Raw genomic sequence first — 56,129 nt, 5'->3', positions numbered from 1 at the left:
CTTATTCGCTCGAAGAGTTTTTCGGTGCCTTCCGGGGAGAGCACAGCAGTCGGCTCGTCGAGAATGAGAAGCTTTGCCTCCGAGACGAGCGCGCGGGCGATCTCCACGCCCTGCTGGATCTCGACGGGCAGGTCGCGAATGCGCTGGCGCGCCTTCACCTTCACGTCGAGGCTGTCGAGATGCGGTTGCCAGCGGCGTTCAAGGGCAGACCGGGTAAACAGGCTGCCCCCTTCGGCGCCGAACTGCATTGCTTCCGCCACGGTAAAAGTTGGTGGCAGTGCGAAGCTCTGATGCACGAGTTCGACGCCGGCCTTGCGGGCATCGTTGACACTACCGCCGGCATGCGGCCGGCCGCTGAACTTGAGGCTGCCGGCCGCCGGCCGGACGAGGCCGGCCAGAACGCGGGCAAAGGTTGTCTTGCCCGCGCCGTTCTGACCGACGACGGCGTGGATCATGCCGCGCTCGAACGTCACGCCGACATCAGCAAGTGCCGTAATGTCACCGTAGCGCACGGTGACATCCCGGCACTCAAATATGGGGGATCTGTCTTCCATCATCGCAGCATGATCCGTTCAGCTCGGGTATCTTAGAGCTTGGTGTTGAATTCGACCTTCAGCGATCCGTCGAGAATCGCAGCTCGCGCCGCGTCGATTTCCGCCTCTGTCGCCTTCGCGGCAGAGACGATTTCTGCCGGCCCTTGCTCCTTGAAGAGGGGAGAGGGGATGAAGTCGATCACGCCAGTGCCGAGCCCGGTATGCTCGTGCGTGCCACCCGCCCAGTCAGACCCCAGTGCCTTGCTCACTTCGTTGTAGAGCGACGTTCCGAAATCCAGGCCGACGATCGAAATGACGGATTGCGGACCCTTGGGAAACTGCGCCGGATCGAGCACGCTGACCAGCCGGCCAGGCACTTCATTGGCGGCCGCGATGATGCCGAAGTCGGTGGCCGCGGCATCGGTCTGGATGAAGTCGATGCCGCTGCTGAACATCTGTGTGGCGATTTCCTGGCCCTTTGCAGGGTCCTGGAAGGAGCCCGCGAATGCCGATGTGACGGTCGCGTCCGGTCGGACAGAAAGGACGCCGGCCTTGAACGCATTGAAATCCGCGTTGATCGGCGGGATCGAAACACCACCGATGAAGCCGAGCTTACCGGATTTGCTCATCCGGGCGGCAAAGATGCCCGAGAGATAGCAGCCGAGATAGTAGTCGTAGGAAACCGTGACAACGTTCGGGATGGCCGGCTCGAAGGGATCGGCGAACAGCTGCACCCATTTGGTGTTGGGATAGGACGGCGCCAGCGCCTTGAACGGCTCGGCGACTTCGTTGAACGTCGAGACGATCACGGCTGCGCCGGCGTCGCCGAGCGTGCGAAATATCGTTTCGTAGGTTGCGGGATCTTGCGCATAGACGGCGCGATATTCGAACCCTTTTTCATCAGAGAGCTGCTTCAACCTGGCGATCATGGAATCGACCGGGCCGGCGTCTCCGGCAGCCTGCGTATGCACGAGGGCCACGAGCCCTCCCGAGGCATGGGCGACCGCGGCAAGCAAGCCGCTCGCCATGCTGGCCATGCCCAACCCGGCGGTTGCCTTGAGGAAAAAGCGGCGATCGATCGCACGATTAATCAGGCTCATCCCATCAGTGATCTTTTTCGTCATGTCGATGTTCCTTCTGGAGTTCCGGTTTCCGGTTCTTTTCGTTGTCGAGGCGACGTCTTCGCCACCTTCTCTGCGTAAACGGGCGCGAACCTCGCACCCGGCATGCTCAGGCGCCGGGAGAAAACGGCGCCGGATTCATGATCATCACGTCCTGGCTCTGGATGGCGTCGAGCGCCCAGACGCCGGAGATGAACGTCTGCCACTCGGGATCGGCATACATGGCAGTCCGGCGCGCTTCGCGGTCAGCCAGGCTGTCATATCCCCACATCAGCACCGTGGTGTGCAGATGTCCGATTTCGCTGACATAAAGTCCGAGAAAACGGTTGAGGTGCCGCTTCTGGATCGGCAGTCCCTGTTGTTCGTACTTCTTCATCCAGCCGTCGACCGTGCCGGGGCGGAAGGTATAGGTGCGGTGTTCGACGATCATCGCGATGTCTCCGTTAGAATGAAGTCACTGGCCCGTTCGCCGATCATGATGGCGGGGGCATTGGTGTTGCCGCTGGAGATGATGGGCATGATCGAGGCGTCGGCGACGCGAAGTCCGTCGATCCCCCGAACCTTGAGACGGTTGTCGACCACAGCCATCGGGTCGTTGCCCATCTTGCAGGTGCCGACCGGATGGAATGTCGTCATGGCGTTTGCCCGCAACCATTTGACCATGTCGCTGTCACTGTCGACCGTCGGTCCCGGCGCAAGCTCCCGGCCGCGGTATTTGTCGAAGGCCTTCTGGTTGATGATCTCGCGGGTCATGCGGATGGCATCTATCATGGTGCGCACGTCGAAATCGGTCTGCAGATAGTTGGCGTTGATCTTCGGAGGCTCCATCGGATTGTCGGAGCGCAGCGTGATCTCGCCGCGGCTCTCCGGATTGACCGGACCGACGCGGATCGAGAACCCGTGATTGGCCTCGACGGGCACCTTTTTGAAGGGATTTGGAAAGTGCAGATTGGCCGTCTTTTCGAGCGCCGGCATGAAATGCAGCTGGATATCCGGGGCGGTCAGGTCCGATCGTGATTTGACGAAGGCGCCTGCCTCGTAAGGAAATGTCGTCGCGATGCCCTTGCCGAACAGCATGCCCTGGATGACCGACCATGTGAGCTTGTCGGCTCTCAGATCCGAGTAGAGTGTCACCGGCTGCGGGCATTCATAGGCCATGACGCAGTCGACATGGTCCTGAAGGTTCTTGCCGACGCCCGGCAGGTCCTGAACGCTGCGGATGTTGAACTTGGCGAGCTCGTCGGCAGGGCCGATGCCCGACAGCATGAGGATCTGTGGCGAGTTGACGACGCCGGCAGAAAGGATCACCTCGCGATCCGCATGCACCCGCCGAATTCCGTTCTTCTGGCGGAACTCGACGCCGACGGCACGACCGTTCTCGACGATGATCCGTTGCGTCTGAGCCCGGGTCACGATCGTCAGGTTGCGGCGGTTCTTTACCGGACGCAAGAAGGCATACGCGGTCGAGCAGCGCTTGCCTTTGCTGATCGTGAAATCGTAGCGGCCAAAGCCTTCCTGGTCGGCGCCGTTGAAGTCGTCGTTGAGCGGATGCCCTGCCTGTCCGCCGGCCTCGTTGAAGACGTCAAGCAGCGTGTTCCAGCCGCGAGCGCGGCAGACGGTCAGCTCGCCCTCGCCATTGTGGTATTCGTCGCGGCGCTGAACATGCGCCTCCGAACGTCGGAACGCCGGCAGAACCTCGTCATAGGACCAGCCGGACGATCCCATCTGTGCCCAGCGGTCATAGTCGTGGCGATTGCCGCGCACATAGATCATGCCGTTGATTGTCGAGGTGCCGCCGAGAACCTTTCCGCGCGGCCAATAGAGCGACCTGCCATTGAGAAACGGCTCGGGCTCCGTGTGGTAGTGCCAGTTGTAGATCCCGGAATGGAAGAGCTTTCCCATCAGCATCGGCAGGCGAAAGAGCGGGTTGGCATCCCTGCCGCCGGCCTCGATCAAGAGAACCTTGTGCGATGGATCGGCCGAAAGCCGGTTTGCCAGCACGCAACCGGCTGAACCGGCGCCGATGATGATGAAGTCGTAAGTATCGTGAGCCGCCATGGTTACCACGCAATGGGCTTTGCGCCCATCGCCTCCAGATATTCGTTGCAAAGGATGAACGGGTTTGGCCGAGAGAGGACCGCTTCGGCCCTGGCGGGATGATCGCGAAGGATGCAGCGCAGGTGACCTGCGCTGTGCTCATCGATACCGACCTCAAGAAGGGCTTCCGCAGCGGCATCGCCAAAGCCGATAAACACCAGCGGTGTCCCGCGCTCGGCGAGCGCATGCAGCGCTTGCCTGACGATGGGCCGCCAAAGCCGCAGGTGACCGGCCGATTGATGCGGGTCGATCGACACCTTAAAGCGCGTGAGCGTGAGCGAGGCATTGAGCAGGAGGACGCCGTTGGTCACCCAGCGATCGGCGATACCCGCCGGCGGTTCCATGTCCACCAGACCGCTTTCCATCGCGGCAAGCGTCTTCGGCCAATCATCGAAAGTGCGGGCGTAGCTCTGATCGCCGGTGCGCGCCGCCACGATCAGCTGCATGTAGGCGCGAATGCTTTTTGAGAACATCTTGTCGAGCTCGTGCCAGGCAGCGACATTGCCGGTTTCGAAGGCGCGGCCGGTGGCAAAGCCCGGTTCCGGATAGGGATCCTGGCCGAGAACGACACACCGGACATCTTCAGGCGCAATGGCGTCGAAGGCGCGTAGGCAATGCGCGCCTGCCGGCATTCCAGGAAAGATCTTGCCGCGACGCACGGGAAAGATCGGTTCCCAGACATCGAGCTCGAGCTCCGCTGCGATCGCATCGATATCAGGTTCTGCCTGGCCGATGAGGGCGCGCCAGTTGGCGTCGAGGTCCAGCGACCAGTTTGTCGTGAACTCCCTCATGGCGTCTTTCAACAGCATGGCCAATGCGCACCCCTCCCAAGGCGACCCGTTTCGTGGTCGGCCAAAAAAACCTGACCAAACGGTCAAGTAATTCATGAAAAAAGTTGACCAAATTGTCAACTTGTTTTTTAAGGGGTGATCGACCGAGCCGTTTGAGTCCACTCTCGCCAGTTGTGCTAGAAAGGGGCCTAATGGTTCGGCCGGAAGGGCGTCGGCAATGTCGACCGGGATCAGTGACCCTATGAGATCAACAACAATGGATCGTCAGCAAAATGGCCAGTGCTGAGAAATCGCGAAAGCAGCTCGCGACCGACAACGCGGACGAGCGTATTCGGGCGCGCAACGTTTTGAAGATATTGAAAGCGGCGACGGAGATATTCTCGCGCAAGGGTCTGGATGGCACCAGAATAAACGAGATCGCCGAGCTTTCCGGCCTGCCAAAGGGAAACGTCTATTATTATTTCTCCTCCAAGGAAGAGATCTACAAGGCAACGATCGCTCACCTGATCAACAGCTGGGACCAGGCGTTCCGCCATATCTCGGCGGATCGAGAACCGGCCGAGGCAATCGAGGCCTACATCAAGGCGAAGCTCGAGCATGCGCGGCGAAACATTGCCGAGACTCGCCTGTTTGCAAACGAGATCCTGCAAGGTGCTGAACATCTGCCTGCCGATGCCCGCCAGCACATGCGGGAGGTCACCGCCGAGAAGGCTGAGGTATTGAACGCGTGGGTGGCGGCGGGAAAACTTGCGCCGGTGGACCCGAGACATCTGTTCATAATGCTGTGGTCGGCGACGCAGTTCTACGCCGAGTTCGAGGCCCTGGCCTGCGATGCCTTGCAGGTAGGGCAACTCAAAGCGAGCGACTACAGTTCGGCAGCCCGCACGATATCCGAAACGGTCCTGAATGGCTTGATGCCGCGCATGTAGCGACGGCCTCAGGCATTGCTCTTGTCAGTTCGGCGCCGCGACGGTCAAACATCATCCGTTGGCTGGTATCGAGAACGAGTTGAGCGAATGTCGGGCCCATCCCGTTGAAGCAAATGTGACGGCGCCCAAGCAAAGGTCCGGCTAGCTATGCTTCAAGGCTCGGCTCAACGAGCCAAATCTCAGGCGATAGTGCGCGGCGGTCAGGCCCGTTTCGCGGTGGAACAGGCGGCCGAAGAAGCTTGCGTCCTCATAGCCTGTTTCGTTGGCGATCGCCTCGATCGTCAAGTCGGTCGTTTCGAGCATCTGCTTGGCTTCTTCGAGGCGGAGCGCGTGTGCGTAGGCGAGCGGCGTCATGCCTGTGGCCTTGGTGAAGCGACGGATGAACGAGCGTTCCGACAGCCCGGAAAGAGCCACCATCGCGGCGACGGGCGCGCGGGTCTTGTAGTTCAGCGCGAGCCATTGCTGACAGGTGTTGATTACCGCGTCAGCCGTCTGCCGGAGGCTCATGAGCGATGCGAATGGCTGTTGTCCCAGGTCATGCCATTGCAGCATATAGACCTTGGCGACCTCCATCGCTTCCTTGAGGCCGACAAACCGCGCAATGAGGTAGAGCGCGAGATCTTGCCAGCTTGACCCGCCTCCCGCCATGACGATGCGCTGCGCCTCGCCACTCAACACCAGAGATCGATCCACACGCACGTTCACGCTCGGGTAATTGTTGGAAAGGGTCGCCGCATAGCCCCAGTGGATAGTCGCGTCGCAATTGATGAGCAGTCCCGCCTCGCCGAGCAGGACTGCACCGGAACAGGCACTGGCAAGCATCGCCCCATCCGCATGCGATCGCCTTAGCCATCTTGTTTCAGGCTCATACAGTCCCGCGACGCTTTCGCCCGGATTGACGAAGAAATCCGGGATGCACACGATATCGGGTGAAGGGCAGTGGCCGAAAGCAAAGTCTGGTTTGACCCAAATGCCGTTCGCGGCCCGGAAACCGTCACGTGACCGGGCAACGACATAGGGACGCATGCGCTGTTTTCCCGCTTGGCCTTTGACGATGAACGGCCAGTCGCGGCCGGGAGATGAAAACAGATCAAACATGCCGAACAAGGCGGAGGCCGTGACTTCGGGCACCGCGAGAAGTGCGACACTGATCGGACAATCTTGATCAAGCATGGCAGAAATGACCGCCTTCCAGCATTTTTGACTTTAGTACCAAGCGTCGAACGCGACTAGGTTCTTGTCGACCAAGAGGAGGTCTCGATATGTCCCATGATCTGCTCCGCAGTGTTCTGCGTGGCGAACTGCTCGAGCCGGGAAGCTCTGCTTACGACGCTGCTAGAGTGGTTTGGAACGGGCTGATCGACCGGCGACCGGCCCTGATTGCCAGGTGCCGCAATGCCGCCGACGTCATCGCGGCGGTAAACCATGCTCGCAATCATCGGCTCACCATCGCCGTTCGTAGCGGCGGACACAATGTCGCCGGCTACGCTGTCTGCGATGATGGTTTGATGATCGATATGTCACTCATGAATGCGGTCCACATCGCGCCGGGACTTGACCGTGCACTTATCGAAGGTGGGGCGACGTGGGCCGATGTCGATGCCGCGAGCACGCCTTTTGGGCGAGCGACGCCCGGCGGACTGATTTCAATGACAGGTGTGGCCGGGCTCATTTTGTCGGGCGGCATTGGCTGGCTGCGTGGCACCCACGGCCTGAGCTGTGACAATCTCATTGCTGCAGATGTGGTTACGGCGGATGGCGGTCTCATCCGTGCGAGCGAAGTCGAAAACACCGACTTGCTTTGGGCACTGAAGGGCGGCGGTGGGAATTTTGGTATCGTCGTGAACTTTGAGCTTCGTCTTCACCCGATCGCCGATCAGGTGATGTTCTGCGCTCCCGCCTATCCTGAGGAGCACGCCGTCGACATCATCCCAAAATGGCGCGACTATATGGCCTCAGCTCCTGATGAAGTCAGTGGTCTTGCGGAATTCTCTACCATACCCAGCGATCAGGCCTATCCGCAGGAGATATGGGGCAGGCGGGTGATAACGCTCGCTACCGTCTATGACGGTCCAGCTGAAATGGGAGAGTGCATCACGCAGCCGCTGCGCGCTTTTGGGGAGCCGTTGCTCGACTTCAGTGGGCGGATGTCCTATCGCGAGCTCCAGTCCATCTATGACGGATTGTTCCCCAAAGGGCGCGACCGCTGCTATTGGAAATCGACTTACCTCTCTGGCCTCGGTGACGATGTCGTCGACGAGATTATCGAGCGGCTGGCCAATCGACCCTCCGAGATGACCTACGCGTCGATCTGGAAATTTGGCGGCGCCGTCCAGCGGATTGCTTCCGACGCCACTGCCTTCGGCGATCGCACCATGCCTTTCATGTTGAGCCTTGATGCGATCTGGTCCGATCCGTCAGATGATGAGGCGAACATCAGCTGGGTTCGCAATACCTGGCAGGATATGCAACGCCATTCTACCGGGCGCCTCTACCTGAATTTTCCCGGGCTCGGAGAAGGTGACAACCTGGTTTGCAATGCTGTCGGCGCTGAAACCTACTCAAGACTTCAGAAGATCAAGCGCATCTACGATCCAGACAATCATTTTCACATGAACCAGAACATATTGCCGCAACCAGCTACGACGGCGGCCGTTGTCGTGCCGTAGCCGTTACAATACGGCTTGGAGTTTCGCGCACCTGCAACATACATCAACGCACGCGCATCTCCGGCGGCTTGCAAGGCCGAAGCGTGTCGTTTCCTCTTTTTCCAGAAGACGCCAATCTGGCGCCTGTCTTGAGGCGGCGGCCAACCGGGACCCGGCGCTTAACCCCGACCCCGATCGTTCCGACATCGCCCGTAGGGACAGAAAATATCTCGAATTCGGCGCTGGCTCGCACGCCTGTCCCGCCGACAAATTCGCACCATTGATCGTCGCGCGCCGATGCCGACGCTGTCTAGGCCGGGCAAGCCGTCATGGCTTGCCTATATCGCACCTGTTGCCGCCCTCGGATCTCCGTCCGACTACATCTGCGGGCAGCGACTGCCGGTACTGGCCGTTCCCGGCAATTGGTCGGCGCGGCGAGAAGACGTCGGCGGCTTGGTGCTCCCCGCCCATGATCTTCTACATGACGCCGAAGCGCTCGAATGCCTCGACCGTGGTCATGCCGGCTTCGATCGCCAGACGGACCTTGTTTTCCGTCTCGGCCTTTTCGAATGCCAGGGCGATCGCTTCCTGTTCCGCCTCGCGCGGAATGACCAAAACACCGTCACGGTCGCCGAACAGAATGTCGCCGGGCCGGATTCGGATGCCGCCGATCTCGATCGGAACCGCGTAGTCGACGACCTTGCCGCGGGGGCCCTGATCCTGCGCATAGGCTCCGTAGCAGAAGGTCGGAAAATCGAGAGCGAGGATGCCGCCGCTATCTCGGCAGTAGCCGTCGCAGATTGCGCCTGCTGCTTTTAGCTGGATGGCGCGCGTCGACATCAGTTCGCCCCAGACGGCGTAGCGCGGCGAGGCGCCGGAGCAGACGTAGATCTCGTTGGGTTTCAGGCTGTCGAGCGCATGGAACATCAGGCCGAAGGGCTTGGTGCTGATTTCGGCGTGGCCGCCGGTACCAGTGGTCGCAAAGAAATCCGCCTCCAGCACCGGCATGGCACGCCCGACCGCCACCATGTCATCACGCAAGGCGCGGATCCGAGGCGGCAAGAACTGGTGCTGTAGCCCCATCGTGTCCAGAATATCGCCGACTACGGCGGTAAAGAGCCGGCTTCGCATCGCAGCGAACAACTCGGCATCGTCCTGAAAGGTCTTCATAGTGTCACCCGTTCGTTCTGTGCGGCCCTGACCGCTGAAATGCCTTGCATCACGCCGCGGATCTCAGCCAGCCCCTTCAGGCGACCGATGAGCGAGTAGCCGGGATTGATCCTTTCCTTGCCGATGTCGTCGGCAAGCAGATGCCCATGGTCGGGGCGAACGGGGATCTGCCAGTCGTCGCGCCCCGCGGCATGCCGGCGCTCCTGCTCTTGCAGCAAAGCGAGAATGACGGCCGGAATATCGCTCGACCCGCCGAGATGGTCGGCCTCATGAAACGACCCGTCAGCTTCGCGCTGGACGTTGCGCAGATGGGCGAAATGGATGCGGGATCCGAATTCGCGCACCATGGCGGGCAGGTCGTTCTCGGCGCGGGTGCCATAGGATCCGGTGCAGAAGGTAAGACCGTTGGCCGGGCTGTCGGTGGCAGCCAGGATGCGGCGCGCATCCTGCGCCGTGGAAACGATCCGCGGCAAGCCGTAGAGCGGGAAGGCCGGATCGTCCGGGTGAATGCAGAGCTTCACCCCGATCTCCTCGGCAACCGGCACGATCTCGCGCAGGAAGTGTGCGAGGTTTTCGTGCAGATCCTCGGCTTCGACGCCATCGTACTCCGCGAGCGCTCCGAGAAAGCCCGCGCGATCGAACTTGCGCTCCGACGCCGGCAGGCCGGCAATCAGGTTGCGTTCGATACGGTCGATCTTCGCAGGATCCATCGCCGTAAAGCGGGTCTGCGCCGTTTCGATCTGGGCCGGCGAATAGCTTTGCTCGACGCGCGGCCGTTTCAAGACGAAGAGATCGTAGGCTGCGAAATCCATGGCATCGAAACGCAGCGCGTATCCGCCGGTCGGCAGGGGATGCATGAGTTCGGTGCGGGTCCAGTCGACCACTGGCATGAAATTGTAGCAGACCGTGCGAATGCCGCAGCGCGCGAGCGCGCGCATCGTGTCCTTGTACCAGCCGATGTAGCGCGCGCTGCCTGAGGATTTGAGCTTGATCGAATTGTGCACGGGAATGCTCTCGACGACGCTCCAGCGCAGGCCCGCTGCCTCGATCAATGCCTTGTGCTTCAGGATCTGATCGTCGGACCAGGGCGAGCCGTCATAGATGTGATGAAGCGCTGAGACGATGCCCGTCGCGCCTGCCTGCCGGATATGGCTGAGCGGCACCGGATCATCCGGACCATACCAGCGAAAGCACTCTTCCATCGGCCTCATCTCCTACTCCCTGCTGTTTCGTGATGGTCTTTATTGTTGGACCAGATGAAGCATTAAGGATCGCCATCGATAGGATTTCAAGTGAAAAGAGGCGATAATCGTTATTTGATCCGCAAAATAATCAATTTTCTGGCGTCGCGCTTGACTTATCATCCAATCTGGACCAACAAATAGAAACGCACACAGGAGGAGAGCGTGGTGCACAATTCGGCAAAACCGGAGCATTCGACAGGCGTCGAGCCAGCTGAAGTCGGCAAGACGTCGGCGGTCGACAGGCTCGTCGAACAGATCAGGGACCTGATCGCCGAGCGCGGCCTCGGGATTGGTGATGCGCTGCCGACCGAACGCGATCTCGGCGAACAATTTCAGGCAGGAAGGAACACGGTTCGCGAGGCGCTTCAGGTTCTGCGCGCCTATGGCCTGGTCGAAACGCGGCCCAAGGTTGGCGCCGTCATCAGCGGCGGTCATGGCGAGGCGATCCGCAGGCTTTTTGCGTTTCACAACGGCATATCGCCCGATTCCTTCCGCGACCTTCAAGGTTTCCGCCGCATCATCGAAACCGGCGTCGGCGACCACATTATCCTCCATGCGAGCGAAGCGGACCTCGACAGGCTGGAAGCGACCAATGCCCGCATCCGGACAGCGGAGAGCGTCGAGGAAGCGGCCCGTTATGACTACGAATTTCACGAGGCGATCGTCGAACTGTCAGGCAACAGGACGACGCTCGCTGCCTACCGGATGATGCGCACGGTCATCGAGGAAGTCATGCGCCTCGGCAAGGCGGAGCGGCCGGTCCAGTCGGCGACCTACGAGGCCCATGCCGAAATCATCGGTGCGCTGAGAGCACGCGACCGAATTGCCTACGCCTATCTCATGAGCCGCCACCTCGAATTCGGCCTCAAATTCGTCGGAGCGCCATCGGGCGACCGACACGCCGCGGCCAAGACATAAGGCGGCAACGTTTCCAGCATTCAGTCAGTACCGGCCCCACTGCCCGCGGGTCCGGCAATACGATCAAGGGCATCGGGGAGGAGACCCAATATGATCAATGCAAAACGCCACGTCCTGACGTTCGCAGCACTTCTGGTGAGCGTCAGCTTCGCACCGAGCGCGGTTCTTGCCGACGGCAAGGCGATCGCCGGCATCGTCTTCCAGCAGGACCAGTATTTCCGCGGCATCCAGATCGGGATGGAGAAGGCGGCGGAGGCCGCCGGCGACGAACTACTGGCCGGAAACAGCGACAGCAAGCTCGAAAAAGAAGCGCAGCTGATCGACACCTATATCGCGCGCGGCGTCAACTCGATCGTGGTCGCGCCGCTGTCGGCCGACGCTTCGGTTCCCGCGCTCAAGAAGGCACGTGATGCCGGCATCACCGTGGTCACCTATGGCACCTCTGCCAATGGCGACGTCGCTCAGGCGACGGTGACCAGCTCGGATCGGGATATCGGCATCGGCACCGGTGAGGCGGCCGCCCCGTTTTTGAAAACCCTCGGCAATGGCGAGAAGGTCAAGATCGGGACGCTCGCCTTCAAGGCGCTCTTGCCGGAACAGTCGAACGCTCGCGTCGAAGGCTTCCTTCACGTCGTGTCCTCTCAGGTCGAGATCGTTGCCCAGCAGGATGCCTGGCTGGCCGAGAAGGCGCTGGCCGTTGCCAGCGACATGCTGACCGCCAACCCGGATATCAAGGTGATCTACGCGGCCAACGAAGGCGGCACGATCGGCGCCGTCCAGGCGGTCAAGAAGGCTGGACTTGAGGGCAAGGTGTTCGTTTTCGGCACCGATGGTTCCGAACAGCTCGCCAACATGCTTCTCGACAAGGATAACGTGCTTCAGGCGACGACCGCGCAGCAGCCTCTCGAAGTGGGCAAGCAGGCGATCGAAGCGGCGCAGAAACTTCTGGAAGGCAAGACGTTCGAGACCAAGGTCAATGTTCCCGTCCTTCCTCTGACGCGCGCAAATGCCGACGGCGTGGCCGCCTACAAGGAGGGCCTGAAGGCTCTGAAATGAGGCTCCCGGGCGGGGCCTGTTGGCCCTGCCCACCATTTGCTGCGCCAACCGGGAACCACGGATGACCTATTCTCAGCCCCGGACAGATGCCGCCCAAGGGCGGCTCGAGTTCCTATCCGTCACGAAACGTTACGGCCCGACGGTTGCCCTGTCGGAGTTTACCCATGACTTTGCCCCGGGGCGGGTTCACGCCCTGATGGGAAAGAACGGCTCCGGCAAATCGACGCTGATCAAGCTTCTCGCCGGCGTGACCGAACCCACCTCGGGCACGATCAGCGTCAACGGACGAGACCAGACCTTTACCTCGCCGCACGATGCGTTCGATGCAGGCATTGTGACGGTGCATCAGGAACTCTCGCTGGTTCCCGAACTGTCCGTCGGCGAGAACATCTTTCTTGGTCGCCTGCCACACGTCAGGCGCGCCGGCTTGCGTGTCGTCGACTGGAAGGGTTTGCATCGGCGCGCGACCGAGCTTCTGTCCGACATGGGACTTTCGATCGATTCCCGCCAGCCGGTCTCCGCGCTCAGCGTTGGGCAGCAGCAGGTCGTCGAGATCGTCAAGGCGATGTCCTTCAACCCGTCGATCCTGCTGCTTGACGAACCGACATCGGCACTCGCCTCGAAAGAGGTCAAGCAGCTTTTCGCGCTGATCGAGCGATTGCGCGTCCGCGGCGTGACGATGATCTACATCACGCATCGCATGAGCGAGCTTTTCGAGATCGCCGACACCTGCACCGTCATTCGCGACGGCCACTATATCGGCGCGGTCGAGATGCGGGCGACTTCGCCCTCGGAGATCGTCGGCATGATGTTCGGCGACGCCGCCCGGACGACGCGTCCGCCACGCCAGACGATCGACCGCGTGAAACCGCTGCTCGAAGTGCGCGGCCTGACCCGTGCAGGGCACTTCAACGACGTATCTTTCGACCTTTATCGCGGCGAAATCCTCGGCATTGCCGGCCTGCTCGGTTCGGGCCGGACCGAGCTTATGCGCGCGATCTTCGGTGCCGACCGTACCGACGCCGGCACGGTTCACTTTGCCGGGCGATCGATGACGGGGGCCACACCGAGCCAGATGCGTGCTGCCGGCCTCGGCTATACGCCGGAGAACCGCAAGGAGGTCGGCCTCGTGCAATCGCTGCCGACCGCCGACAATCTCTGCATGGCAAGTCTCGGCCCCATTGCGCGCAACGGGCTCATCTCGCGTCGCCGAGAGCAGCCGCATATCGATCGTCAGATCGCCGACCTGCATATCAAGTGCGGCGATCCGGAGTTGCCGGTGTCTTCCCTGTCGGGCGGCAACCAGCAGAAGGTGGTGATCGGCAAATGGCTGAACACCGCTCCTTCGGTGATGTTCTTTGACGAGCCGAGCCGCGGCGTCGACGTCCAGGCCAAGCGGCAGATCTTCGACATCATCTGGCAAAAGGCCTCAGACGGCCTGGCGAGCATCTTCGTTTCGACCGAGCTCGAGGAGGTCCTCGAAGTGGCGGACCGCATTCTGGTGATGCACCACGGCAATGTGGTCGCGGAGGTGGACCCCACCCGGACCGATCTCACCCAACTCTACGGCCTATGCATGGAAGGGGCCTCCCAATGACACTCGTCAGCCAAACCATCGAAACGAGGGAGCAGAACCTGCCCCTGCGCTTCCTCAAGACCTACCCGATGGAGATCATCCTGGCGGGTCTGGTCCTGTTTCTCATCCTGATGGCGCCGGGCTTCGCCTCGACCGCCCATATCCTCAATGTGCTGCGAACCGTGGCGATGCTGGGGATCATCGCCTTCGGCATGACGGCGGTGATCATCTCGGGCGAGATCGATCTTTCGGTCGGCGCCGGGGTCGCTCTGGCTGGATGCATCGTTGCCTGGTTCACTGACGCCTACACGGACGCAATCGGCGGCTGGAACGCGGTCATCCTCGGCTTTGCTGTCGCTCTCACCGTGGGCTTTTCACTTGGCTACCTCACCGGCCGCTTCCGGCAGTGGTTCAACGTGCCGACCTTCATTACCACGCTCGCCCTGTTTGCCGCCCTTCGCGGGGTCGCCAACCTCATCACCGGCGGATTTCCGCTGTCGACGTTTCCGGCCGGCTTCGATTTCCTTGGCGGCGGCTATCTCTTCGGCATTCCCTTCCCGGTCTACATTTTCGCGCTCACCTTCGCGGCCATGCACTTCCTGATGAAATACACCAGCTTCGGCCGCGAGGTTTATGCCGTCGGCGGCAACATGGAAGCGGCACGGCTCTCGGGTATCGACATCTGGAAGGTCAAGGCGCTGACACTCGGCCTCACCGGCGCGCTGACGGCGATTTCGGGGACGCTGATCGCGTCGCAGATCGGCGCCGGCACCGGTACGACCGCAACCGGCATGGAGCTTGACGTGATTGCGGCCGTCATCATCGGCGGCACCTCGCTCTTCGGCGGCAAGGGCCGGATCTGGGGAACCCTGATCGGGGTGCTGTTTCTCGGCTGCATCTCCAACGGCATGACGCTGATGAATGTCAGTGAATACTGGCAGTACGTCGTGCGTGGCGGGATCATCCTGGGCGCCGTGCTTCTCAACCAAGTTCTGGAACGTGTGCGTTAAGGGAAATTCGGAGCCGATCATGACTGAATTTGCAGGAAAAGTAGCGCTGGTGACCGGAACCTCCGGCATCGGACTGGCATCGGCCATAAGGCTTGCTTCGGCTGGCGCCCAGGTATTGGCCTGCGGCAACGATGCCACGGCCAACCAGACGTTCGACAGGATCGCAAACGAGCGCGGCCTGACAATGGCGTCCCGATTGGTCGACGTATCGCTTGAGGCTGATGTGGCGGGTGCCGTCGCGGACGTGGTGTCGCGCCATGGCGGACTCGATATCGTCGTCAACGCGGCCGCCGTGCATCCCTTTGGCACCGTGCTCGATACCAGCTTTGAGACCTGGAACCGATGCCTGTCCGTCAACGTCGGCTCGATCTACCTGACGGGTCGCTTCGCCATCCCCGAGATGACCAAGCGCGACGGCGGCGCGATCGTCAACATTTCCTCGGTTCAGGGCCATAGCTGCCAGCAGAACGTGGCGGCTTACGTCGCGACCAAGGGCGCCATACATGCGCTGACCCGTGCAATGGCGCTCGATCACGCCGCGGCCCGGGTGCGGGTGAATTCCGTGAGCCCCGGCTCCGTGCGCACGCCGCTCCTGTCGCTTGCCGCGCGCACCTATGGCGGCGAGGGCGTCAGTGAGGAGGAAGCCTTTGCCCGCTTCGGCGCCGCCCATCCGATCGGCCGGATCGGCGAACCGGAGGAAGTCGCAGAACTCGTCGCCTATCTCGCATCCGATCGCGCTGGCTTCATTACCGGATCGGACTTCCGCATCGACGGCGGGCTCACCGCCGGCATCGGCGTGAAATAAACGCACAGGGAAAGAAAAAGATGAAGATCGGCCTTGGCCTCTATCGTGAACAGCTCACGCCCGACAACTTCCGCTTCGCACTTCAGTCCGGCGCGACCCACATCGTCGCGCACCTGACCAACTATTTCGCCGGCAAGGATCCCAAGATCGACAGTGGCGACAACGGCGGATGGGGCGATTGCTCCACCGATCGGCTTTGGACCTATGAGGAACTGTCGGCTCTGGTTCAGGATGTTCGCGCAGCCGGGCTCGAGCTTGCCGCGATCGAGAATTTTTCGCCACGCTTCTGGCATGACATCCTGCTCGACGGGCCGGAACGCGATGCGCAGATCGAGGCCCTGAAGCAGTTGATCCGCGACGCCGGACGCGCTGGCGTGCCCTGCATCGGCTACAATTTCTCGCTCGCCGGCGTCTATGGCTGGACGCGCGGCCCTTATGCGCGCGGCGGTGCCGAATCCGTCGGATTCGGCGTCGAGGATGCGCCGGACGTCGTGCCTGATCCGGACGCTCCCATCCCCGACGGCATGGTCTGGAACATGCGGTATCGGCGCGGCGTGCCAGGCGCCCAACCGGTCTCGGTCAGCAGCGCCGAGATCTGGGATCGTCTGTCGCGCTTCCTGAAAGATGTGGTTCCGGTCGCCGAGGAAGCCGGCGTCATGCTCGGCGCCCACCCGGACGATCCGCCGGCCGACGTGCTGCGTGGCACGGCCCGCCTCGTCAACAGGCCGGAGAAGTACGATCGGCTGATGTCGATCGTCGATTCTCCGTCGAACGGGATGGAATTGTGCCTCGGTTCGCTCCAGGAAATGCCCGGCGGCGATATCTACGAGCATGTTCGCCGTTTCGCGCGCTCGGGGCGCATCGGCTACATTCATTTCCGCAATGTGAAGGGCAAGATGCCGCGTTATGTCGAAACCTTCGTCGACGAAGGCGATATCGACATGGCCGAAATCGTGCGCATCCTGCGTGATGAGAATTACCAGGGCGTGATGATCCCCGACCATACGCCGGCAATGACCTGCGCCGCCTCATGGCATGCGGGCAAGGCCTTTGCGCTTGGGTACATGCGCGCATTGGTACAAAACGCCCATGCGCTCGGGCCGTCCCGATCCCTTGCCCACGATCTCGCAGCTGAATAGGAGCGAGGATGAAGAGATCCGTCACCTGCGTTGCCCCGGTCGGCGACAAATGCGGCGAGGGCGCCGTCTGGTCGGCATCCGAGCAAGCGCTCTACTGGAGCGACATCAATCGCTTCCTCGTTCATCGGTATGAGGAGGTGAGTGGTTCGGTCCGCTTCTGGCTGTTTGATGAGCCGGTGGTCGCGGTATCCCTCACCGACGAGCCCGGGCGGCTGCTTTTGGCGCTTGCCTCAAAACTGGTCTGGTGGTGGCCGGAAGCCGACCGGCGGGAGGATCACGGCTTCCGCTTGCCCGGCTATCCCCGCGTGCGCCTGAATGATGGGCGTGCCGATCCGGCGGGAAACTTCTGGGTCGGGTCGATGAAGAACAATGTTCTGCCCGATGGCGAACTGGGCGAGGCGGCAGAAGGCGAGGGCATTCTCTACCGCATCACCCCGGACGGAGCGGTGAGCGAATGGCGGCATGGGCTCGGCATTTCCAACACGCTGTGCTGGAGCCCCGACAGCAGCACTTTCCATTTTGCCGATACGCTTGCCAACGAGATCTACGCCTTCGACTACGCAATGGCGGACGGGTCGATCTCGAACGAACGGACCTTCCTTGCTGACTTCTCGCGCGGTTCGCCGGACGGCTCAGCGATGGATAGCGATGGCTATCTCTGGAACTGCAGATTCGGCGGCGGCTGCATCGCACGCATATCGCCCGCGGGCACCGTGGCGGAGATCATCGAAATGCCGGTCACCAACATCACGACCTGCACCTTCGGCGGCGCCGATCTGAAGACGCTCTATGTGACGACGGCCAGCATCCTCTCGAAACCTGGAGAACGGTTGGCCGGCAGCTTGTATGCGCTGAAAGTCGATACCTCCGGACTGGTGGAGAACCGTTTTGGCGGGGCAGCTTAGAGATGGCTGAGACGACAAGGCGCGGTTTGGCCTGGGCGCACGGATGCCTCGCGGTGCAATCCCTGGGCGGCATGCTGGGGCCGGTCACCTTCCTGTTGCCCGACGGCCGGCAGGTAAGCCCGCTGCATGTGGCACCCTGGGGCCACGATCCGAACAGAACGACGCTGCCGCCGATCCTGCAGGAGTTGCGCGGCGAATGGCCCTGCGTGCCCTTCGGCAGCGACGGTTCGCGCCCGCTTGCCGCCGGTTGGTCGGACGCAGGCGACACTTTCCCCGGAGCGGATGTGCCGCACGGCCACGGCTCAAACGCACACTGGAGCTGGGGCGACTGCGACGAGGAGCAGATCGTCTTGACGTGCAGCTATCCGGACGGCCATCCGGTGCGCCAACTGCGCCGGCGCATCATACCGGACCCGCATGCAGCCGCTGTCGACATCACGCTCGAAATCGAGGTGCGCAGACCCTGCAGACTTCCGATCGGCCTGCATCCCACTTTCCGCCTGTCACCGCGGCCGGGGTCCGTCGGGCTCGAACCCAGAAACTATGGCGAGGTGCGCAGTTTTCCCGGTGATGTGGAGCCGGAGGCGACGCTGTTTGCGCCGGGTGGACGATGGTCGAAGCTCCAGAATGTCGATGCCCGAGATGGCGCCACCATTGATGCGGCATCGGTGCCGCTTGACCAGAATGTCGAGGAACTGCTGCAACTGGTCGGCATCGATGGTGCGGTTGCCTTGCACTACCGTGACGAAGGTTTTCGCGCCCGGCTTGAATGGCAGAAGGAGCATTTTCCCAGCCTGCTGCTCTGGTACAGCAATCGCGGCCGCACGGCCTATCCGTGGGACGGGAAACATCTGGCACTTGGCGTAGAGCCGGTCTGCTCGGCCTTCGATCTCGGTCCAGCCGTGTCGACGGCCGACAATCCTGTGGCTTCGCCGACCACCCCTACATCGCTGTCCTTCCATCCCGATGAGCCATTCACCACGCGCTACCGGCTCTCCGTCGAAGCCGCACCCATGGGCTGAACTTCGTCTTCACCCGACCGCCCACCGAAAGACAAAAACCATGAAGTTGCTTCGCCTCGATATCGCTGGTTCAGTCACCCCTTGCGCGCTGGACACCGAAGGAGCCGCACGAGATCTGTCCTCTGTTGTCTCGGACATTTCGGCTTCCGTGCTCGCCACGTCGTTGGACGCACTTTTGGCGACCGACCTATCGGCGCTGCCAAAAGTCTCCTTTGATGGCGCCGATCTCCTGCCGCCGGTGCCCACCCCACGAACGATCTGGTGCATCGGGCTCAACTATTCTGACCATGCAGAGGAAGCCGGATTGCCGGTCCCGCTGGAACCGATCCTCTTCAACAAGTCGGCCGCGACCTTTTGCGGCCCGAACGCCCCGCTTCTCCATTCGCCGAAAATGAGCAAACTCGATTGGGAGGTCGAGCTCGGCATCGTCATCGGCAAACATACGCTCAGCGTATCGCCGGACAAGGCGATGGATCACGTTCTCGGCTACACCGTGGTGAACGATGTCTCGGAACGATCCTGGCAGATGGAGCGCGGCGGGCAGTGGGTGAAGGGCAAGAGCTTTCCTAATTTCTGCCCGACCGGCCCTTGGCTGGTGACGCGCGACGAGGTTCCTGACCCGCAAGACCTTTCGATGTGGCTGGATGTCAACGGCGAGCGCATGCAGAGCGGCAATACCGCTCGGATGATCTTCGATGTTCGCACCATCGTTTCCTACATGAGCGAATTTTGCGCGCTTGAGCCGGGCGACCTTATCTGCACCGGCACGCCTCCCGGCGTTGGCATGGGGCAGAAGCCGCCGCGCTATCTCAGGCCTGGTGATGTCGTCGAGCTCGGCATCGAAGGGCTGGGCCAGCAACGTCAGACAGTGCGGGCGATTTGATGTCCGGCGGCAACGGAAAGGCTGAAGCAATGATGCACGGTATGACACAGAGACTGGTCGGGCGCGTGGCAGTGGTCACTGCAGCTGGCCAGGGGATCGGCCGGGCCGTCGCGGAGCGCCTGGTTGCCGAAGGTGCGCAGGTCCATGCCAGCGACATCAATGCGACGGCGCTTGCCACACTGACAGGCGCCGAAACAACCACGCTCGATGCGACCGATGCAAATGCCGTTGCCGACTATTTCTCCAGCTTCGAGCAGGTCGACATTGTCGTGCATGCCGTCGGCTATGTACATCAGGGCACGATCGAGGAATGCTCGGTTGATGACTGGCGACGTTCCGTCAGCATCACGCTCGACAGCGCCTATCATGTGCTCGCATCGGCGATCCCCAAGATGAAGGCGAACGGTGGCAGCATCATCACGATTGGTTCGGTGGCCTCGTCGATCAAGGGCTTCCCGAGGCGCGCAGCCTACGGTGCCGCCAAGGGCGGCGTAATCGGGCTGACGAAGGCGGTTGCCGCAGACTATGTGTCATCAGGAATACGCTGCAATTCCGTTTGCCCGGGCACCGTCGCTTCGCCTTCGCTCGAAGCCCGTATCGACGAACTGGCGGCAAAGCTCGGCAGCCGCGAGGAAGCCCATCGCTCCTTCATCAGCCGGCAGCCTGCTGGCCGGTTCGGAACAGCCGAGGAGATCGCAGCCATCTGCGCGTTTCTCGCTTCGGACGAAGGCGCATTCATCACCGGTCAGGCGATCAACGTAGACGGCGGCATCACGATTTGACCAGAGACGGCTGTTCATTGTGCGCGGCCGCGCCTTATTTCGCCACGCGAAGTCGGCTTCTGACAGGCGAACCGGTAACCTCCTTGGCGACTTTCTGAGCTTCATCGCGCATCGCGATGGAGGACACCACGCCGTCAAGGTAGATCTCGCCGCGTTCGCGGGTCACCGAAATATCGGCTTCCGCTAGGTCGTCACAGTAGGCGATGGCAGCGCTCACTGCCATTACCCCAGCAATGTCAAAGGGTTGTGACGGGGCAGACGATGCGAACGTTAGGCCGAACATGGGCGATTGCTCCGGGCATTGGTCGAATATCTGTTCATCTCCCGTTCATGTTTGCCGGCAAACGGCCGAGAGTCGACCCTTGAGGCGAACACAATCGAGTCACGATATTTTTATCAGCGTCGCACGAAACAGCCATTCAGGGCGCAAGCACGGCTGTGCGCTGGGCTTGCGCCCGATCTCGGGTAGCGGGGCGGTTTTCCAGGCACTTTTCGTTAACGTTTTGACAACGATTGCGACCGCGAATGGCGCATCTTGTGTGCGGCTAGCACTCAGCAGTCGCTCACCGATCTCGGACGCAAAACCGAGCACGCGCATGCGCGCTTTTGCAAGGCGTTTGGGCGTCGCAGGAGCATCGCTGATTTGCGCCGGCGCGTCCTGGTCGCCAAAAAAATAGAATTTTCAATGGACATCCGGAACTCTGTGTCGTAATAAAGGCAATCCTTTGCGCCTCGGCATCTATTTGCCATTGTAGAAACGGCAGTTTCTTCGCGCTCATCAACGCAGCATGTATTATTATAATAATACTCATCTGGCGATTATCGAGGAATAACTTCAGCATCTTTCAAACGGAGGATGGTGATGTCTGAAAAACTCGTTTCCTTGAGTGAGCTTTGCTTGAGGAATGTTGAAAACCACAAACAAGGAGAGTGCGTCAGCTATTGAGCAGGCGGCAATTTTTTATGGCTTTTACGACGGAACACGAGAACGGCACGTCCGAGGGTTCGACCAAGATCAGATTGAAGGACGTCTACAAGATTTTCGGTGAGCACACCGAAGATGCTCTGGAGCTTCTTCGCTCCGGCAAGAGCAAGACAGAGATTCACGGAGCAACCGGTTGCTCCATTGGCGTCAACAACGCCAGCTTTGATATCAGGGCGGGTGAGATCTTCGTGATCATGGGCCTGTCCGGTTCCGGCAAATCCACACTTCTGCGCCTCCTCAACAGGTTGATCGAGCCGACATCCGGATCGATCGAGATCGACGGCCACGATATTACGAAGATGTCGCGCAAGGCTCTGATCGAACTCCGTCGTCGGGACATCAGTATGGTGTTCCAGTCCTTCGCGCTTCTCCCCAACCGCACTGTTCTCAACAACGCCGCCTTCGGGCTGGAAGTGGCCGGCGTCGGCGAGGCCGAACGCAAGGCGAAGGCCATGGCGGCGCTGAAAGCCGTCGGGCTCGACGGTTATAGTGACAGCCGTCCGGACGAGCTGTCGGGCGGAATGAAGCAGCGCGTCGGCCTTGCCCGCGCTCTGGCCAGCGAACCGTCGATCCTGCTTATGGATGAGGCTTTTTCGGCGCTTGACCCCCTGATCCGCACGGAAATGCAGGACGAGCTGGTTCGTCTGCAATCCGAGCAAAGCCGCACGATTGTCTTCGTCAGCCACGATCTCGATGAGGCGATGCGCATAGGTGACCGTATCTGCATCATGCAGAATGGAAATGTCGTTCAGGTCGGCACACCGGACGAAATCGTCGGCAATCCTGCCAATGACTACGTGCGGTCGTTCTTCCGCAATGTCGACGTCTCTCAGGTTTTCAAGGCCGGCGACGTGGCCCGCAAGACTCAGATCACGATCATCGATCGCCAGGGTGTTTCCGCCGCCGCCGCGCTTGAGCAGAAGACGAGCCGAGACCGCGAGTTTGCGATCATCGTCGGCCGTGACATGAAATACCATGGCATGGTCAGCCAGGCGTCCTTGATGGAGAAGATCCGTTCGAAGGCGGAAGACCCTTATCACAAGGCTTTCCTTGCGGACGCAGCGCCGATCCTTGCCAGCGAGCAGCTCTCGAGCGTCCTTGGACAAGTTGCGGCAAGCGCATGGCCGGTTCCGGTCGTCGACGACCAAGACCGCTACATCGGCGCCATCAGCAAGTCGGCTCTGCTTGAGACGCTCGACCGCGCCAACTGAACCTCACCAGCCAATCGGATAAAACCATGAGCTTCGACATCGGAGACGGCATCGATTCGGCCGTCAATTACATCCTCGACAATTTTTCGCCCACGCTCGACTTCATCGCCGCTTCGATCGGGTTCGTGACGAGCGGATTGCAGAGCGGCCTGCTCGGCATTCCCATGCCTCTCGGCATCGCAATCTTTGTTCTTCTCGCTTTATGGCGCGTCTCCTTCGGCTTCGCGGTCTTTGCCGGCCTGGCGCTTTCACTGGTCGGGCAGATGGGGCTGTGGGCAGCGATGATGGAGACGCTGTCCCTGGTCATCGCTTCGACTTTGATCGCGATGGTCATCGGCCTGCCACTCGGCGTGGCCATGGCGCGCCGGGATTCCGTCGCCGCGATCATCCGTCCGGGGCTTGATCTGATGCAGACGATGCCGGCCTTCGTCTACCTCATCCCGGCGGCAATGTTCTTTGGGTTGGGTGCGGTTCCGGGCACCATTGCGACGGTCATCTTCTCGATGCCTCCGGTCGTACGGCTGACAAATCTCGGCATCCGGCAGGTGCATGTGGAATTCGTCGAGGCAGGCAATGCCTTTGGCTGCACGCCGACCCAGCTTCTCCTCAAGGTCCAGCTACCCAATGCGATGCCGTCGATCATGGCGGGTATCAACCAGACCATCATGTTGTCTCTGTCGATGGTGGTCATCGCCTCGATGATCGGGGCCGGCGGCCTCGGCAATACGGTGCTGACGGGCATTCAAAGGCTTGATGTCGGCACCGGCTTCGAAGGCGGTCTGGCCGTGGTCATCCTCGCCGTCATTCTCGACCGCCTCACCCAAAGCCTTGGAAAGAAGGGCGCCTCCTGGCGCCTGCCGTTCGCGAAATTTGGCTTGCGCGAGCCCGAGGCCAAAGCCGCCTGAGCGCTGGCTTCTTCATCGGCGGGCATGAGCCCCGCTGTCATTCGAAATGTACGGAAGGATTGGATATGTTCAAGACAATCGCAACCATCGGCCTTGCGGCCATGTTCATCGGCGGCCCGGCGGGCGCCAGCTTCGCCCAGGAAGCAAAGCCGGTGAAAATTGGCTGGGCAGCATGGTCGGACGCGGAATTCGTCACCAAGCTGGCGGCGAAGATCATTAAAGATGAACTCGACCGTGACGTCGAGCTCGTACAGACCGACGTGGCACCGCTCTATCAGGGTGTGAGCCGTGGCGATCTCGATGCGATGATGATGGCATGGCTGCCGCAGACCCATGCCGATTACTACGGCAAGGTAAAAGACAAGGTTGAGACGCTCGGGACCGTTTATGAAGGCGCCAAGCTCGGATGGGTCGTCCCGGCCTATATCCCCGAAAGTGAGCTCAATTCGATCGAGGATCTGCAGAAGCCCGAGATCAACCAGAAGCTTGCCTCAACGGTTCAGGGCATCGATCCCGGCGCCGGCCTGACGCGTCTTTCGGAAAAGGCGCTCAAGGACTACGGCCTTGATGGTTACAAGCTTCAGATCTCCAGCGAAGCCGGGATGCTCACGGCGGTCGACCGCGCGATCAGGACCGAGAAATGGTTCGTTGCAACGTCCTGGAGCCCCCATTGGATGTTCGGCAAATACGACCTTCGCTACATCGCCGATCCGAAGGGCTCGCTCGGTGAAGCCGAACATGTCGACGTTTTGGCGCGCAAGGGGTTCAAGCAGGACAATCCGGATGTCGCCGGCTTCCTTTCCCGCATGAAGCTCCCGATCGGCGATCTGGAAGCCGCGATGTTCCAGGCACAGCAGACCTCGTACGAGGCTGCGGTTGAAAAATACATCGCGGACCATCCCGACCAGGTGAAAGCCTGGACCGGAAAGTAAGCCGGTCAACCCCCGGAAAGACAGCCCGGCTCCTGTCAAACGGTGCCGGGCGACCGCTCGCATCAGAATGGAAAGGGATATCGATGAACTTCAATGATTGTGAGAACGCGATCTGCACCCAGGATGACACGATTGGCGGACGCATGTCGCTCGCCCGCGATGCGCTCGATGTTTCGGCGCAAAGCGTTGCCAAGGTCGTGGGCGTTGAGACGAGTACATGGTTCGATTGGGAAAATGACCGAGCTGCTCCGCGTGCCAATCGCCTGGCGATGATTGCCGGCGTTCTTAGCGTAAGCCTCTCATGGCTGCTGACGGGACGGGGAACAGGACCAAGGTACCTTTCGTCGTAACGTCGCATCTTTCCTCTGGGCGGCTGGTTTTCATTCCGCCCGGGGGGATCGTCTTATCCGACGAAGCGGCTGTACTTGTCGTGGGCCGCTTGTTCGCACGTCAGTTGGCTCCAGCCTGAAGGGCGCGGGCAACGCCAGCCGTAGCGTTAGTGTCCACCGGAGCGTACCGCAATTCGATGTCGGGAAGTCGGGACGTGTTTGCCGGTAGCTCGGGCCGTGCTTCTCCCGGCTTGGCCGGGTCGAGCAGATCTTTTCTCACGAAGCTCATCTCGATGACCAGGGGGTCGCCTTGACCATCGGTGCCGCCGTAATTGTTGGCATGAAGGAAGACGGTCGAGAAGTTCGCCATTCCCTCCACAAACCTCGCGATCCGATCTCTGTTGAGGTCGATATCGTGGAACTCCATCACAACGCTTGTGAAGCGGTCCGAATATTTCACCAGGTCGTCAAGGATGCGATACTCGGAGCCCTCGATATCGATCTTGAGGAAGATGTCATTCCCGGTGAATTCTCTTAGCAGGCCCGGGACACTGACCTCGCCCGGTTGATCATAACCAATTCGAATGGGGCGATGCTCTACCCCTGGCCGGCTGAAGAACCACCGATAGTCCAGATAGCGCGTCAGCCTTGCCCAGCGAAGGCGCAGGACCTGCTCGACATAGTAGCGCAGCCAGAACTTCCAGGTGACGGAGTGGTCGAAGCAAACGACACTGACGTCGGCATGTTTGCGAAACGCCTTCTCGAACTGCCAGTCGTCGTTCAATCCCATGCTGATCAGAAGCCTGGAGGCACGAACCGCCCGCTCCGATACGACATAGCCGCCGTCACGCGGAGATCCGAGACGGATCAGGCCGCCGGCGTCAATCGGCTTCCACGAGGCAGGCAGCATGATGGGCTCTCCTTTTCAACCCAGGAGTGCTAGCAGCATTGGCTTTCCATCGCGTTAATTCTCGGTCCGGCGGCGCGGCAACAATTGTCCTAGGGAGGATAAGGTAAACCATAACGCTCGCGGACCGTTCGCTCTTCATATCGGCTGCGGTAGACGCCGCGATCCTGCAGGATCGGCACGACCTTGTCGATGAACTCCTCGATATCATCGGGTGCGCGAGGTGGTTGTAGGGTATAACCGTCCACGGTGCCGTCGGCCCACAGATCGATGATCGCGTCGGCAACCTCTTCCGGCGTGCCGAGCAGCAGACGGTGATGGCCCTCCGAGCGGCGCACAGCCTGTCTCGCTGTGAGCTTTTCGTGTCTTAGCAGGTCTAGAAGTCCGAGACCCATGCCCACAGCCTGAAGCCGGTTGGGATCGGGGACGAAGCGTTCGGCTTCCAAAATGGCATCCGGATCGAAACCATCAGGGTCGATACCGTTCTCCCTAGCGAATCTTGCGATCAGCGGTGAGATTAGGCTGCCTGCCAGCAACTCAAGAGGCGATATCGTCCTCTGCAATCGGGAACGAACATTCGATGGCCGCGCCAATGAAGGCCTTCCGCGAAAGCCCAAGGCTCTCGCCGCGCTCGAGCGCCGCGTGGCAGCGATTTCTGGCCCGTTCGTAGAACCATCCTCCTTGCGGCCATTCGCTTAGATACTGAAGCGCGTCCTCTGGCCCGTTGATACACCGTTCCCCATTGGTGCCTACCCTGACGGGGTGATCCCAATTGATGCCCTGCATCTGCGTTGCCTCCGTTTCGCCGCAGAACGCCCAGATCGCAAGTTTGTTCCTCCTGTCGGGTAGATCGACGACGTCGGCCGGGCGCCCCGGGGGGCGCGACTTCAAGCGGACCGAAGACGTGGGTTTGGTCTATGCAAACACCGACGGCATTGGCGGGACATGACCATTGAAACATGCTCGTGGCCGAGCATCGGCACAACTCAGATTCAAGCGGCTCCGCGCGTCGGCGGAGCCGCAGGCGTCGAGTGGTTACTTGTTGAGCGCGTCCTTCAGAGCTTTTGCCGGCACGAAGGATAGCTTCCTTGCTGCCGCGACCTTGATGGTTGCTCCGGTAGCAGGATTGCGGGCTTCACGTTCTGGCGTGGCCTTCACCTTGAACTTGCCGAAGCCGGGCAGGGAAGTCTCGTTGCCGGAGACCGAGGCGGCGGAGATCGCCGCAAGCACGGATTCGACGACTGCCTTGCTTTGAACCTTCGTGAGGCCATGCTCGCTGGCGATCTTTTCTGCAATTTCCGTTGTGGTCGTCAAAGGGTGTCCCTCCTCGTTTTTGACGCGATGATCCTTTGCGCGAATAGAGCGGATGTCATCGGCCTTGCGCAACAACGACCGCCTCTTCTGGTGATTGTCCACAACTTGGCATGGGAACATAGCCTCTCGCCCTCTTTCGGCGGGCGATATCGAGAAGGAGTGCTACGGCGTCAGCCTCGGAGGCGAAGTGATGGATCATCTCCTGGCCGAGCGTGCCGATGCGCCCCCAGGCACGGATAAGAGAGGTTTCGCCAAAGAGCGTCGGCTGTATCGAAAGCGCATAATAACGCGCCATGTTTCGGTTTGGGTCTATCCGCTGAAAGTAGAGGCTGGAGCACTGCTGGGTCATGGACACAGCTTCGCGTGCCGAGGAGTCGGCGTCCAATGAGAGTTTTGAATCGGTTGGGGCGAACCGATTCACGTTGTTGATGTGAGTTCTTCAACGACGTGATAGGGAGCCCAATCATCGGCTCGACAGCGGCCGTCCGCGCCGGCGGACAAGGCGGTCGAATTTGGCGGAAGCCGGTCTGAAAAGACCGGCCGTTTTCATGCCTTCTGTCGAGGCCTATCCGCACATGGCGCGCACGATTTTACCCGTCGCCTGATCCGTTTCGATCGTCACGCGCTCCTGCCGAAAATCCATCGTCGCCGGATCCCCGGGCTTCAGTTGCCGGACGATCGTCGCACCCGTCAACTGCTTTGCGTCCTCGTCGGAAATTCTGTCTTTACCGACCAGCGCTTCTGCAGCCTCCGGCTTGCAAGCGCCAGCAGCTTGGGCAGCGGCGGATTCCGGCTCCTTCTGGCAACCGGCAACCCCGAGCAGAAGAAGGCTTGCTGCAAGCGCGGCGAGATGACGAGCATAAATCAAGGCATAATCCTTTCATTTCGAAAGTGTCGAGCAACCAAAGGAATACGGCGGCAGCGAGACCTTTGCCAGGCTGAATTCGTGCATCGCAGCCCGTCCCCGGGGGCGGCTTATGACAGCAGAAAACTGGGCCGCCATCCCAGACATGTACCAACGTCAGCAAAAACCCACATGCCTTGCGAAGGACAATTTTTGATGGATTTATCCAGTGATTCCGCTTGGTTGGAGAGAGGCGGCGTTTACGGCTTCTGCAATTGTGCGAAAACCCCGGAAACCGCTGGGCAGTGCGCTGCATAGGGAGTGGAATCTGGGTTGCAACAGCCACCAGGCGGCCAACGCTCCACAACACAGACAGGCACTGATCTCGAAGAGTTGAAACGCAGCCATAGCGATTCGGCAATCTTCGGGGCTACAATATGTTCGCCAGCGGCTGGCCTCTCGGCACCGTCGGCCGATTGCACAAGCTGAATGAGAACTCTGGTCGCGGGGTCCAATGGATCGACTTGATGCTATGCGGGTACTGCTTGCGGTGGTCGACGCTGGAAGTTTGTCGGCTGGCAGCCGAAAGCTGAATGCTCCCTTGCCGAGTGTCAGTCGTAAGGTCGCAGATCTCGAGCGACACCTCGGTGCAAATCTCATCATTCGCACAAGTCGGAACCTGCAACTTACCGATGCCGGGCGCGACTACGTCGAAGCGGCACGGAAAATCGTGGCGGACCTAGAGGAGGCCGAGCGACGCGCCTCGGGCGAGTATCAAACACCGCGCGGCACGTTGACAATCACGATGCCCGTGGAGTTCGGAAGCCGTTACGTGCTGCCGATTGCATTGGATTTCATCGACAAGCACCCGGAAGTCTCCTTGAACATCTTATCGTTGGACCGCTCAGTCAATCTCGTCAACGAGCAGGTGGATGTTGCCATTCGTCTCGGCGAACTAGCCGACAGCTCTCTTTACGCAGTCAAGGCTGGTGAATTTCGCCTTCTGACGGTCGCCAGCCCAGCTTATCTCAAGCGGCATGGCGTGCCTGAGCATCCGAGCGACCTGCCGAAGCACGACGGCATCATGTTCAATAACCGCTCGTTCTTCTGGGGATTTGATGTTGACGGCAAACCGATCGAAGTGATCCCGCGAGCCCGGATCGAAGTCAACACGGCGGCTAATTGTGTAGCCGCAGCGTTAAGCGGCGTGGGCATTGCCCGGGTTTTCGACTACCAGGTACCAGAGGAACTTTCCACCGGTGCGCTTGTGCCGATCCTGCAAGACCATGGCGGCGAGGCAAGGCCGATCCACATCGTGTACTCGCGCCAAGGGCTTCTCGCATTGAAGGTGCGCGCATTCATCGACTGGGCCCTGCCACGGCTTCGTGCAACGTGCAGTCGCTATGGGGCTGCGGCCTGACACCCACGCTGTGTCACTGAAATGCGGCACGAACCTCTTCAACCGCTTGCTTCGGGCTCTGCAGATGAGGGTAGTGCCCAATGCCGGCATGGAGTTTGAGCTCGGCGTTGAGCTTGGCGGCGAGTTCGAGCCCCATTTCTTTCTTGATGTAGAGGTCTTTCTCGCCCCAAACCACTTTTACTGATGTTTTGAGCCGGGCCAATTGCGATTCAAAATGGTCCTGATCCCGCGTGAAATGAGAGTAGTAATGGGCGAAAGCGTCTGCCGTCGTCATCGCGCCATGGTTCCAGCCATTGGCCATGTCGCCCTTGAATTCCTGCGAAACCTCGAACTGCGCTTCGCTGGGAAGGCCTCGTCTGAAGGCGTTCTCGAGGATATCCGCGCGGTTCTTGTTCAGCTGGGCGCGCGCCTGATCGGTCGATCCCGCCACCTTCAGGCTTTGCAGGCTCTCGTACATGTAGTCGGGCCTGTTAAATGGGGCGAAGTCCCCGACGATGATTGTCTTGGCGATATCAGGGTTTTCCAGTGCCAGGAGAAGCGCCGGCAGAGCTCCGATGTCGGTTGCGTAGATTGTGAGATTCGAGGTGTCGATGCCCGCTTTCGCCACGTATTCATTCAAGACGCGCGCGTAGTCCTTGGGCGCATAGGAAAATCTGTCGACCGCGGGCCTTGATGAGAGACCGTAGCCTGGCCAGTCGAAAGCATGAACCTCGTAGTCATTGCCAAGCGTGAGCGAAATGTCTTTCCAGGCATAGAGGGTCTCCGGGAACCCATGCAGGAAGAGAACGGTCCCTTTCGGTCTCGGGTTGTGCACCACCATTCGTCTAAGTGTGATGTCCGCATTGATCTCCAAGAATTCGATGTTGGCCCTTGGTTGTTGGGTGTCTTGGGCGCTTGCCGGTGCGATGGAAGCGCAAAGCATCGCGACGGTTGCAAACAGCGTCCGAATTGATGACTTTGACATTTGTCAGTTTCCTCTCTGTAACGTCGGCTTAGCTGACCAGGCGATCGACTTGCGCCTGAAGGCGAGGGCCGATCAGAAGAATTGCCGGAATGACAATCACGTAGCCGATCCCCCAGGAACGCAGCCACGTCAGGACAAATCCATTCGAAAAGCCCAGATTGAAAGCGAGAAGCGTGAAGGAGATGATCCCCGTGGTCACGATGCCCATCGACAGGGCGAATGCGATTTTCCGTTTCACGTGGATGTTCATGTCTCTCTCCCAGAAGGTTTGAAAATGGTGGTTCGATCAGCCTGTTTGTCATTCAGCAACACTCAGGGCCTGGCATAAGAATTGAGCGTCGCCCCCGTGGCCGGTAGAGCGAGAATGCGAGAGGCAGCCTCTTGATGTCGGCAAGTCCCAAACGGGGTGGAATGAAATACACCGGTCGCGAAAGGACGAAATGTCATGTCGCGAACGCACCCGAAGGCCCTTGTGACCCACGCGTCATGCGCGATCGGCCTCCTTTATGCCGATCGGCTGGCGCGACGCGGATACGATGTTGTGATGCTTGCAAATGGTGCCGATCGACCGGCCGCCCTTGCCCGTATTCTGCAAGCCGAGACTGATGCCGCGGTCGAGATCCTCGCTCCAAACCTCTCAACCGATCAAGGCCTGGACGAAATGGAAGCCAGTTTCGCTCGAGGAACCGGCTTTGACGTCGTAGTCAATAATGTCGGCTTGCCGCCCGGCAAGACGCTGACTGAAGGTTCGGCGGGCGACCTCGACCGCCTGATTGGCGTGAATGTCAGGGCATTCACGCGCATTTCGGCAGCTGCTGCGCGAAGCATGGCTCTTCGGCACCGCGGCGCGATCATCAACGTGGCGTCTGCCGTCGGCATCGCACCTGAAACTGCAACCGGTGCCTATGGCGCGAGCAAGGCGTTCGTGATCGCCCTGGCCCGCACGATGCAGCAAGAACTGGGAAATCACGGCGTCTATGTGCAGTTGGTTCTAACCGCTGCAATCCGCACCGATGTCTGGCCGTTTCCCAGATGCCAACCCGAAGTCCTGCCCGGAATGATGAGTGCCGCAGACCTGGTGGATGCCGCATTGATCGGATTCGACCGTCAGGAGCCGCTGACCATTCCCTCGCTGGCGAGGGCGAACCGATGGGCGGAGTACGAAAACGCGCGCAAAACGCTGCTCGATGATCTCGTGAATGGCGAGCCGGCGCCGCGATATCGGTTTCCGGACTGACCCGAGACTAAAAAACGAGAGGCTGGCTCTCATTTCCCCTCAGTACCGGCCGCTGGGTGTCCAGCTTAATCTACAGGGCATGAGCAGCCACCGAAGCTCGCCAGTGATTGCGGCCTGCGCTCACCAAAATCGGAAAGGAACGACGATGCAAGAGACATTGGGGAAAGCCGTCATTACTGGTGCATCAAGCGGCATCGGTGCGCTTTACGCCGATCGCCTGGCCCGCAAGGGCTATGACCTGATCCTCGTCGCACGAAACGGCGACCGGCTGCGGCGTGTCGCGGCGACCATTCATGCGCAAACGGGCCGGACGGTCGAGACGGTCACTGCCGACCTCACGGTCTTGGACGATGTGGGGCGGGTCGCTGCCCAAATCGCCGATGATCCGCGGATAACAATGCTGGTCAATAATGCCGGCGTCGGTGCAACCGCGCCGCTGCTTCAATCTGACCCTCAGGCCATGAGCGCGATGATTGCCCTCAATGTCGATGCGCTGATGCGCCTCACCTATGCCGCGGTTCCTGGCTTCGTCGAGCGCAACGCGGGAACCATCATCAATATCGCTTCGATCGTGGCGGTTGCACCTGAGAGGCTGAATGGCGTCTACGGCGGCACAAAGGCCTTTGTTCTCGCCTTCAGCCAAAGCCTGCGCCAGGAACTAGCCGACAGCAATGTTCATGTACAAGTCGTCCTCCCCGGGGCTACCGCAACCGACTTCTGGGATATCGCCGGCCTGCCCGTGCAGCATTTGCCCCAGGAAATCGTCATGCCGGCCGATGCTCTGGTCGACGCCGCGCTCATGGGCCTCTCCCGCAACGAATTCGTCACGATCCCCAGCCTTCACGATGTCGGCCAGTGGGATGCCTATGAGGCCGCCCGCCAGGCAATGGCCGACAATCTGTCCACCAGCAAGCCAGCGGCCCGCTACCAGGCCGGTTAATTGCCATCAAGGACACCCGGACGATAACGTCAATGCCGGCAAGGCTTTCGAACGAACGACTTAGATCAAAGGGAAACGCGTCGCTTTTGTCGAACCCATCGACGGAGCTTTGACGCTCTACAAAAAGGATGCTTGTCATGACGACACAGCCATCGATTGAGAAGACGTATCTGTCACGACGCGCATTGCTGTTCGCCGGAGCGGCGATCGGGCTTTCGTCCGCAATCGTGCCCGTTGCGGCCGCGACGAAAACCGCCCCTGTGACGAATGCAGGCGCCGGCGACATACGCCCGTTCAGGGCTGAAATTCCTGAAGGCGCGCTCATCGATATGCGGCGGCGGATCGCCGCGACCCGGTGGCCCGACAGTGAGACTGTGACTGACCGCTCCCAGGGTGTTCAGTCACATAAACTCAAGGAACTGGTGGATTACTGGCGGTCGTCCTACGACCGGCGCCCGGCGGGAAGACGGCTGAATGCAGTTCCGCAGTTCCTGACAAAGATCGATGGCCTGGACATCCATTTCATCCATGTGCGGTCCCGCCATCAGAATGCGTTGCCATTGATTATGACGCACGGATGGCCGGGCTCGGTGTTCGAACTGCTGAAGGTCATTGGTCCACTGACCGATCCGACCGCTCATGGCGGCAAGGCCGAAGACGCCTTCCACTTGGTCATTCCCTCGATCCCGGGATTCGGCTTCTCTGAGAAACCCACGACCACAGGCTGGAACCCGCAGCGCATTGCCGCTGCGTGGGACGTCTTGATGAAGCGTGTCGGTTACACCAGCTACGCCTCCCAAGGCGGCGACTGGGGGGCAATCATCAGCGATGCACTGGGCCGTCAAGCGCCGGAAGGACTGCTGGGGATCCACGTCAACAGGGTTGAACGCGCGACCACTTTCCCCGCCGATGCGGCCCAAGCTCTAAAGAGCGGCGGACCTGCGCCCGACAGCCTGTCCCCGGAAGAGAAGGCTATCTTTTCCGACGCCCGCGACTTCCTGAACAATGGCTTTGGATACGCTGCCATTATGGGGACCCGGCCAGAAACGGTAGGGTATGGTCTTGCGGATTCGCCTGTCGGTTTGGCTGCGTGGCTGTACGACAAGATTGCCGATTGGGTATTCACGCGCGGCCATCCCGAACTCGCTCTGACCAGGGACGAGATCCTCGACAACATCACGCTCTACTGGCTGACGAATACGGGCCCGTCCAGCGGAAGGATTTATTGGGAGAACACCACGTCCGGAGCGAAGCTGACCGCCATAAAGGTTCCGGTCGCAGTCACGGTGTTCCCGGGAGAGGTCTACAGACCGCCCAAAAACTGGCTGTCAAAAGCCTATCCTCAGCTCATCTATTACAACCGTGTCGCAAAAGGTGGACACTTCGCTGCCTGGGAAGAGCCCGAGCTCTTCAGCGAAGAGCTGAGGGCCGCGTTCAAAGCGCTGCGGTCCTAAAGAGTAAATCACTGTAGCAGCGAACGACGCGGACGGCGGGGCCGCCTCGCTTGGCAGATCGGGGCCATTGATGGACAGGCAGTTTCACATCGGCGTTTTCGCTGCGATTTTCGCGGCATTCGCCTTTTCTCTCAATTTCATCGTGCCGTTCGTGATCGGCGAATACTCCACCTTTGACTTTGCCCTGATCCGACATGTCGTTTCAGCGCTGGTGGGTTTGTATCTCTTGTTCGCTACAAAAGGGGTGGCTCAGTATCTTACGCCCGGCAACTGGCTCATGGCGACCTGGATCGCCTTCATCGGCTATGTCGGCTATTTCCTCACGGTAACGGGTGCTGCCATCTATGCCGGGCCGGTAATTGCACCTGCTTTCCTCGGCCTTGTCCCGATCGTCCTCGCCCTCATTGGCAATCAGCGGCAAGGCTCCCTTCGGTGGCGATTTTTGATGATGCCTCTCATGCTGGTGTTGATCGGTCTTGTTCTTGTCAACAGCGCAGCATTCACCGCCGGTGGGCTGGATTCGGTACGTTCACTCTGGATCGGAGTTCCGCTTGCCATCGCAGCGGTCGTGTTGTGGGTGTGGTTTGCCATTGCCAACCAGTCGGCACTGGCTGCCAGACCCGGCATGCCTTCAGGTGTATGGTCGGCACTCATCCTGATCGGCGGCGGCATATTGATGCTGGTCTTCTACCCGATTGGTGCCGCCATGGAGCTCTTCCAGCTTCCTAGGCTTGGCTTTGGATGGGACACTGCCGCGCCGCTGTATCTGTGGGGTGTGTCGCTCGCCTTGGTCGCTACCGTTGGTGGGGTCTGGACCTGGAATGTGGCCGCGCGCAGCCTACCTGTCGCGCTGGCCGCTCAATTGATCGTGTCAGAGACGGCCTTCGGCGTCGTCGGCGGGCTCATCGTCCATGCCCGAATGCCCACGGTATTGGAAGGAGCCGGCGTCGCGATCCTGATCGCCGGGGTCGTTCTGGCGATCCGCGTGTTTCATGGAAGAAGAGTCCACTAAAGAGAGCCATCGCTCCATCTTTCCAGTAGTCCGGAGCTGCGAAAGCAGGTCGCATGCAAACGGATGCATGTGACCCGCTTTAGGCACTTGGTCTTATGTGTTATGCCGAAACCGTTGCTCGCTTTCGGGCGTCATGCATTAGCGCTGGCCGACTTCTCCCGTTGCCAGGACGATCTTCCCCTTCGGTCGCGGCAACTGACCCTCGAGCATCAAGTGCGCCTCCTTCGCTTGCTCAAACCGTAATGTCGCCCCGATATTCATCTTGAGGGCGTTTCTGGAGATGAGAGATGAAATGCGGGCAAGGCTCTCGGTCGATACGTCGACGAGGAAAAACTTGGCCAAGACCCGGTGTTGTTCTGCCAGTGCCTGGTCGGGAACGGAAACGGCCGAAATCAATCGCCCTCCCTTTTTCAGCACCCGGAAGGATCGACTTTGGGTGTCCCCGCCCACCAGATCGATTACGGCATCGACCCCGCGGATTTCGTCGTCAAATCTAATCTTCGTATAGTCGATGACCGTTTCACCACCGAGAGCAACAACGCTGTCGATGTCGCCGGAAGAGGCGGTGCATACTGTCCGAAGGCCTGCCTCTCTGGCGAATTGCACGGCGTAGGCACCCACGTTTCCCGCTGAACCGTGGATCAGCACAGTTTGTCCCTTTTCCAGACCAGCCTGATCGAAGAGTGCTTGCCAAGCTGTCACCGCGATCACCGGCAGCGATGCTGCAGCGACGTGGCCAATAGAGGCTGGCTTATGATCGAGCATGGAAGCACTGGCGACTGCGTATTGGGCGTAACCACCACAAAAGCGCTTGTTGGTGACGCCGTATACATCATCTCCGACCTTGAAGCGTGTAACAGCTTCGCCAACAGCAACCACCTCGCCTGAGATGTCCGAGCCTAGAATGAGCGGGAGAGGTTGGGGCAGGGCGCTGTTGCCTGCGCGAATCCACCCATCCCAGGGGCCAACACCGGCTGCATGCACCTTGACGATGACTTCGTCCCTGCTCGGTTCGGGTGTGTCTGAAATTTCCAATTGCATTACATCTGGCGGCCCGAATTGATGGACGCGCCAGACCTTGCCGGAAAAATTCTTTGAAACATCTGGCATAAGTTTTCCTTTCGACTTTGGTGCGCTGGCGGGGCGGGGTTCACAGGGAGCCCGGAGAGGCTCTAACGCCAAGCCGCGTCGGGCCGATCCAGGGGATGTCGCGCTTGATCCGCTGGGGCTCTATCAAGGTCAGATGTCGATTGCGCCGCGGACGCGCGAACAGTCGCGGTCCGCAAGCGCTGCTTCGGGGTTATCTGCCGATCGCCGCGTGGGGCACATTCCTGAAGCTTATGGCCATCCGATTGTAGCTGTTCATGAGGCTGATCGCGATTGTGAGATCGACGAGTTCACGTTCGCTGAAGACCGCACTTGCGGCTTCATAGGCGTTGTCAGGCACGCCGGTCTCGGCGACGCGCGTCACCGTTTCCGCCCAGGCGAGCGCCGCACGCTCACGCTCGTCGAAGAGATTGCCGGCTTCCCTCCACGCTTGTAGCAACGCGAGCTTCTCGATCTGCTGTCCCTTTTTCAGAAGGTCCCGCGTGTGCATGTCGAGACAATAGGCACAGTTGTTGATTTGCGAAACGCGCAGGTAGACCAGCTCGAGCAAAACGGCAGGAATGCCGCTTTGCATTACGTAACCGTAGACACCGCCCAGCGCTTTCGCGCCGGCAGGAGCGATTTGGTTATAATCCAGACGGGCCGACATCTGTTCATTCCTTTGTGGTGGTCGTGGTGGTCAGTTCCTTGTCGTCGGTGTCGACGACAAAGACAGCCAGGAGCTTCGCGGGCTCGGCCTTGCTTGCGTTACGGCTCACAAGGTGGCTGGAGCCAGGGGTCTCGTAGAAGCTTTCGCCGGGACGATAGATCCTTTTGGCTTCATCGTTCACCTGCGACTCGATTTCTCCGGACAGAACATAGGCAAAAATGAACGCCGACTTCGCATGGATATGCGGCAGCGACGCACCGCCTGGGGGGTAATCGACGACCACGGCGCGAACCGATTTGCCGGGAATGTTCGGGATGTTCTGCTCGAAAGCGGGCGTAACTGTTTCGAGGGGATCGTGCGCGGCGGCCGGCATTGCACTGGCGATGGCGACTGCGGCGAAGGCTGCACCGATGATGGATCGTGCATTCATGATGACATTTCTCCTTTGTGGCCTGTTCATCTGCCCGCTATAAATACGCTCCGGCTGGTCCTGTAATAAGCACCAAGAACGCAGGAAAACTTTGTACCACGGGACGGAATGGCTAAACCGTTTGAGCTGCAGATCGACCGCACTGCGAAGACCCCACTGGTCGACCAGATCTGCATGGGCATCACCGCCGCCATCGACAGTGGCGTATTGACAGCGGGTGCACGGCTGCCCTCTTGGATCGACCTGGCGGCCCAACTGGGCGTCGCACGCGGCACAGTGCGGTTGGCATACGACAAACTGGCGTCAGCTCAGCTTATCGTTGCCTCCCGCGCAACGGGAACGCGCGTGACAGAGCGACCGATTCTATCCCGACGACAGGATCCGCCACCGGAGCCTGGATCGTTCATGGAGCGGTATCAGGAGATGATCGCGGGCCCGGCGATTTTCCAGATGGGCGTGCCGGCGAAGGAGACCTTTCCCGCAACACTCTTCGCCAGGATCCGATCCCACAGTGTGCGCGCCGAGGCGAGCGCGCCGGCGATGTATCCGGATCCGCGTGGCGAACTTGAGCTGCGCAGAGAGATCGCCGCCTATCTTACCATCGCCCGCGGGATCGAGTGTTTGCCCTCCCAGATCCTCATTACTTGCGGCTTTGCAAGCGGTCTTGGATTGACGCTCCACGCGCTGGGGCTCGAAGGGCGCAAGGCATGGATGGAGGATCCTGGGTTTCCGTTCACACGGCGCGGGCTCGAGCTGGCGAGACTGTTGCCTGTACCTGTCCCGGTTGACCGCGAGGGCATCGATGTCGACTACGGCCTTCAATACGCTCCGGAAGCGGCACTTGCTGTCGTGACCCCCGGCCAGCAGGCCCCAACTGGGACGACGCTGTCGCTCGCGCGGCGATTGCGTCTTCTCGAGTGGGCGGCGGAGCAGGGGGCTTGGGTAATCGAGGATGACTATTTGGGCGAGTTGCAGCTGAAAGGCCGCGCCGCGCCAGCGCTCGCCTCGATCGATCGTGCAGGCAGGGTCATCCATATCGGCTCGTTCAGCAAGACCATAAGCCCCACATTGCGCCTTGGCTTTGTCCTTGTACCCCAGTTTCTGGAAGCCCGCTTCGCCGAGGTGGCCGCATGTCTGGCGCCTCCGCCTGGGCCATCCGTGCAACTCGCCACCGCGGAGTTTATTTCCGAGGGGCATTTTTTGCGGCATCTGCGGCGCACGAAGCGTGCATATGCAGCGCGCCGAGACGCATTGCTGCGATGTCTGGAAGCGCGCACGGAGGAGATCATCGTCAATACGGCGGGTCTGGCCGTTCTGCTGCGCCTTCCCGCTGGCGCGCCAGATGTCTCCATCGTGCGGGAAACGCTGCCGTTCGGCCTGTCGCCTGCGCCGCTGTCGGTCTGGTACGCAGCGCCGGCCTCCGCGCGATCAGGTCTGCTGTTGGGCGTTGCCACGTGCCCTCAACAATATGTCGAGCGATCCTGTGATCGCCTTCTTGAAATCATTCATCGCTGCACATCCTCCAAATGAAGAAGGCACCGGCTCGATCCGCCGGGCCCTTCTGGTTGCGCGATCATGTGACCGATGTCTGCGCCAAGGACGGCGGTGAGCCTTTTCCGGGGTGCGTCGAGCAGCGTCGGCCAGGCAGTGTCGGCGCTGGGGATGCTTCAGGACTGCTCGGCAACCCTGAGTGTGGCGTAGCAATTCTCTCCGCCGGCCGAGACCTGTTCGTAGGTCTTTTGCGCCTGCTCAAGCCATTCGCGGTGCGATGCGTATCTGGCCTCGACGGCATGAATCGGCTTTAGCGACAGGAATTGCGGGCCGTGGCTCAAGAACCAACAGGCCCGCCCGACGAGGCGCCGGCTGCGGTCGCGGAGCCAAGCGTAGTCCCAGAGCACATCCAGCACCTCACGCTTAACGCTGCCGCCAGGACTGGTGTCAGCCACAACCTCGTCGTCCTTGCGAGCCGCGATCGCCGCCTGCAGGTCACCATAGTCCTGGCGAAGCTGTTCTACTGCATACTGCAGATCCGCCTCGTCCTTGACCATGCCAAACCACAGGTTCGGGTCTATTCGGTTCACCAATGGTGACGATTGGAAATCGTCTGAGAACTGCATGGCCGCGAATCCATCGAGATCGATCTCCCGCTCAAGCAGCCCAATGGCCTCGATCTGCTTGGTCAAGTCAGAGCCGCTTGCGGTTGCGGCTCGGTTCGCCCCGCCGTCCTTGGGGTCGAGATAGGCGCCACCATCGTCCAGAACTGGGTCAATCTGAGCGACGAATTCGAGAAGCGGTGCCGCCCGGCTCAGCCTTACCGCAAGCTTTCCCAAAAGCTCTTGCGTTTGGGAGTGCTGTCTCTGAGTTTCCAGGTAGTTCTGCTGAAAGAAGAAAATGAACAGCGAAACGCCGATCCCCAGGAGGATCACGCCAAGCTGCGAAAATGTATTGCGATAATATTCGAGCTGTTTTTCCTTATGTCGCTCGTCTCTTTTCGTGTAGTGGGCGACTTGGTTGTTTATGAACACCGACACGATCAGCAGCAGCGCACCGAGCAGCCCTAGCATGGCGATGAGGACATGGCCGCCGCCGAACATCAAGTCAAACTCCATCGCCCCGTTCCCCTACAACTGACCAGACGCTTGAGCCGTTCACCAGAAGTGTGCCGGCATTGACCGTGATTGTGCCAGTGTAGGTATTGTTGCCGGTGAGGGCCAGCGTGCCGGCGCCGGATACGATCATGCCGGGCGTCGAGCATCGTGTATCCGCGGACCGCGGCATGCCGATACCGAAAGCGGCTACCGCGACGGCGCTTTCACGACCGTTATTATCTTTGCGACACCCTCCAGCGTACGGTGGACGGGGCATTTGTCGGCGATTTCAGCGATCTTACGTCGAAGTTCCTCTGAGACCTCGCCGTCGATCGAAATGACGCGTTCAAAGCGATCAATCCTAGCGCCGGTGCTGCGCTCCGTTTCAGTGCACTCCGCACAATCCTTGGCATGGACCTTCGCGTGGGAGACATCAACGCCGATGCGTCCGAGCGACAGCTTCTTGTAATCGGCGTATTGGCGCAGCGTCATCGACGTGCAGGCGCCAAGCGCAATGGACAGGAAGTCATAGGGTGACGGACCGGAATCGAGGCCACCCATTGCCTGGGGTTCGTCGGCGAAAAGACGATGTCGCCCGGCCTGGACAGTGTTCTGAAATTTGCCATCACCTGTTTCCATGACGCGGACATGCTCTGTCGGCTCCGTACCTTGCGGCGCATCGGCGGCGAGATAGCGCGTGGCCCATCCCGCAATGACCCGTCCGGCGAAGGCTGCATCTTCAGGGCTGGTGAGCAGGTGATCTGCTTTGTCGAGTGATACGAAGCTTTTGGGATGCTTGGCTGCGCCGAAGATTTCGGTTGCGTTCTCAATGCCGACCGTCTGGTCCAATGGGCTATGCAGAATGAGCAGCGGCTTTTTCAGAGACGCGACGGCATCCTGGATGCGGCGTGCGCGCGCATCCTCGACAAATTGCATTTTGACGAGGAACTTGCGCCCGGCGAGGTCCACTTCCGCCGCGCCGGACGTCTCGATCTCCTCGAGGCTCGCTCCGAAGTTCTTCAAGACGTGGCCGACGTCGGCCGGTGCGCCAATCGTCGCGACCGCGCGGACTTCAGGGATGTCCTTGGCCGCCGCCAGCACTGCGGCTCCGCCGAGCGAATGACCGACGAGCAACGCGGGCGCCTGGAAGTGATGGCGTAGATAGTCAGCCGCGGAGACGAGGTCGGCAACATTGGAGGAGAAGTTTGTCGAAGCGAATTCGCCTTCGCTCGATCCCAGCCCGGTGAAATCGAAGCGCAAGACGGCGATGCCTTCGCGCGCAAGCTCGGCCGCTATGCGACGTGCTGCCGCCAGATCCTTCGAGCAGGTGAAGCAATGCGCAAAGACAGCGTATGCGCGCAAAGGTCCGCTCGGGGAGTCGAGGCGGGCGGCAAGAGTTGCGCCGGAATGGCCGGAAAATTGGAGCCGTTGCGAACTGAAAGCCATATGAATGCTCCTTCGCTGCTGGGAAGCGCGCATTCTATAGGAGCACGGACAGCCGACCACCCAGATCCGCTCCAAATCAATGCCGCTCATGCCCTTCACCTCAGCATAGGGTTGCGGCAAGCTAACTGTCTGTCAGGAGCGTAAGCAGGCCTTCTGGGACCGCATGCAGGCAGCCAACGTGGAACGTCAGAAATGGACATCAATCAGGTCAAATACTTTCTCAATCTGGCTGAAACGTTGAATTTCACCGAAGCCGCGCGGCGAAGCGGCGTCTCGCAGCCCAGTTTAACGCGAGCAATTCAGCGCCTCGAAGAAGAGCTGGGCAGCCCACTGATCTACCGCGATGGCAAGGACAGCCGACTGACGGCGCTCGGTCGCGACGTCCAGGCCGAATTCATGCGCGTTGAACTCGCCCTTCGAAATGTGCGCGAACATTCAGAAAGTACAGTGCACGGCCGCCGCCGTATTCTCGACATCGCCGTTGCCCCGACCATCGGTCCCGCTGCATTCACGGCATTCTTTGACGATGTGCTTTGCCAACTCCCCGCCGTAAACATCAACATGCATCAACTATTGGCCGGTGAGGGAGCGCACGAGGTGCTCTCCGGCAAGTATCATGCGTGTATCCTGCCGGAGGCGCCGCGCGCCAACCCCAAGCTCAACATCGTGCCGCTGTTTCGTGAGAGATTTCTGCTGGCTTGCACGGAGGGGCATCCACTTTCAGGAGATGACGTCGTCAGCGCCGGGGACATCGCCTCCTATCCATATGTCGACCGGCTCGCCTGCGAGTTCCATAGCCAGATCACAGAGCACCTGATGAACCAAAATGCGGTGATGCAACCGCGTTTCAGCGCCGATCGCGAGGACTGGGTCCAGCAGCTGGTGGCGGAAGGGCGCGCGATATGCATTATGCCCGAGCGCTCGGTCGTCGTGCAGGGAATAGCCACCCGCAAGATTGAGGGCATGTCGTTGGCGCGAGAGGTGGTGTTGGTATCCATTTCCGGGTCCGGCACGCCACTTGAGGTGCGCAAGCTCGCACAGATGGCGGCCCGTCATGATTGGGACTGAGCCGAGACGCGTCATGGCACCGCTATTGAATCTATGCACGTCCTCTATTGGGAAACCAGCCGGCCACTCGCCATATTGGGAGCAACCGAGCCAATAGGAGTTATGGCAGTGAAGTACACGAAGACCGACGACGCGATCGGCAGGCTGACGCCAATTCAGTACCAAGTGACCCAGAAAAGTGCGACTGAACGCCCCTTTACCGGGGCGTACACCGACAACAAGGAAACGGGCATCTACGTCGACATCGTTTCCGGCGAACCGCTGTTTGCTTCCGCCGACAAGTTTGATTCCGGTTGCGGCTGGCCGAGCTTTACCAAGCCTATCGTACACGCGAATGTTCAGGAGGTGGCGGATGGCTCTCATGGCATGATCCGCACCGAAGTACGCTCAGCTCATGCCGACAGTCACCTCGGCCATGTGTTCACAGATGGCCCGGCGGACCGGGGCGGGTTGCGCTATTGCATCAACTCCGCGGCACTGCGGTTCATTCCGCTCGGCGAAATGGACGCCGAGGGCTATGGTGCCTATCTCAACCAAGTGGAGACTATTAAATGACCGAGAAAGCTGTTCTGGCCGGTGGCTGCTTCTGGGGCATGCAGGATCTAATCCGCGCGCTGCCCGGCGTCATCAAAACCCGCGTGGGCTATGCCGGCGGCGACGTACCGAATGCGACCTATCGCAACCACGGCACACACGCCGAAGCCATTGAGATCGTGTTCGATCCCGAGACGATCAGCTATCGCCGGATTCTGGAGTACTTCTTCCAGATTCACGACCCAACCACCGTCGACCGACAGGGCAACGACATCGGCAGCTCCTACCGATCGGCGATTTTCGTTCTGGGTGATGAACAGAGACGAATAGCCGAAGATACCATCGCAGATGTGGACGCGTCGGGCCTGTGGCCGGGAAAAACCGTGACTTCAGTCGAGCCGGCTGGAGATTTCTGGGAAGCGGAGCCGGAGCACCAAGACTACCTGGAGCGCTATCCCAACGGTTACACCTGCCACTTTCCGCGGGCGAATTGGGTACTGCCCAAGCGGGAGGCGGCCGCGTAACCGCCGTTACGTCAGCTTCAAGAGAATGGCATCCCAACGTTCTGGTGATTTGCTGGAATGCTGGGATGCTTTTTGGGGTAATAGAGACGACCGCCGCATGTTGAGCCCCGAGCCAAAGCCTCCACAACGGGAGTGGGAGCTGGCCCCTAAAAGCTTCGGCAGCACGTTGGTATCAATGACAATCATCCTTTGAAGTCCGGTGCTTCTCGGATCCGCGCCACCTGGTGGCAAGTCGATCTCGATGCCTCCTAAGGACTGGCTCCGGGCTCGACCGCGCTTCCTTGAGCAGGTTTTCTGCTCGGCAGTTCCCGCCATCACGTGCTGCCGGTTCGCACGGCGACATTTTGACTAGCGATACCCCGCCGGGCCCGTGGGCGCTCATGCGGTGGGGCCAGGTAAATCTCCAGCGAACGCAATGCGAAAATCAGGATCGTGTTGATGGCGAGATAAATGGCGGCCACCATGCAAAAAACCTGGATGACTGCGAAGGTCTCGCTCATCAAGTCTTTTGCGACACCGGTCAGTTCCATCACGGTGATGGTACTGGCAAGCGAAGTCGCCTTAAGCGTCACGACAATCTCGTTGCTATAGGCGGGCAACGCGCGCCTGACTGCAATGGGCGCCGTAACCAGGAACAAGACCTTGAACGGCGACAGTCCGAGCGCACGGGCGGCCTCGATTGCCCCTTTCGGCACGGCGGCCAAGCCGCCGCGCATTACTTCGGCGGTGTAAGCGCCGGAGCAAAGGCTCATGGCGAGCACTGCGCAGGCGAAAGGCTCCTTCAAGAGAAACCATGCGGGACTTTCTCGCAGCCATGCGAACTGACTGAGGCCGTGAGCCCAAACCGTGGTTCGGTCAGGGCAATTACACTCCCTCCAGAGGCTCTGGAGCGCCCGTACGCCGCCCTCCTCAAAGCTGCTGCTGAACGCGCCGCGATCGTTTCCTGATCTCGTGGGTGATGCGTTCCAGGACTCTGCTTGGGTCGCCCGCTACTGCGGACAAGTTGGTGGCTATGTCGTAGCAGGCACCGCTCACCAGTTCTGCAAGCTCCTTGACGCGCTTGAGCGTGGATGCCCCGCTTAGGCCGACATTCTCCGCAAGCGCCTTCCAGTCGCTGCCGCGCAGGTCAGGGGCAATGAACCGCCCGGCAATCCCTTGAGGAAGGCTTTGATCGACCTGCCTGTACACGGCGGCGCACATCAGGTCATAAAGCGGTGCCATCCTGGCAGATCCAGCCGCGCCAATCAGGATGGAATAATTCTTGGCATGCGCGTCGGAATTGCAGATCAGCACATTGAAAATCACTGCATCCAGAAGCTTCAGGCGCTCGCCGGGCGAGATAAGCTCGCTGATTGCATCGAACATCATCTTCAGTGTCACGCCGCGATCGGTCGATGAGCGCTCATATTTTTGCGCCGGAAAATGACCCGTTAGCTGGCAAAGGTCTTCCTGGTGCAGTCGTCGGATCTGCGCCTGCGGGTCGTTGAAGCGGTCATATCGTTTCACCAGCAGGTAGCGTCGGTTGCCGGCCTGACCGATCGTCGCTTCCGCCGCCTCGAGGCCACACACCCGTGCCAAGGCCAGGCAGAACGCCTCGTTTTCCACGCTGGCCGTCAGGCGATCCGTATCGGGCTTGATGATATGTGTCGATGGCGTCCCATCGATGGCTATGGAAATCTTCCCATCCTCGTCGACGAAGACGGGCAGCTTCTCTTGCACACCAGCAAGCGACATTGAGATGCCGTGCTCGCCAACCAGAAAAGGTTTGGCCGGAAGCTCGTTGAGAATGCGCTCCAGAGCGGCCTCGTCCGGGATGGGCTGCAGGTTGACGCCTGCTTTCCTTGGGGCGCCGATCGATAGGGCGCCGGCCGTATCGCGGCCAATGTGGCTGAGCAGACCGACAATGTCCTGCGGCGACACCTTCAGGCGCTGACCGATCTCGGCGAGATGAGTTTCTGGAAGCAGATTGGCGAGCCACGGCAGCACCCTGTCTGCGCCGACAGGTCCCGATCGCAACGGCATGGTCAGCGAGACCGGAAAGGCCGACCGGCGCGCCTCCCAGGACGGATCATAGTCGAGCCGCCATTCGTCTGCGAAGGTCAGGTGCGCGACGGGGAGGGTCTCGTAATAGATCGACGTCATCGCTTGTCACCGAAAGTGGGCAGGAAGCCGAGCTCGTCCTCCTCCGCGCTGGCCGGTGACGGCGGTGCCGCTTTGAGGTCGCCGATTTCAAGGCCGACTGTCCGCGCAACGACAAGAGCCTTCTCAAGCTGGCAGCTCGGCTTTCCGGATTCGAGCTCGACGATGAAGCGTTCCCCGGTGCCGGAACGGGTCGCAAGTTCGGTCTGCGTCCAGGCGAGCGCCTTGCGCCTTTGCCGGACTAGGGCTCCAAACTCCTGTGCTGACCGGATCATCGCGTCTCCCCAATGTTGGCTTACCGTACAGGAAGAATCCCTAGATCTCAATACTATTCTTACCGATCGGGAAGGAGATGCAGAAACGGCTCTCAAGCATACTGATCGGGAAGTTTTCATCGCGTCCGGTATCGCAAACAGCGGGCATGAATCACACGGCCGAATGCCGGCGACAACCCTCGCCGGGGCGGTACCTAGTCCGGTCAGGCTCCGTTTATCTTTTTCAGATTAAGGTGTCCAAAGAGATTGGCTATTGGCAAATTGGCGGTCTGATCCGCATCAGCCTCGGGAGCCGGCCTCACAGGGAGGCACGACGCCTGGCGGATAGGGCCAGCGGTAACTGTGAAAGCTGCGAGTCGCCGGTTTTCGATCTCTTCACCGACGCCGCTCAGGCTACTCGAAAATTAGGGAAGGTCTCGCGGCGCAGATCGCGACCGATGCGGCGGCGGTCGATTTCCCACGTCGCCCATAGCCTGACGCGTTTGAGCTTCCCTTCATGGCATCCCTACCCCGACTCTTCGAGTGGGCGGCAATGGTTGAAGCGAGAATTGAAGGGGCCGGGCCAAGCCTGGCTGAAGTTGCGGAGCGGCATATGGCGGCGCAAAAAGCTGCGGCTGATGTCGTGCGCGAGTGAAGCGATCGTCGCGCTAACGGCGATGTCAGTAGCGTAGTGTCACCTAGCGTCATCGATCTCAACGCCAGTTGTTCCAGGATCGCGCCAGTTTTCAGCTGTTTGAATGACAGTGATGGATATTGATTTAAGTTTTGAATTATAATTGAATTACAATAAATGACTGAACATAATAATGCGTCATAAATATAATACTTGTTTGCAATTGTTGTTTGCTTATAGATTGCTTTCGGGAGGATGAAAACAATCTCAAAGATAGTCGGCACTGATGCGAACGACACCCTGTTCGGGACAGACGAAAACGACAATATCTGGGGTCTCGGCGCCAATGACACGCTGGACGGCGGGCTTGGGAACGATTTTCTCTATGGCGGGGCCGGCAACGACGGCCTGATGAGTTTCAGCGGCTATGACGAGCTCGATGGCGGCGATGGCGATGACCGGCTGGAACTCAACGGAACGGGCGGCGCGGCGCGGGGAGGTGCCGGCATCGATACGCTGGTCATCAATCTTTCAGGGACGGGCAACCGAGTCACGTTTAACGGCATGAACCGCCACGTAACCTTCGGTGACCCAGCTGAGACCGACAATCACATCTTCTACCGCGGCATTGAGCGGCTGAAGCTGACGACCGGTAGCGGCAACGACATTGTCGAGGGTGGCACGGGTGACGACGTGATCTCGACCGGAGACGGCGCGGACATCATCGGCGGCCAGTCATTGCCGAACACCCATAATGAAAAAAGTTCCCTGGGTGCTGATGTTATCGACGCCGGTGCAGGCAACGACACGATAATCGATCGGTTCGGGGCCAATCATCTTTCTGGCGGCAGTGGCGACGACAGCATCACAACGACACTTTCATCTGCCGAACTCGACGGCGGCGACGGTGACGACACGTTACGGTTCGAGGATGCGGATCGGACCGATGATGTCACGGTCGATGTGGTCAATGGCGTTACATCGACCGGTACGGCCTTTCACAATTTTGAGCGGGTTTACGCACATACCGGCAGCGGCAATGATACTTTGCTCGGTGGCCTCAGTCGCGACAACCTCTTCGGCGGCAATGGGGCCGACCGCCTGTTTGGCGGCGAAAATAATGACTATCTCTATGGCGAAGGCGATGATGACCGCCTTGAAGGCGGTGCCGGAGTCGACTCACTTAGTGGGGGTGAAGGCGATGACCACCTCTCTGGAGGCGACGGTATTGACTTCCTCGATGGTGATGAAGGCAATGACACGTTATTCGGCGGCGAAGGCAATGATTGGCTCGATAACCGCTACGGTGGCGCCGATATGCTCGACGGCGGCAATGGTGATGACCATTTTGCGGTCGTTAATTCCAATACGACCGAGATCACCACTGTCAGGGCCGGCGCCGGTGACGACACAATCTTTGCGGCTCGACTAACCGACATTGATGGCGGCGATGGCCACGATACGCTTGAGATCACCGTCCCCGATCTATCGGCTGCGATCAATGTTGACGCCGCGAGTGGAACAAGCTCAACGGGTTTGACTTTTGTCAATGTCGAAGATTTCGAGATACGCGTTCTCGGTGACCATGATGACAGCCTGCGCGGCGCCGCCGGTAACGACATTATCCAGGGAGGAAGCGGCGATGACCTTCTCGAGGGGCGAGGCGGCAATGACATAATTTACGGCCAAGAGGGAGCGGATCGTCTGATCGGCGGTGAGGGCGCTGACACATTCCACTGGAGTGGATTTGAGGGTCGCCATAGCAGCATCGACCATATCGTCGATTTTGACACCCAAAGTGGCGACGTGATCGAGTTGGGGGGCTTCTATCCTGGCGACACCAACATCTATAATTTCGATTCCTTTGTGGCTGCCTCGCATGACACAGAGGAGGGTGTCTATGTAGCCTTTCATGGTGAAACCGAAGGTATCCTCATCGAAGGCGTTTCGCTTGCGGACTTATCTGCCGACGATATTGCTTTCACGTTGTGAGACTGCAGTGTCGGTGGCTGGTCCGGCGGAAGACCGCTTTCCACCCTGCTACTTCCTGATTGTTGGGATGTGAGGACCGAGGGGCGCGGGCATGTGTCAAGGCGTGGCAGTTCTTCCTGCGCATCAACAGGGCCTAGCGCCTTACGGCCTTGATCCGCAATGTCGCATGACTGCCCGATTATCTTGAAACTCTGCCTTCATGGTGCCTTCAAAAGCGCGGATGTGCCGATTCGTACGAACCACGTGCCCGACCTGGCAAAGGCCTGAGCAATTTTAGACGACTAGATTCCACCCGCCGGTGGAAAGAGGTCCTTCACGGGACGATGGATGAAGTGAGTCCGCTATGGAACTTGTACCGATCGGGTTTTACCGACCAGGACGCGTCTTAGATTGTTCTACTTCATTCTACTGACCCCATAATGGGAGGGGCAAAGGCCCGATCCCGAAGAGAAGCAAGGCCCCGTGAACGACGTCGAATATCGGTGAAAGTGGAAGGCTCGATAGTGCTTGACCTCAAGACGCCGAATAGAGAAGTTCCATAATGTACATTATCTGATCGATTGATGTGCCCGCAAAGTTAAAGTGTCCTGATCCTGCAAAGTAAGAATGTCACTCTCCCCGGGTTTTGATGACGTGGGAGATTGCGGATGGGGTTGATTGCGATGAGCGAGCGCGATCTGCAGCGGATCGAGGTGTTGTCGAAGGTAATCGCGGGCCGCATGACGTTGGTGTCGGCGGCGCATGTGCTTGAACTGAGCACCCGTCAGGTGCGTCGACTGTTAGAGCGGATCAGCACTGGCGGTGCAGCGTCGATCCGGCACAAGGCGATCGGCCGGCCATCGAACAATCGGATTTGTGACGGCGTGCGCGATTATGCCATGGCGATCGTGCGCGAGCGCTATGTGGACTTTGGTCCGACGCTGGCGGCCGAGAAGCTTGCCGAGCGTGATGGTCTGACGGTGTCGCGCGAGACCCTGCGCCAATGGATGGCGGATGCCGGACTTTGGCTGTCGCGCAAGCAGCGACGGACGTTTCATCAGCCACGATTGCGGCGCGAGGCCTACGGTGAACTGGTGCAGATCGACGGGTCGGAACATCGCTGGTTTGAGGATCGCGGGCCGCCGTGCTCGCTTCTGGTGTTCGTCGATGACGCGACGGGCAAGCTGATGCAGTTGCGGTTTGTACGATCGGAAAGTGCGTTCAGCTATTTCGAGGCGCTCGAGCTCTATCTGAAGGCGCATGGTGCTCCAGTCGCCTTCTATTCCGACAAGCATTCGGTGTTTCGGGTTGCGAAGAAGGATGCCAGGGGCGGTCAGGGCATGACCCAGTTCGGGCGTGCACTTTGCGAGTTAAACATCGAGATTCTTTGCGCAAACTCCAGCCAAGCCAAAGGCCGGGTCGAGCGGATGAACCGGACGCTACAGGACCGGTTGATCAAGGATCTGCGCCTGGAGGGCATCTGCGGCATGGACGACGGCAACGCTTTCCTGCCTCGGTTCATGGAGCGCTATAACCGCCAGTTTGCCATTACCCCTGCCCGATCTGATGATCTGCATCGGCCGCTGAACCTTGCCCCGGATCGGCTGCGCGACGTCCTGTGCAAACGTGAGCAGCGTTATGTCGGATCGCAGCTGACGTTTTCGTTCGAGCGCCAGCGGATCATGCTGGAGGAGACCGAGGTGACGCGCGGGCTGGTCGGTCGCTATGTCGAGACCTACGCGCTTGCCGACGGCAGGCTGGATGTGCGCTGGGGCATTCCCTACCCTACCGGGTATTCGACAAGGACCAGCGGGTGACGCATGCGGCGATCACCGAGAACAAGCGGCTCGGTGATGTCCTGGCCTACATCAAGGAGCGTCAGGAGCAGCAGACGAAGCCGGCCTTAAAGACGAACAGCGAGAAGAATGGCTACAAACCGCGTGGCCGCAAGCCGGGCAAGCGGACGGACTTCATGAACGATCCGGGGGTGATCGCGCGACGCGAGAAGGTCCTGTCCCGACTTGATGCTGCGGAATGATCCACTGATCGGGCTCTCAAAGCCAAAGCCGACGGGGTGCCCTACGCCCACCCCCTCCCTTCCCTTGCAACCCGGCCCAGCCGGTCCGGTCGGGGGCTTGCCTCAGCGCAAGTGGAGATGTCGGGTGTCGCATTTCTAAATGGCTGAAGACGTATCCAAAGTGACATTTTAACTTTGCGCCAAAGCGGACAGTTCAACTCGGCTGCCACAATGTTTGTAGCCGGGTACATCGCTGCAGATATTGAGCGTCGCCAGATAATTTTGGATTGTGGTCACGCATTCTTGGACTGTGCACCCATAATTTTGGATTCATGCTCCCTTCTGCCCTAACCGCCCTTCGACGCCAATCCTGACTCGGTGTCGTTGCCCCATGCTCGGCTGCGCGATTTCCGTCGATTTATTTGATCGTGTCGCTACTTTTTTCGCAAAGTAATAAAGATGTGGTGCGCTGTGGTGCGCTAAAACGAATTCGGAATAGCCAAGACTATGTTCCATTTTCTTGAGTACATATCGTATCGACAATAAGTACAGTCACCCACTAAGTTATCGAACGCCATCCTCAAGGTCTCGTTTCGGTCAATTTGGCAGGATTCATACCCTTGGAATAGCCAGCCAGACGGCTAGTTAGGCTGTCGCCCCCATCAAAACGTACCAACCCGTGCGCACCAAAGCGTACCAACGCGCCATATGGTGCGTACCATCCTGCGCCGCGCTCGGCCATCTCTTCTTCTGGGCGGCGCTCACGGTCCGCCCTTCGACCTGCAGGCCGCGAAACACATGGCTCAACAAGCAAAGCCGTCGCTCTCATTCCTATTGAATTGCATTTCCCTTCAGCAGCTTCGGTCGGGCGTAGGCGGAGATCACTTCACTTCCTCGATGTCGCCGAGCTTCCACGTCTTGTCGAACAGCGGCTTTTCGGGCCTTAAGCCGCTGAGCGCACGGGGGTCACTCCACCTTCTCGATGTCCCCTGGGACCCAGCTCTTGTCGATGGCCGCTTCGGTCGGGCCGTAGAGCCTGAGGATGGCGAAGTACCCCTTGCCCGGCACGGTCACGAGCCAATTGCCGGCCTTGCCCTCGGGTGCTTTGGGGGCGAGGTAAAGCTCCGTGCTGCCATCAGCGTTCTGCGCCGGCCTGTCCTTTGAACCCAACGATGGGAAAGGCTGCCCATTTGCGAGACCCGAAGCATTCTCAGCCTCGTAGAGCGTCACCGACCAGAAGTTGGCGGCTGGAATGTTGGCGGGCAGGTTCAGGCGGTAGTTGCTACCGCCCGACAAGGGCACGCCTTCGCTATCGGTGAAGCCTATCATGTACTTCGCGCCCTTGCCCGGGGTTTGGGACATCATCCCCGGGCTGATCGAGTAGTAGTCGGTGAACATCCAGATTCGGGCATCGAGGGCCAGATATGGATACGCTCCGGCGACATTCTCCCAGTCCGGATTCATCGACCCACCCGGATTCGCGGGAGTCCCGTCGGCGAAGGGATTGAGCCAGCGGCGGTCTGGATAGACGAGCAACGAGAGACCACTTGCCCTGTCGGCAAAGCCGATGACACGGCTCATTTTGTAGCCGGTCTTCGCGGCCCGATCGAGGATCTCGCGTGTGTGCGCATCAGGATCGAACGGCTGGCCCTTGACGATGCCGATGGCCGCCAGCATGCCGAGCCAATCGGGACCGGCGAGATTGTTACCCTCCCGGTCCACCAGCAGCTTGAGTTGATCGAAGGCGCTGCCGTCGCTGATCGGCAGCATGTTGACCGGGACGCCGGAGCCATCGGGGAATTCCATCGGCTTGGCGCCAGCCTCGCCGTTAAGCGGATAGATCTTTGTCTTCTCCAGGTGCGCGACGGCGGGTGTCAGATTCTTCGGGTCCTCGTAAAACCCGCGAAGAAAGATAAAGACGCTGTTGGTGCCTGACCGGTAAACGTAGTAACCGTCCGGCACCGCTCCCTTGTAGCCGGGTGGCAACAGGAGGAACTTGCCCCCCTTGCCGCCATCCGGTCCAAACAGACCGACGTCACCAAAGAACTTGCCGCCATCCACCGGAATGGGGCGCTGCCAGTAATCCAGCAGGATGCCTTGCAACTCAGACGGCGCTTCCATCACCAGCGGACCATCCTTGCCCAGGTCAACGTAACTCATGGCGTAGAGGACGTCGGAGTTGGGGGTAGTCACCAGGGTCTTGGCATCGAGCCGCTTCTTCCAGATCGGCAGGACGTTGTAGCCGGTGCCGAATGTCTTTTCCGACCCGACCTGCATCCCGAGGGTGTTGATCAACGGCAGCGCCCAGAGATAGGTCTGCGTCGCCCGTTGGAAGAGCAGTTCGTCGCGCAAGGTCTGCGCTGTCTCCTTTGTGGGCCGGCCTTCCGCGAACGGGAGGTTGGCCAACTTATCGAAGGAGGTCTCCTGAGCGAAAGCCTGCGTAGCGAAGCCGTTCATTGCCAAACCGCCAACCAGCGCGGCGACGAGAAGGTTGAGTGGGCGAATGGTTGTCACTGTCATGACCCTCCGCGTTGTTTGGGGTTTCAGTTCGCCACCGTGACGGTCGGGGGCTGCCAGGTGCCGTCGAGGATGGCCTGGTCGGCCCAATAGGCGCGGATGTAGAGCGAGAACGTACCTTCGGGCGCGGGCAGCCAGTTGCTTTCCTTGTCCGCGCCCGGCGACTTGGCGCTGGCGTAAAGCGTCAGCGAGCCGTCCGCGTTGTATTTGATGGTCTTGTTCTTCGTGCCCAATGAATAGCGCCTTAGTGGATTTGGGTTGAAGAAGTGGACATCGTTATACAAGGTCAACGACCAGAACCCCTTAACCGGTGGCGTCTGACCCTTGGCAAATGTGATCGTGTAATTGTTCTGTCCGTTGAGTTGTGCACCCTGCTTGTCGTTGTCCGTGTAGATGTACTTGGTTTCCTCAGGCCGGTTGTCGTACATGTTCGACTTGGAAGGGCCCGTGCGATTGACGTAGTCGTTCCCCCACTCCGCGTTGTTCACCGGCGAATTCCAACCATTGCTAGCGGGGCGGCCGTTATTGGCCCACTTAAAGAACGGTGAGATCAGTTCACCCTCGGCGGCGACAGCAGTTTCCACAAGCGTCTTCTTGATCGCAGGATCCTTGGCGGCGGCGTCCAGCACGCTACCGATCCAGTTGTAGAGGGCTTCCTCGCCCGGCATCGGCGGCACTTGTTTCATCACCTCAGGTAACTCGTCGAAGAAGGTCTCCGGGTTTACCCACTTGGTCTCACCTTTGCCGGTGGATTTCGGTGCCGGGAAATGCGGGAGCTTGCTCCAGTCCCTGATCTTCATCTTGCCGTCGAACTCCGACAACGGGTAGTAGACGACCTGGCTGAGCAACGGCTGGACGGCTTTTTGATCCTCGGCGCTGTCATCGATGAAGATGCGCGGAATGACAAAGGCAAGCGACGTGGAGGAGCGCACCACCGCCGTGATGCCGGCTGGCGTTTCGCCCTTCCAGTCTGGACCCACCATCAGGTAGAAGCCGGGCTTGGTGCCGTATTGCTTGCCGATCTCGGAAAACTCGTCGGTGCGCGCGTCATAGTGCGCGTAGACCCAGAAACGATCGCCAAAATCCGGTACCTGGAAGACGATGGGCTCTTTGTCCAGTGTCATCCAGCCGGCACCATACGCGACATCCTGGTTCGGGCAGGCGATGATCGTCTGGTCCGGGCTGATATACCCGGTCAGCATTGCGTTCCCGTTGAATGCGATTGGAACCACTCCGCCTATCAAGCCTGGTTGGGGAGCCTTGGAAAAGGCTATGGAGCGGTTGACCGAATTGACCAGTGGCCAGCCCCACCGATACGCAATGCGTCCCAACGATTGCACGTAGGCCGTGGTCATGGCCGTGCCGCCGGGTGTGCCCCGAACCTGATCGGCGTTTGTGGGTATGGGGACTTGTTGCGCCCAAGCCTTTCCGGGCAACATCAAGAGGACCCCGGCTCCCAGCAGGGGGAAAAAAGACCGACGGTCAATTTCCCCGAACCGGTGTTGGCGTTGGTTGGTTCCGCGAGGCTTCATCGACATGTTTGAATTCCTCTGCTCTGTGAGGAGGACATTTGACGTGCATGGCACCACGTGCCCCGGTACGCTCAACTTACATGAGAAATCGCCGAACCGATATTGCCCTCTTGGGCAAGTGCGGACTGCAAAATGGAAGCTGAGTTCGCCGGCTTCGCAGACCTGCCGCGACGGGCTTGCTCAGATGGGGTCGCGCGCACATATTAGGAGCACTTCATGCGTCGAGCGGTCGTGGCTTGTATTATCGCACTGATGCCATCCGCGGCATTCGCAGGGAACTATGCGTGCTATGGTAAGGGCGCGGCTGGCCTATCAATCGATGCCCAAGGAAACCGGAATGCGGTCCGGTTCAAGCCGAAAAGCTATTTCGCCCTTCGTATTGAGGACGACGAGATATCTGGCGACAGGTTTCCGGATTCGCTCGCCTGCTCCTCAGTTGCGGATGGGGATCAGATCTTCTGCAGCGGCAACGGCGTGATGCTTAGCTATACGGCATCCAACGGCGAATACGTTCTGACGATGTTCGGAAAGGGTCCGGTTGTGCTAGAGGCCGGAAGCTGTTCGTGGCTCACGAATTAATCGGATCTTGACCGTTTTCCGCCAACGGCTGTCGCACAGTGCCCTCAGCCACAAGAACAACACGGAATTTCTCCGCCTTGATGCCTCTCGCACAGATAGCACGAGTGGAACGGCCTGTCGTGTCAGTGGAAATTCCTCGCCTTCACCTTCAGGGCGTCGATATGCAGATCCCTAACGAAGATGTCTCTGGGGTGTGGCACTGGCTTCGGCCGATCCCGAGAATCCGGGCTTCCCGGCGACCCATGCGCGAACTCGTCACCCCTGCCCGTCGGCAGCTTGAAGTCGATGTCGCGGTCGGCCAGTCCAGAGAGATCGCCGGACAGGTCGAAGACCTGCTGGGCGACGAGATGGACGACATCGCCTTCCCGCTGGATCCTGCCGTTGATCGCCATCATTGACGATCCCAGCACAACCCGCCGCCGTTTCTCGAACAGGCTCGGCCAGACGACGATGTTTGCAGGCCCGGTCTCGTCCTCGATGGTCACGAACATGACCCCCTTTGCCGACCCTGGCATCTGCCTCACCAGGACAAGTCCCGACGCCATCAGCCAGCGGCCGTCCCGCGCGTTCATCGCGTCCGCGCAGGTCACGATGTTCCGCTTCTGCAGATCCTTGCGCAGGAACGCGATCGGATGCTCCCGGAGTGTCAGCCCGGTATGGCTGTAGTCGGCGACCACGTTGTGGCCTTCAGTCATTTGCCGGAGCACTACCTCAGGTTCCTGCTGTTCGGCGATCGTCTTCATCTCTCGTTCGGCAGCCGCCGCAAACAGAGGTAGCGGCTCGTCACGCAGCGCCTTGATGGCCCAGAGGGCGTCACGTCGCTCGAGCTTCAACGACAGGCGGAAAGCATCCGCTTCCGCGAGCTGCACGAGCGCTTCGGGCGGGACACCGGAACGCCGCCACATGTCGTCCACGCTATCGAAGCCGACCTGCATCCGCGCGGCGACGATGCGAGCGGCATCGACGGCGGCCAGCCCCTTCACCATTCGCATCCCGAGACGGACAGCATGGCGGCCGGTGTTGCCGATAGGTTCAAGCGTGCAGTCCCAGCGGGATT

55 protein-coding genes and 2 pseudogenes (2 of these 57 cut by a window edge) are annotated in these 56,129 nt (G+C 60.0%); 28 read left to right on the top strand and 29 right to left on the bottom strand.

Annotation, left to right across the window (positions count from 1 at the left end):
• The 5 genes from AC244_RS09540 to AC244_RS09520 all read right to left on the bottom strand — a co-directional run.
• Positions 1 to 512 carry the 5' portion of an ABC transporter ATP-binding protein gene (locus AC244_RS09540; protein ID WP_234716895.1) on the bottom strand. It extends 1,006 nt beyond the left edge of the window, so the window shows 512 of its 1,518 coding nt (coding positions 1-512); the start codon lies at positions 510 to 512; its stop codon lies off the left edge, out of view.
• Positions 513 to 586: 74 nt separating this feature from the next.
• Positions 587 to 1,612 (bottom strand): BMP family ABC transporter substrate-binding protein, encoded by a 1,026-nt coding sequence (locus tag AC244_RS09535; protein WP_053248704.1) that lies wholly within the window; start codon positions 1,610 to 1,612, stop codon positions 587 to 589.
• A gap of 151 nt (positions 1,613 to 1,763) precedes the next feature.
• Complete coding sequence (locus AC244_RS09530; RefSeq protein ID WP_053248584.1) at positions 1,764 to 2,084, bottom strand: NIPSNAP family protein; 321 nt, start codon at positions 2,082 to 2,084, stop codon at positions 1,764 to 1,766.
• Positions 2,081 to 3,712 (bottom strand): GMC family oxidoreductase, encoded by a 1,632-nt coding sequence (locus AC244_RS09525; protein WP_053248583.1) that lies wholly within the window; start codon positions 3,710 to 3,712, stop codon positions 2,081 to 2,083. The genes AC244_RS09530 and AC244_RS09525 overlap by 4 nt, the downstream gene beginning before the upstream one ends.
• 2 nt (positions 3,713 to 3,714) lie before the next feature.
• Positions 3,715 to 4,542 carry a uracil-DNA glycosylase gene (locus AC244_RS09520; protein ID WP_053248703.1) on the bottom strand — a complete coding sequence of 276 codons (828 nt, stop codon included), beginning with the start codon at positions 4,540 to 4,542 and terminating at the stop codon, positions 3,715 to 3,717.
• Between the two features lie 272 nt (positions 4,543 to 4,814).
• Between AC244_RS09520 and AC244_RS09515 the strand changes: the two genes are divergently transcribed.
• Positions 4,815 to 5,471, top strand: coding sequence for a TetR/AcrR family transcriptional regulator (locus tag AC244_RS09515; protein ID WP_053248582.1), 657 nt, complete (start codon positions 4,815 to 4,817; stop codon positions 5,469 to 5,471).
• Positions 5,472 to 5,612: 141 nt separating this feature from the next.
• Here the strand turns inward: AC244_RS09515 and AC244_RS09510 are convergent, their stop codons facing one another.
• Complete coding sequence (locus AC244_RS09510; RefSeq protein WP_053248581.1) at positions 5,613 to 6,644, bottom strand: GlxA family transcriptional regulator; 1,032 nt, start codon at positions 6,642 to 6,644, stop codon at positions 5,613 to 5,615.
• Positions 6,645 to 6,733: 89 nt separating this feature from the next.
• Here AC244_RS09510 and AC244_RS09505 point away from each other — a divergent pair, with 89 nt between their 5' ends.
• On the top strand, positions 6,734 to 8,140 hold the full coding sequence (locus AC244_RS09505) for an FAD-binding oxidoreductase (RefSeq protein ID WP_053248580.1): 1,407 nt from the start codon (positions 6,734 to 6,736) through the stop codon (positions 8,138 to 8,140).
• A gap of 456 nt (positions 8,141 to 8,596) precedes the next feature.
• Here AC244_RS09505 and AC244_RS09500 read toward each other — a convergent pair whose 3' ends face one another.
• Together AC244_RS09500 and uxuA are read right to left on the bottom strand one after the other, a co-directional pair.
• Complete coding sequence (locus AC244_RS09500) at positions 8,597 to 9,289, bottom strand: RraA family protein (protein ID WP_053248579.1); 693 nt, start codon at positions 9,287 to 9,289, stop codon at positions 8,597 to 8,599.
• Positions 9,286 to 10,491 (bottom strand): mannonate dehydratase, encoded by a 1,206-nt coding sequence (gene uxuA, locus AC244_RS09495; protein ID WP_053248578.1) that lies wholly within the window; start codon positions 10,489 to 10,491, stop codon positions 9,286 to 9,288. The genes AC244_RS09500 and uxuA overlap by 4 nt, the downstream gene beginning before the upstream one ends.
• 204 nt (positions 10,492 to 10,695) lie before the next feature.
• On the opposite strand from uxuA, the gene AC244_RS09490 reads away from it, so the two are divergent.
• From AC244_RS09490 to AC244_RS09445, 10 genes are all read left to right on the top strand, one after another.
• The gene (locus AC244_RS09490; RefSeq protein ID WP_234716893.1) at positions 10,696 to 11,451 is read left to right on the top strand and encodes a FadR/GntR family transcriptional regulator; all 756 of its coding nucleotides are present in this window, start codon (positions 10,696 to 10,698) and stop codon (positions 11,449 to 11,451) included.
• A gap of 90 nt (positions 11,452 to 11,541) precedes the next feature.
• The gene (locus AC244_RS09485) at positions 11,542 to 12,507 is read left to right on the top strand and encodes a substrate-binding domain-containing protein (protein WP_053248577.1); all 966 of its coding nucleotides are present in this window, start codon (positions 11,542 to 11,544) and stop codon (positions 12,505 to 12,507) included.
• Between the two features lie 61 nt (positions 12,508 to 12,568).
• Entirely contained in the window at positions 12,569 to 14,104 is a 1,536-nt protein-coding gene (locus AC244_RS09480; RefSeq protein WP_053248576.1) for a sugar ABC transporter ATP-binding protein, read from the top strand.
• Positions 14,101 to 15,093 carry an ABC transporter permease gene (locus AC244_RS09475; RefSeq protein WP_053248575.1) on the top strand — a complete coding sequence of 331 codons (993 nt, stop codon included), beginning with the start codon at positions 14,101 to 14,103 and terminating at the stop codon, positions 15,091 to 15,093. Before AC244_RS09480 ends, AC244_RS09475 begins: the two co-directional genes overlap by 4 nt.
• 19 nt (positions 15,094 to 15,112) lie before the next feature.
• Entirely contained in the window at positions 15,113 to 15,898 is a 786-nt protein-coding gene (locus tag AC244_RS09470; RefSeq protein WP_053248574.1) for an SDR family NAD(P)-dependent oxidoreductase, read from the top strand.
• Positions 15,899 to 15,918: 20 nt separating this feature from the next.
• Positions 15,919 to 17,037, top strand: a complete 1,119-nt coding sequence (locus AC244_RS09465; RefSeq protein WP_053248573.1) for a mannonate dehydratase — start codon at positions 15,919 to 15,921, stop codon at positions 17,035 to 17,037.
• An 8-nt stretch (positions 17,038 to 17,045) separates the two neighbouring features.
• Positions 17,046 to 17,942: an SMP-30/gluconolactonase/LRE family protein gene (locus AC244_RS09460; protein ID WP_053248572.1), complete on the top strand. Its 897-nt coding sequence runs from the start codon at positions 17,046 to 17,048 to the stop codon at positions 17,940 to 17,942.
• Between the two features lie 53 nt (positions 17,943 to 17,995).
• Positions 17,996 to 18,964: a hypothetical protein gene (locus AC244_RS09455; RefSeq protein WP_234716892.1), complete on the top strand. Its 969-nt coding sequence runs from the start codon at positions 17,996 to 17,998 to the stop codon at positions 18,962 to 18,964.
• A gap of 40 nt (positions 18,965 to 19,004) precedes the next feature.
• Positions 19,005 to 19,847: a fumarylacetoacetate hydrolase family protein gene (locus AC244_RS09450; protein WP_053248570.1), complete on the top strand. Its 843-nt coding sequence runs from the start codon at positions 19,005 to 19,007 to the stop codon at positions 19,845 to 19,847.
• Positions 19,848 to 19,888: 41 nt separating this feature from the next.
• Positions 19,889 to 20,629, top strand: a complete 741-nt coding sequence (locus tag AC244_RS09445) for an SDR family oxidoreductase (protein WP_053248701.1) — start codon at positions 19,889 to 19,891, stop codon at positions 20,627 to 20,629.
• A 34-nt stretch (positions 20,630 to 20,663) separates the two neighbouring features.
• Here AC244_RS09445 and AC244_RS09440 read toward each other — a convergent pair whose 3' ends face one another.
• Positions 20,664 to 20,846 (bottom strand): BON domain-containing protein, encoded by a 183-nt coding sequence (locus AC244_RS09440; RefSeq protein ID WP_161807852.1) that lies wholly within the window; start codon positions 20,844 to 20,846, stop codon positions 20,664 to 20,666.
• A 746-nt stretch (positions 20,847 to 21,592) separates the two neighbouring features.
• On the opposite strand from AC244_RS09440, the gene proV reads away from it, so the two are divergent.
• The 4 genes from proV (at position 21,593) to AC244_RS09420 (ending at position 25,012) form a co-directional block, all read left to right on the top strand.
• Positions 21,593 to 22,825, top strand: coding sequence for a glycine betaine/L-proline ABC transporter ATP-binding protein ProV (gene proV, locus AC244_RS09435; RefSeq protein WP_053248568.1), 1,233 nt, complete (start codon positions 21,593 to 21,595; stop codon positions 22,823 to 22,825).
• A gap of 26 nt (positions 22,826 to 22,851) precedes the next feature.
• Complete coding sequence (locus AC244_RS09430) at positions 22,852 to 23,730, top strand: ABC transporter permease (protein ID WP_053248567.1); 879 nt, start codon at positions 22,852 to 22,854, stop codon at positions 23,728 to 23,730.
• Positions 23,731 to 23,795: 65 nt separating this feature from the next.
• The gene (locus AC244_RS09425) at positions 23,796 to 24,662 is read left to right on the top strand and encodes a glycine betaine ABC transporter substrate-binding protein (protein ID WP_053248566.1); all 867 of its coding nucleotides are present in this window, start codon (positions 23,796 to 23,798) and stop codon (positions 24,660 to 24,662) included.
• Positions 24,663 to 24,745: 83 nt separating this feature from the next.
• A complete protein-coding gene (locus tag AC244_RS09420) occupies positions 24,746 to 25,012 on the top strand; it encodes a helix-turn-helix domain-containing protein (protein WP_053248565.1) in 267 nt (88 codons plus the stop codon).
• 100 nt (positions 25,013 to 25,112) lie between these two features.
• Here AC244_RS09420 and AC244_RS09415 read toward each other — a convergent pair whose 3' ends face one another.
• The 6 genes and pseudogenes from AC244_RS09415 to AC244_RS09390 form a co-directional block, all read right to left on the bottom strand.
• Complete coding sequence (locus tag AC244_RS09415) at positions 25,113 to 25,901, bottom strand: FkbM family methyltransferase (protein WP_053248564.1); 789 nt, start codon at positions 25,899 to 25,901, stop codon at positions 25,113 to 25,115.
• Positions 25,902 to 25,990: 89 nt separating this feature from the next.
• Positions 25,991 to 26,407: pseudogene (locus tag AC244_RS09410) on the bottom strand (nitrilotriacetate monooxygenase); the annotation flags it as partial.
• 28 nt (positions 26,408 to 26,435) lie between these two features.
• A complete protein-coding gene (locus tag AC244_RS09405; protein ID WP_053248562.1) occupies positions 26,436 to 26,684 on the bottom strand; it encodes a DUF982 domain-containing protein in 249 nt (82 codons plus the stop codon).
• Positions 26,685 to 26,933: 249 nt separating this feature from the next.
• Entirely contained in the window at positions 26,934 to 27,212 is a 279-nt protein-coding gene (locus AC244_RS09400) for an HU family DNA-binding protein (protein ID WP_053248700.1), read from the bottom strand.
• 55 nt (positions 27,213 to 27,267) lie between these two features.
• On the bottom strand, positions 27,268 to 27,561 hold the full coding sequence (locus AC244_RS09395) for a WGR domain-containing protein (protein ID WP_053248561.1): 294 nt from the start codon (positions 27,559 to 27,561) through the stop codon (positions 27,268 to 27,270).
• Positions 27,562 to 27,777: 216 nt separating this feature from the next.
• The gene (locus tag AC244_RS09390; RefSeq protein WP_053248560.1) at positions 27,778 to 28,080 is read right to left on the bottom strand and encodes an I78 family peptidase inhibitor; all 303 of its coding nucleotides are present in this window, start codon (positions 28,078 to 28,080) and stop codon (positions 27,778 to 27,780) included.
• Positions 28,081 to 28,570: 490 nt separating this feature from the next.
• On the opposite strand from AC244_RS09390, the gene AC244_RS09385 reads away from it, so the two are divergent.
• Complete coding sequence (locus AC244_RS09385) at positions 28,571 to 29,476, top strand: LysR family transcriptional regulator (RefSeq protein WP_053248559.1); 906 nt, start codon at positions 28,571 to 28,573, stop codon at positions 29,474 to 29,476.
• 13 nt (positions 29,477 to 29,489) lie between these two features.
• Here AC244_RS09385 and AC244_RS09380 read toward each other — a convergent pair whose 3' ends face one another.
• Complete coding sequence (locus AC244_RS09380) at positions 29,490 to 30,440, bottom strand: alpha/beta fold hydrolase (RefSeq protein WP_053248558.1); 951 nt, start codon at positions 30,438 to 30,440, stop codon at positions 29,490 to 29,492.
• Between the two features lie 28 nt (positions 30,441 to 30,468).
• Positions 30,469 to 30,690: a DUF2798 domain-containing protein gene (locus AC244_RS09375; RefSeq protein ID WP_053248557.1), complete on the bottom strand. Its 222-nt coding sequence runs from the start codon at positions 30,688 to 30,690 to the stop codon at positions 30,469 to 30,471.
• Between the two features lie 195 nt (positions 30,691 to 30,885).
• Between AC244_RS09375 and AC244_RS09370 the strand changes: the two genes are divergently transcribed.
• From AC244_RS09370 to AC244_RS09355, 4 genes are all read left to right on the top strand, one after another.
• On the top strand, positions 30,886 to 31,677 hold the full coding sequence (locus AC244_RS09370) for an SDR family NAD(P)-dependent oxidoreductase (RefSeq protein WP_053248556.1): 792 nt from the start codon (positions 30,886 to 30,888) through the stop codon (positions 31,675 to 31,677).
• A 145-nt stretch (positions 31,678 to 31,822) separates the two neighbouring features.
• Positions 31,823 to 32,617, top strand: coding sequence for an SDR family NAD(P)-dependent oxidoreductase (locus tag AC244_RS09365; protein WP_053248555.1), 795 nt, complete (start codon positions 31,823 to 31,825; stop codon positions 32,615 to 32,617).
• 137 nt (positions 32,618 to 32,754) lie between these two features.
• Positions 32,755 to 34,071 (top strand): epoxide hydrolase family protein, encoded by a 1,317-nt coding sequence (locus tag AC244_RS09360; RefSeq protein ID WP_053248699.1) that lies wholly within the window; start codon positions 32,755 to 32,757, stop codon positions 34,069 to 34,071.
• 70 nt (positions 34,072 to 34,141) lie between these two features.
• Complete coding sequence (locus AC244_RS09355; protein ID WP_053248554.1) at positions 34,142 to 35,083, top strand: DMT family transporter; 942 nt, start codon at positions 34,142 to 34,144, stop codon at positions 35,081 to 35,083.
• Positions 35,084 to 35,221: 138 nt separating this feature from the next.
• On the opposite strand, the gene AC244_RS09350 is transcribed toward AC244_RS09355, so the two are convergent.
• The 3 genes from AC244_RS09350 to AC244_RS09340 form a co-directional block, all read right to left on the bottom strand.
• A complete protein-coding gene (locus AC244_RS09350) occupies positions 35,222 to 36,193 on the bottom strand; it encodes an NADP-dependent oxidoreductase (RefSeq protein ID WP_053248553.1) in 972 nt (323 codons plus the stop codon).
• 190 nt (positions 36,194 to 36,383) lie between these two features.
• On the bottom strand, positions 36,384 to 36,839 hold the full coding sequence (locus AC244_RS09345; protein WP_053248552.1) for a carboxymuconolactone decarboxylase family protein: 456 nt from the start codon (positions 36,837 to 36,839) through the stop codon (positions 36,384 to 36,386).
• Between the two features lie 4 nt (positions 36,840 to 36,843).
• Positions 36,844 to 37,269 (bottom strand): cupin domain-containing protein, encoded by a 426-nt coding sequence (locus AC244_RS09340; RefSeq protein WP_053248551.1) that lies wholly within the window; start codon positions 37,267 to 37,269, stop codon positions 36,844 to 36,846.
• A gap of 108 nt (positions 37,270 to 37,377) precedes the next feature.
• Between AC244_RS09340 and AC244_RS09335 the strand changes: the two genes are divergently transcribed.
• A complete protein-coding gene (locus AC244_RS09335) occupies positions 37,378 to 38,799 on the top strand; it encodes a PLP-dependent aminotransferase family protein (protein WP_053248550.1) in 1,422 nt (473 codons plus the stop codon).
• A gap of 137 nt (positions 38,800 to 38,936) precedes the next feature.
• Here the strand turns inward: AC244_RS09335 and AC244_RS09330 are convergent, their stop codons facing one another.
• From AC244_RS09330 to AC244_RS09325, 3 genes are read right to left on the bottom strand one after another with little or no spacing between them, the layout of a single operon-like run.
• The gene (locus AC244_RS09330) at positions 38,937 to 39,878 is read right to left on the bottom strand and encodes a hypothetical protein (RefSeq protein ID WP_053248549.1); all 942 of its coding nucleotides are present in this window, start codon (positions 39,876 to 39,878) and stop codon (positions 38,937 to 38,939) included.
• Positions 39,868 to 40,008: an autotransporter-associated beta strand repeat-containing protein gene (locus tag AC244_RS37980; protein WP_234716890.1), complete on the bottom strand. Its 141-nt coding sequence runs from the start codon at positions 40,006 to 40,008 to the stop codon at positions 39,868 to 39,870. Before AC244_RS37980 ends, AC244_RS09330 begins: the two co-directional genes overlap by 11 nt.
• Before the next feature lie 56 nt (positions 40,009 to 40,064).
• Positions 40,065 to 41,303, bottom strand: a complete 1,239-nt coding sequence (locus AC244_RS09325) for a bifunctional alpha/beta hydrolase/OsmC family protein (protein ID WP_053248548.1) — start codon at positions 41,301 to 41,303, stop codon at positions 40,065 to 40,067.
• A gap of 192 nt (positions 41,304 to 41,495) precedes the next feature.
• Here AC244_RS09325 and AC244_RS09320 point away from each other — a divergent pair, with 192 nt between their 5' ends.
• The 3 genes from AC244_RS09320 (at position 41,496) to msrA (ending at position 43,429) form a co-directional block, all read left to right on the top strand.
• Positions 41,496 to 42,371, top strand: a complete 876-nt coding sequence (locus tag AC244_RS09320) for a LysR family transcriptional regulator (protein WP_053248547.1) — start codon at positions 41,496 to 41,498, stop codon at positions 42,369 to 42,371.
• Positions 42,372 to 42,479: 108 nt separating this feature from the next.
• On the top strand, positions 42,480 to 42,926 hold the full coding sequence (msrB, locus tag AC244_RS09315) for a peptide-methionine (R)-S-oxide reductase MsrB (RefSeq protein WP_053248698.1): 447 nt from the start codon (positions 42,480 to 42,482) through the stop codon (positions 42,924 to 42,926).
• Positions 42,923 to 43,429: a peptide-methionine (S)-S-oxide reductase MsrA gene (msrA, locus tag AC244_RS09310; RefSeq protein WP_053248546.1), complete on the top strand. Its 507-nt coding sequence runs from the start codon at positions 42,923 to 42,925 to the stop codon at positions 43,427 to 43,429. Before msrB ends, msrA begins: the two co-directional genes overlap by 4 nt.
• A 314-nt stretch (positions 43,430 to 43,743) precedes the next feature.
• Here the strand turns inward: msrA and AC244_RS09305 are convergent, their stop codons facing one another.
• The 3 genes from AC244_RS09305 to AC244_RS09295 form a co-directional block, all read right to left on the bottom strand.
• A complete protein-coding gene (locus tag AC244_RS09305; RefSeq protein WP_234716889.1) occupies positions 43,744 to 44,214 on the bottom strand; it encodes an ABC transporter permease subunit in 471 nt (156 codons plus the stop codon).
• A gap of 124 nt (positions 44,215 to 44,338) precedes the next feature.
• Positions 44,339 to 45,571 (bottom strand): type II toxin-antitoxin system HipA family toxin, encoded by a 1,233-nt coding sequence (locus AC244_RS09300; protein ID WP_053248545.1) that lies wholly within the window; start codon positions 45,569 to 45,571, stop codon positions 44,339 to 44,341.
• The gene (locus AC244_RS09295) at positions 45,568 to 45,843 is read right to left on the bottom strand and encodes a helix-turn-helix domain-containing protein (RefSeq protein ID WP_053248544.1); all 276 of its coding nucleotides are present in this window, start codon (positions 45,841 to 45,843) and stop codon (positions 45,568 to 45,570) included. The genes AC244_RS09300 and AC244_RS09295 overlap by 4 nt, the downstream gene beginning before the upstream one ends.
• An 868-nt stretch (positions 45,844 to 46,711) precedes the next feature.
• On the opposite strand from AC244_RS09295, the gene AC244_RS09290 reads away from it, so the two are divergent.
• Together AC244_RS09290 and AC244_RS09285 are read left to right on the top strand one after the other, a co-directional pair.
• The gene (locus AC244_RS09290; RefSeq protein ID WP_053248543.1) at positions 46,712 to 48,448 is read left to right on the top strand and encodes a calcium-binding protein; all 1,737 of its coding nucleotides are present in this window, start codon (positions 46,712 to 46,714) and stop codon (positions 48,446 to 48,448) included.
• A gap of 647 nt (positions 48,449 to 49,095) precedes the next feature.
• Positions 49,096 to 50,465: pseudogene (locus AC244_RS09285) on the top strand (ISNCY family transposase).
• Between the two features lie 945 nt (positions 50,466 to 51,410).
• Here the strand turns inward: AC244_RS09285 and AC244_RS09280 are convergent.
• A complete protein-coding gene (locus AC244_RS09280) occupies positions 51,411 to 52,901 on the bottom strand; it encodes a DUF1254 domain-containing protein (RefSeq protein ID WP_414735902.1) in 1,491 nt (496 codons plus the stop codon).
• Between the two features lie 86 nt (positions 52,902 to 52,987).
• Positions 52,988 to 54,499: a DUF1254 domain-containing protein gene (locus AC244_RS09275; protein ID WP_152975899.1), complete on the bottom strand. Its 1,512-nt coding sequence runs from the start codon at positions 54,497 to 54,499 to the stop codon at positions 52,988 to 52,990.
• A 210-nt stretch (positions 54,500 to 54,709) separates the two neighbouring features.
• Here AC244_RS09275 and AC244_RS09270 point away from each other — a divergent pair, with 210 nt between their 5' ends.
• Positions 54,710 to 55,072 carry a hypothetical protein gene (locus tag AC244_RS09270; protein ID WP_053248541.1) on the top strand — a complete coding sequence of 121 codons (363 nt, stop codon included), beginning with the start codon at positions 54,710 to 54,712 and terminating at the stop codon, positions 55,070 to 55,072.
• Between the two features lie 122 nt (positions 55,073 to 55,194).
• Here AC244_RS09270 and AC244_RS09265 read toward each other — a convergent pair whose 3' ends face one another.
• A protein-coding gene (locus AC244_RS09265) for an error-prone DNA polymerase (protein ID WP_053248696.1) crosses the window boundary here: on the bottom strand, positions 55,195 to 56,129 show its end. The gene runs 2,329 nt beyond the window's last position; 935 of the gene's 3,264 nt are visible here — the last part of the coding sequence; its start codon lies beyond the right edge, outside the window — the gene reads right to left on this strand; the stop codon is at positions 55,195 to 55,197.

The organism is Ensifer adhaerens (genome assembly GCF_001270265.1).
GTDB lineage: Bacteria > Pseudomonadota > Alphaproteobacteria > Rhizobiales > Rhizobiaceae > Ensifer > Ensifer adhaerens_B.
Note: the sequence above shows the minus strand (reverse complement) of the source record. Positions and strands in the feature narration are given on the sequence as shown.

Excerpts from the sequence above, each read along its gene's own strand:
- AC244_RS09530 (WP_053248584.1), bottom strand. The coding sequence starts at position 2,084 with ATGATCGTCGAACACCGCACCTATACCTTCCGCCCCGGCACGGTCGAC.
- AC244_RS09525 (WP_053248583.1), bottom strand. The coding sequence starts at position 3,712 with ATGGCGGCTCACGATACTTACGACTTCATCATCATCGGCGCCGGTTCA.
- AC244_RS09520 (WP_053248703.1), bottom strand. The coding sequence starts at position 4,542 with ATGAGGGAGTTCACGACAAACTGGTCGCTGGACCTCGACGCCAACTGG.
- AC244_RS09515 (WP_053248582.1), top strand. The coding sequence starts at position 4,815 with ATGGCCAGTGCTGAGAAATCGCGAAAGCAGCTCGCGACCGACAACGCG.
- AC244_RS09510 (WP_053248581.1), bottom strand. The coding sequence starts at position 6,644 with ATGCTTGATCAAGATTGTCCGATCAGTGTCGCACTTCTCGCGGTGCCC.
- AC244_RS09505 (WP_053248580.1), top strand. The coding sequence starts at position 6,734 with ATGTCCCATGATCTGCTCCGCAGTGTTCTGCGTGGCGAACTGCTCGAG.
- AC244_RS09500 (WP_053248579.1), bottom strand. The coding sequence starts at position 9,289 with ATGAAGACCTTTCAGGACGATGCCGAGTTGTTCGCTGCGATGCGAAGC.
- uxuA (WP_053248578.1), bottom strand. The coding sequence starts at position 10,491 with ATGGAAGAGTGCTTTCGCTGGTATGGTCCGGATGATCCGGTGCCGCTC.
- AC244_RS09485 (WP_053248577.1), top strand. The coding sequence starts at position 11,542 with ATGATCAATGCAAAACGCCACGTCCTGACGTTCGCAGCACTTCTGGTG.
- AC244_RS09480 (WP_053248576.1), top strand. The coding sequence starts at position 12,569 with ATGACCTATTCTCAGCCCCGGACAGATGCCGCCCAAGGGCGGCTCGAG.
- AC244_RS09475 (WP_053248575.1), top strand. The coding sequence starts at position 14,101 with ATGACACTCGTCAGCCAAACCATCGAAACGAGGGAGCAGAACCTGCCC.
- AC244_RS09470 (WP_053248574.1), top strand. The coding sequence starts at position 15,113 with ATGACTGAATTTGCAGGAAAAGTAGCGCTGGTGACCGGAACCTCCGGC.
- AC244_RS09465 (WP_053248573.1), top strand. The coding sequence starts at position 15,919 with ATGAAGATCGGCCTTGGCCTCTATCGTGAACAGCTCACGCCCGACAAC.
- AC244_RS09460 (WP_053248572.1), top strand. The coding sequence starts at position 17,046 with ATGAAGAGATCCGTCACCTGCGTTGCCCCGGTCGGCGACAAATGCGGC.
- AC244_RS09450 (WP_053248570.1), top strand. The coding sequence starts at position 19,005 with ATGAAGTTGCTTCGCCTCGATATCGCTGGTTCAGTCACCCCTTGCGCG.
- AC244_RS09445 (WP_053248701.1), top strand. The coding sequence starts at position 19,889 with ATGACACAGAGACTGGTCGGGCGCGTGGCAGTGGTCACTGCAGCTGGC.
- proV (WP_053248568.1), top strand. The coding sequence starts at position 21,593 with ATGGCTTTTACGACGGAACACGAGAACGGCACGTCCGAGGGTTCGACC.
- AC244_RS09430 (WP_053248567.1), top strand. The coding sequence starts at position 22,852 with ATGAGCTTCGACATCGGAGACGGCATCGATTCGGCCGTCAATTACATC.
- AC244_RS09425 (WP_053248566.1), top strand. The coding sequence starts at position 23,796 with ATGTTCAAGACAATCGCAACCATCGGCCTTGCGGCCATGTTCATCGGC.
- AC244_RS09420 (WP_053248565.1), top strand. The coding sequence starts at position 24,746 with ATGAACTTCAATGATTGTGAGAACGCGATCTGCACCCAGGATGACACG.
- AC244_RS09415 (WP_053248564.1), bottom strand. The coding sequence starts at position 25,901 with ATGCTGCCTGCCTCGTGGAAGCCGATTGACGCCGGCGGCCTGATCCGT.
- AC244_RS09405 (WP_053248562.1), bottom strand. The coding sequence starts at position 26,684 with ATGCAGGGCATCAATTGGGATCACCCCGTCAGGGTAGGCACCAATGGG.
- AC244_RS09395 (WP_053248561.1), bottom strand. The coding sequence starts at position 27,561 with ATGACCCAGCAGTGCTCCAGCCTCTACTTTCAGCGGATAGACCCAAAC.
- AC244_RS09385 (WP_053248559.1), top strand. The coding sequence starts at position 28,571 with ATGGATCGACTTGATGCTATGCGGGTACTGCTTGCGGTGGTCGACGCT.
- AC244_RS09380 (WP_053248558.1), bottom strand. The coding sequence starts at position 30,440 with ATGTCAAAGTCATCAATTCGGACGCTGTTTGCAACCGTCGCGATGCTT.
- AC244_RS09375 (WP_053248557.1), bottom strand. The coding sequence starts at position 30,690 with ATGAACATCCACGTGAAACGGAAAATCGCATTCGCCCTGTCGATGGGC.
- AC244_RS09370 (WP_053248556.1), top strand. The coding sequence starts at position 30,886 with ATGTCGCGAACGCACCCGAAGGCCCTTGTGACCCACGCGTCATGCGCG.
- AC244_RS09365 (WP_053248555.1), top strand. The coding sequence starts at position 31,823 with ATGCAAGAGACATTGGGGAAAGCCGTCATTACTGGTGCATCAAGCGGC.
- AC244_RS09360 (WP_053248699.1), top strand. The coding sequence starts at position 32,755 with ATGACGACACAGCCATCGATTGAGAAGACGTATCTGTCACGACGCGCA.
- AC244_RS09355 (WP_053248554.1), top strand. The coding sequence starts at position 34,142 with ATGGACAGGCAGTTTCACATCGGCGTTTTCGCTGCGATTTTCGCGGCA.
- AC244_RS09350 (WP_053248553.1), bottom strand. The coding sequence starts at position 36,193 with ATGCCAGATGTTTCAAAGAATTTTTCCGGCAAGGTCTGGCGCGTCCAT.
- AC244_RS09345 (WP_053248552.1), bottom strand. The coding sequence starts at position 36,839 with ATGTCGGCCCGTCTGGATTATAACCAAATCGCTCCTGCCGGCGCGAAA.
- AC244_RS09340 (WP_053248551.1), bottom strand. The coding sequence starts at position 37,269 with ATGAATGCACGATCCATCATCGGTGCAGCCTTCGCCGCAGTCGCCATC.
- AC244_RS09335 (WP_053248550.1), top strand. The coding sequence starts at position 37,378 with ATGGCTAAACCGTTTGAGCTGCAGATCGACCGCACTGCGAAGACCCCA.
- AC244_RS09330 (WP_053248549.1), bottom strand. The coding sequence starts at position 39,878 with ATGGAGTTTGACTTGATGTTCGGCGGCGGCCATGTCCTCATCGCCATG.
- AC244_RS37980 (WP_234716890.1), bottom strand. The coding sequence starts at position 40,008 with ATGATCGTATCCGGCGCCGGCACGCTGGCCCTCACCGGCAACAATACC.
- AC244_RS09325 (WP_053248548.1), bottom strand. The coding sequence starts at position 41,303 with ATGGCTTTCAGTTCGCAACGGCTCCAATTTTCCGGCCATTCCGGCGCA.
- AC244_RS09320 (WP_053248547.1), top strand. The coding sequence starts at position 41,496 with ATGGACATCAATCAGGTCAAATACTTTCTCAATCTGGCTGAAACGTTG.
- msrA (WP_053248546.1), top strand. The coding sequence starts at position 42,923 with ATGACCGAGAAAGCTGTTCTGGCCGGTGGCTGCTTCTGGGGCATGCAG.
- AC244_RS09300 (WP_053248545.1), bottom strand. The coding sequence starts at position 45,571 with ATGACGTCGATCTATTACGAGACCCTCCCCGTCGCGCACCTGACCTTC.
- AC244_RS09295 (WP_053248544.1), bottom strand. The coding sequence starts at position 45,843 with ATGATCCGGTCAGCACAGGAGTTTGGAGCCCTAGTCCGGCAAAGGCGC.
- AC244_RS09290 (WP_053248543.1), top strand. The coding sequence starts at position 46,712 with ATGAAAACAATCTCAAAGATAGTCGGCACTGATGCGAACGACACCCTG.
- AC244_RS09280 (WP_414735902.1), bottom strand. The coding sequence starts at position 52,901 with ATGAACGGCTTCGCTACGCAGGCTTTCGCTCAGGAGACCTCCTTCGAT.
- AC244_RS09275 (WP_152975899.1), bottom strand. The coding sequence starts at position 54,499 with ATGTCGATGAAGCCTCGCGGAACCAACCAACGCCAACACCGGTTCGGG.
- AC244_RS09270 (WP_053248541.1), top strand. The coding sequence starts at position 54,710 with ATGCGTCGAGCGGTCGTGGCTTGTATTATCGCACTGATGCCATCCGCG.